At 60.9% G+C, this 57671-nt stretch carries 45 protein-coding genes and 1 pseudogene (2 of these 46 only partly in view); 22 read left to right on the forward strand and 24 right to left on the reverse strand.

Annotated features, from left to right (window positions below; all coding sequences use genetic code 11):
- From IEY28_RS11110 to IEY28_RS11115, 3 genes are all read left to right on the forward strand, one after another.
- Positions 1 to 264, forward strand: partial view of a hypothetical protein gene (locus IEY28_RS11110; RefSeq protein WP_188997391.1) — the 3' end only. It extends 3603 nt beyond the left edge of the window; only the last 264 of its 3867 coding nucleotides appear in the window; its start codon lies off the left edge, out of view; it ends in the stop codon at positions 262 to 264.
- A 61-nt stretch (positions 265 to 325) separates the two neighbouring features.
- On the forward strand, positions 326 to 448 hold the full coding sequence (locus IEY28_RS20765; RefSeq protein ID WP_267638762.1) for a hypothetical protein: 123 nt from the start codon (positions 326 to 328) through the stop codon (positions 446 to 448).
- Between the two features lie 21 nt (positions 449 to 469).
- Positions 470 to 1882: a hypothetical protein gene (locus IEY28_RS11115; RefSeq protein ID WP_188997393.1), complete on the forward strand. Its 1413-nt coding sequence runs from the start codon at positions 470 to 472 to the stop codon at positions 1880 to 1882.
- A gap of 19 nt (positions 1883 to 1901) precedes the next feature.
- Here the strand turns inward: IEY28_RS11115 and IEY28_RS20635 are convergent, their stop codons facing one another.
- The gene (locus tag IEY28_RS20635; protein WP_220639441.1) at positions 1902 to 2219 is read right to left on the reverse strand and encodes a TATA-box-binding protein; all 318 of its coding nucleotides are present in this window, start codon (positions 2217 to 2219) and stop codon (positions 1902 to 1904) included.
- A 344-nt stretch (positions 2220 to 2563) separates the two neighbouring features.
- Here IEY28_RS20635 and pglX (IEY28_RS11125) point away from each other — a divergent pair, with 344 nt between their 5' ends.
- The 5 genes from pglX (IEY28_RS11125) (at position 2564) to IEY28_RS11145 (ending at position 16773) form a co-directional block, all read left to right on the forward strand.
- On the forward strand, positions 2564 to 6880 hold the full coding sequence (pglX, locus tag IEY28_RS11125) for a BREX-5 system adenine-specific DNA-methyltransferase PglX (RefSeq protein ID WP_188997395.1): 4317 nt from the start codon (positions 2564 to 2566) through the stop codon (positions 6878 to 6880).
- A gap of 2 nt (positions 6881 to 6882) precedes the next feature.
- The gene (gene pglZ / locus IEY28_RS11130; RefSeq protein WP_188997397.1) at positions 6883 to 9057 is read left to right on the forward strand and encodes a BREX-5 system phosphatase PglZ; all 2175 of its coding nucleotides are present in this window, start codon (positions 6883 to 6885) and stop codon (positions 9055 to 9057) included.
- A 67-nt stretch (positions 9058 to 9124) separates the two neighbouring features.
- Positions 9125 to 13423 carry a BREX-5 system adenine-specific DNA-methyltransferase PglX gene (gene pglX, locus IEY28_RS11135; RefSeq protein WP_188997400.1) on the forward strand — a complete coding sequence of 1433 codons (4299 nt, stop codon included), beginning with the start codon at positions 9125 to 9127 and terminating at the stop codon, positions 13421 to 13423.
- Complete coding sequence (locus IEY28_RS11140) at positions 13423 to 13860, forward strand: group I intron-associated PD-(D/E)XK endonuclease (RefSeq protein ID WP_188997402.1); 438 nt, start codon at positions 13423 to 13425, stop codon at positions 13858 to 13860. Before pglX (IEY28_RS11135) ends, IEY28_RS11140 begins: the two co-directional genes overlap by 1 nt.
- A 3-nt stretch (positions 13861 to 13863) precedes the next feature.
- Positions 13864 to 16773, forward strand: coding sequence for a helicase-related protein (locus IEY28_RS11145; protein ID WP_188997404.1), 2910 nt, complete (start codon positions 13864 to 13866; stop codon positions 16771 to 16773).
- Between the two features lie 18 nt (positions 16774 to 16791).
- Here IEY28_RS11145 and IEY28_RS20975 read toward each other — a convergent pair.
- Positions 16792 to 17234 (reverse strand): annotated as a pseudogene (locus IEY28_RS20975) (PD-(D/E)XK nuclease family protein); the annotation flags it as partial.
- A gap of 1049 nt (positions 17235 to 18283) precedes the next feature.
- Here IEY28_RS20975 and IEY28_RS11155 point away from each other — a divergent pair.
- Both IEY28_RS11155 and IEY28_RS11160 read left to right on the forward strand, forming a co-directional pair.
- Positions 18284 to 18568, forward strand: coding sequence for a hypothetical protein (locus IEY28_RS11155; protein ID WP_188997406.1), 285 nt, complete (start codon positions 18284 to 18286; stop codon positions 18566 to 18568).
- A gap of 94 nt (positions 18569 to 18662) precedes the next feature.
- Positions 18663 to 19091 (forward strand): IS1595 family transposase, encoded by a 429-nt coding sequence (locus IEY28_RS11160; protein WP_396275568.1) that lies wholly within the window; start codon positions 18663 to 18665, stop codon positions 19089 to 19091.
- A 161-nt stretch (positions 19092 to 19252) separates the two neighbouring features.
- Here IEY28_RS11160 and IEY28_RS11165 read toward each other — a convergent pair whose 3' ends face one another.
- From IEY28_RS11165 to IEY28_RS20770, 7 genes are all read right to left on the reverse strand, one after another.
- Positions 19253 to 19606: an SHOCT domain-containing protein gene (locus tag IEY28_RS11165; protein ID WP_188997408.1), complete on the reverse strand. Its 354-nt coding sequence runs from the start codon at positions 19604 to 19606 to the stop codon at positions 19253 to 19255.
- Between the two features lie 57 nt (positions 19607 to 19663).
- The gene (locus tag IEY28_RS11170; RefSeq protein WP_188997410.1) at positions 19664 to 19984 is read right to left on the reverse strand and encodes a hypothetical protein; all 321 of its coding nucleotides are present in this window, start codon (positions 19982 to 19984) and stop codon (positions 19664 to 19666) included.
- Positions 19985 to 20217: 233 nt separating this feature from the next.
- A complete protein-coding gene (locus IEY28_RS11175) occupies positions 20218 to 21624 on the reverse strand; it encodes a multicopper oxidase family protein (RefSeq protein WP_188997412.1) in 1407 nt (468 codons plus the stop codon).
- Positions 21625 to 21746: 122 nt separating this feature from the next.
- Complete coding sequence (locus IEY28_RS11180; protein ID WP_188997414.1) at positions 21747 to 22337, reverse strand: DUF7343 domain-containing protein; 591 nt, start codon at positions 22335 to 22337, stop codon at positions 21747 to 21749.
- Positions 22338 to 22469: 132 nt separating this feature from the next.
- The gene (locus IEY28_RS11185; RefSeq protein WP_188997416.1) at positions 22470 to 23873 is read right to left on the reverse strand and encodes a permease; all 1404 of its coding nucleotides are present in this window, start codon (positions 23871 to 23873) and stop codon (positions 22470 to 22472) included.
- A 417-nt stretch (positions 23874 to 24290) separates the two neighbouring features.
- Positions 24291 to 26861, reverse strand: a complete 2571-nt coding sequence (locus tag IEY28_RS11190; protein ID WP_188997418.1) for a bacterio-opsin activator domain-containing protein — start codon at positions 26859 to 26861, stop codon at positions 24291 to 24293.
- Between the two features lie 1434 nt (positions 26862 to 28295).
- Positions 28296 to 28430, reverse strand: coding sequence for a hypothetical protein (locus IEY28_RS20770; RefSeq protein ID WP_268239438.1), 135 nt, complete (start codon positions 28428 to 28430; stop codon positions 28296 to 28298).
- Between the two features lie 165 nt (positions 28431 to 28595).
- Here IEY28_RS20770 and IEY28_RS11195 point away from each other — a divergent pair, with 165 nt between their 5' ends.
- Positions 28596 to 32582: a S8 family serine peptidase gene (locus tag IEY28_RS11195; RefSeq protein WP_188997420.1), complete on the forward strand. Its 3987-nt coding sequence runs from the start codon at positions 28596 to 28598 to the stop codon at positions 32580 to 32582.
- Positions 32583 to 32768: 186 nt separating this feature from the next.
- On the opposite strand, the gene IEY28_RS11200 is transcribed toward IEY28_RS11195, so the two are convergent.
- From IEY28_RS11200 to IEY28_RS11215, 4 genes are read right to left on the reverse strand one after another with little or no spacing between them, the layout of a single operon-like run.
- Entirely contained in the window at positions 32769 to 33266 is a 498-nt protein-coding gene (locus tag IEY28_RS11200; RefSeq protein ID WP_188997422.1) for a hypothetical protein, read from the reverse strand.
- A 5-nt stretch (positions 33267 to 33271) separates the two neighbouring features.
- On the reverse strand, positions 33272 to 34039 hold the full coding sequence (locus tag IEY28_RS11205; protein WP_188997424.1) for a methyltransferase domain-containing protein: 768 nt from the start codon (positions 34037 to 34039) through the stop codon (positions 33272 to 33274).
- A 12-nt stretch (positions 34040 to 34051) separates the two neighbouring features.
- Positions 34052 to 34657: an OsmC family protein gene (locus IEY28_RS11210; protein ID WP_166973893.1), complete on the reverse strand. Its 606-nt coding sequence runs from the start codon at positions 34655 to 34657 to the stop codon at positions 34052 to 34054.
- 3 nt (positions 34658 to 34660) lie between these two features.
- A complete protein-coding gene (locus IEY28_RS11215) occupies positions 34661 to 34834 on the reverse strand; it encodes a DUF1059 domain-containing protein (protein WP_188997427.1) in 174 nt (57 codons plus the stop codon).
- 529 nt (positions 34835 to 35363) lie between these two features.
- Between IEY28_RS11215 and IEY28_RS11220 the strand changes: the two genes are divergently transcribed.
- Positions 35364 to 35744 (forward strand): hypothetical protein, encoded by a 381-nt coding sequence (locus IEY28_RS11220; protein WP_188997429.1) that lies wholly within the window; start codon positions 35364 to 35366, stop codon positions 35742 to 35744.
- 144 nt (positions 35745 to 35888) lie between these two features.
- Here the strand turns inward: IEY28_RS11220 and IEY28_RS11225 are convergent, their stop codons facing one another.
- Complete coding sequence (locus tag IEY28_RS11225) at positions 35889 to 36695, reverse strand: helix-turn-helix transcriptional regulator (protein ID WP_188997431.1); 807 nt, start codon at positions 36693 to 36695, stop codon at positions 35889 to 35891.
- 292 nt (positions 36696 to 36987) lie between these two features.
- Between IEY28_RS11225 and IEY28_RS11230 the strand changes: the two genes are divergently transcribed.
- The 4 genes from IEY28_RS11230 to IEY28_RS11245 all read left to right on the forward strand — a co-directional run bounded on the left by IEY28_RS11230 (position 36988) and on the right by IEY28_RS11245 (position 41080).
- Positions 36988 to 37188: a hypothetical protein gene (locus tag IEY28_RS11230; protein WP_166973906.1), complete on the forward strand. Its 201-nt coding sequence runs from the start codon at positions 36988 to 36990 to the stop codon at positions 37186 to 37188.
- Positions 37189 to 40065, forward strand: a complete 2877-nt coding sequence (locus IEY28_RS11235; protein ID WP_188997433.1) for a tyrosinase family protein — start codon at positions 37189 to 37191, stop codon at positions 40063 to 40065.
- A 374-nt stretch (positions 40066 to 40439) separates the two neighbouring features.
- Complete coding sequence (locus tag IEY28_RS11240; protein WP_229783120.1) at positions 40440 to 40682, forward strand: DUF4242 domain-containing protein; 243 nt, start codon at positions 40440 to 40442, stop codon at positions 40680 to 40682.
- Between the two features lie 5 nt (positions 40683 to 40687).
- Positions 40688 to 41080 carry a cupin domain-containing protein gene (locus IEY28_RS11245; protein ID WP_188997437.1) on the forward strand — a complete coding sequence of 131 codons (393 nt, stop codon included), beginning with the start codon at positions 40688 to 40690 and terminating at the stop codon, positions 41078 to 41080.
- A 436-nt stretch (positions 41081 to 41516) separates the two neighbouring features.
- On the opposite strand, the gene IEY28_RS11250 is transcribed toward IEY28_RS11245, so the two are convergent.
- The 3 genes from IEY28_RS11250 to IEY28_RS11260 form a co-directional block, all read right to left on the reverse strand.
- Positions 41517 to 42617: a Gfo/Idh/MocA family protein gene (locus IEY28_RS11250; RefSeq protein WP_188997439.1), complete on the reverse strand. Its 1101-nt coding sequence runs from the start codon at positions 42615 to 42617 to the stop codon at positions 41517 to 41519.
- A gap of 121 nt (positions 42618 to 42738) precedes the next feature.
- Positions 42739 to 44559, reverse strand: a complete 1821-nt coding sequence (locus IEY28_RS11255) for an asparagine synthase-related protein (RefSeq protein ID WP_188997442.1) — start codon at positions 44557 to 44559, stop codon at positions 42739 to 42741.
- Between the two features lie 779 nt (positions 44560 to 45338).
- Positions 45339 to 45827 (reverse strand): universal stress protein, encoded by a 489-nt coding sequence (locus IEY28_RS11260; RefSeq protein WP_188997445.1) that lies wholly within the window; start codon positions 45825 to 45827, stop codon positions 45339 to 45341.
- A gap of 175 nt (positions 45828 to 46002) precedes the next feature.
- Here IEY28_RS11260 and IEY28_RS11265 point away from each other — a divergent pair, with 175 nt between their 5' ends.
- Positions 46003 to 47418 (forward strand): aldehyde dehydrogenase family protein, encoded by a 1416-nt coding sequence (locus tag IEY28_RS11265; RefSeq protein WP_188997448.1) that lies wholly within the window; start codon positions 46003 to 46005, stop codon positions 47416 to 47418.
- On the opposite strand, the gene IEY28_RS11270 is transcribed toward IEY28_RS11265, so the two are convergent.
- The 6 genes from IEY28_RS11270 to IEY28_RS11295 form a co-directional block, all read right to left on the reverse strand.
- Positions 47415 to 48161: an SDR family NAD(P)-dependent oxidoreductase gene (locus IEY28_RS11270; protein WP_188997785.1), complete on the reverse strand. Its 747-nt coding sequence runs from the start codon at positions 48159 to 48161 to the stop codon at positions 47415 to 47417. The genes IEY28_RS11265 and IEY28_RS11270 overlap by 4 nt on opposite strands.
- 5 nt (positions 48162 to 48166) lie before the next feature.
- A complete protein-coding gene (locus tag IEY28_RS11275; RefSeq protein ID WP_188997450.1) occupies positions 48167 to 49141 on the reverse strand; it encodes an ACP S-malonyltransferase in 975 nt (324 codons plus the stop codon).
- Complete coding sequence (locus tag IEY28_RS11280; protein ID WP_188997453.1) at positions 49134 to 49571, reverse strand: holo-ACP synthase; 438 nt, start codon at positions 49569 to 49571, stop codon at positions 49134 to 49136. Before IEY28_RS11280 ends, IEY28_RS11275 begins: the two co-directional genes overlap by 8 nt.
- The gene (locus IEY28_RS11285; RefSeq protein WP_188997456.1) at positions 49568 to 50773 is read right to left on the reverse strand and encodes a beta-ketoacyl-[acyl-carrier-protein] synthase family protein; all 1206 of its coding nucleotides are present in this window, start codon (positions 50771 to 50773) and stop codon (positions 49568 to 49570) included. The genes IEY28_RS11280 and IEY28_RS11285 overlap by 4 nt, the downstream gene beginning before the upstream one ends.
- A 3-nt stretch (positions 50774 to 50776) precedes the next feature.
- Positions 50777 to 51025: an acyl carrier protein gene (locus tag IEY28_RS11290; RefSeq protein WP_188997459.1), complete on the reverse strand. Its 249-nt coding sequence runs from the start codon at positions 51023 to 51025 to the stop codon at positions 50777 to 50779.
- Between the two features lie 236 nt (positions 51026 to 51261).
- A complete protein-coding gene (locus IEY28_RS11295) occupies positions 51262 to 51825 on the reverse strand; it encodes an OsmC family protein (RefSeq protein ID WP_188997461.1) in 564 nt (187 codons plus the stop codon).
- Between the two features lie 213 nt (positions 51826 to 52038).
- On the opposite strand from IEY28_RS11295, the gene IEY28_RS11300 reads away from it, so the two are divergent.
- From IEY28_RS11300 to IEY28_RS11310, 3 genes are read left to right on the forward strand one after another with little or no spacing between them, the layout of a single operon-like run.
- Entirely contained in the window at positions 52039 to 53013 is a 975-nt protein-coding gene (locus tag IEY28_RS11300) for an NADPH:quinone oxidoreductase family protein (protein WP_188997462.1), read from the forward strand.
- Between the two features lie 19 nt (positions 53014 to 53032).
- Positions 53033 to 53563 carry a GNAT family N-acetyltransferase gene (locus IEY28_RS11305; protein WP_188997465.1) on the forward strand — a complete coding sequence of 177 codons (531 nt, stop codon included), beginning with the start codon at positions 53033 to 53035 and terminating at the stop codon, positions 53561 to 53563.
- Positions 53564 to 53603: 40 nt separating this feature from the next.
- A complete protein-coding gene (locus IEY28_RS11310; protein ID WP_188997467.1) occupies positions 53604 to 54104 on the forward strand; it encodes a GNAT family N-acetyltransferase in 501 nt (166 codons plus the stop codon).
- Here the strand turns inward: IEY28_RS11310 and IEY28_RS11315 are convergent.
- A complete protein-coding gene (locus IEY28_RS11315) occupies positions 54094 to 55212 on the reverse strand; it encodes a mandelate racemase/muconate lactonizing enzyme family protein (protein ID WP_188997470.1) in 1119 nt (372 codons plus the stop codon). The genes IEY28_RS11310 and IEY28_RS11315 overlap by 11 nt on opposite strands.
- A 182-nt stretch (positions 55213 to 55394) precedes the next feature.
- Here IEY28_RS11315 and IEY28_RS11320 point away from each other — a divergent pair, with 182 nt between their 5' ends.
- Together IEY28_RS11320 and IEY28_RS11325 are read left to right on the forward strand one after the other, a co-directional pair.
- A complete protein-coding gene (locus IEY28_RS11320; RefSeq protein WP_188997472.1) occupies positions 55395 to 56621 on the forward strand; it encodes a cytochrome P450 in 1227 nt (408 codons plus the stop codon).
- Positions 56622 to 56740: 119 nt separating this feature from the next.
- A protein-coding gene (locus tag IEY28_RS11325) for a GNAT family N-acetyltransferase (RefSeq protein ID WP_188997474.1) crosses the window boundary here: on the forward strand, positions 56741 to 57671 show its 5' portion. Its footprint extends 227 nt past the window's final position; only the first 931 of its 1158 coding nucleotides appear in the window; the start codon lies at positions 56741 to 56743; its stop codon lies beyond the right edge, outside the window.

A 57671-nucleotide genomic window follows, 5' to 3' on the forward strand; every position in this document is an offset into this window, starting at 1 on the left:
GATGAAGCGGACGATCCCAGAACAGGCGGTGGTGCATGGGCGGACTTGCAACGCGTCGCAGAGGAACTTCGTCAGGAGATTCCGAACGCAACGATCACCGACGAAGTGACTGCCGTCGTCGACGCTGATGATCGTCCGACCGAAGATCGCGTATCCGAACTGCTCTCAGAAGCGAAGACGGTTTTGAATCGTATGCGGACCGTTCAGGAGGAATTGGACGAGCTCAGTGACGAATCGATCGTCCTCATCGACAGATCTGAGTGACAACCTCTGTTTGAGAAATACACCCTGCGATTTATTACGGCGGCGGCTACTACAAGCTAGTATGAGTGCAAAGGGCCAGCTCCGGCGCTTCGAGAATAAGGCGCAGCTGCTGCGTCACATCTCAGAGGAGACCGGCACGGACATCGATACGCTTTGGGACGAGTACGAAGCCCAAGTCGAATAGAGCCCTTTGCTGTTTTAACGCGTGTATGGCGACGGTACTGACTTCGGTATATCCTTCACGATAGATTCTGACTCGGTGTCTCTGAGTCCTATCGGTGAATATCAGGTTCTGGATCTTGAGGGGCCAGTGGTCATAGTTGGGGACGCGGATGCGTCCTACCGTGTCGTGCCGACCGGAGATGAATCAGACGAGTCTGAGGATCTCCGAGCACTAAGTGTCGATGAAATTCGAGCTGCACTCAGTGAATTGTCTGATGACGATGACTTCCAGTCAATCGTAGATAACTGCCCGACGAATACGCCGCTAGTCTACGATGACATCGATTATCTGACTCGACATCTCCCTACAACATCGCTTCAGCAGTGCAAAGAGTTGAGCGAGGATACTCCTTTCAAGAAGGAACTACTGCTACAAGTTGCATACGTAGAACGTCAGAATTCTCTAGTCGGACATTCAGATAACGTCCTCGAATATTACCTTGAGCAGCGCGACGAGATTGCCGAGAAACTCCGTTCGGCGGATGAAATCGATAGCGAGATTGAACGGTCATTCTTTTCGTATCTTCTCCTCGCTTCAGCGCTCATCGAGGAGCTAACGACAGAAACAGTCCTAAATGAACTCTTTCGGGAGGAAGCGCGTCTCGATAGCATCACTGAACACGTTCGGAGCATGGGTCACGCAAAGCGGCTGCAGAAACTCTGTGATATACAGATACTGACCGGTGGTGACCACGGCTCACTTGTCGATGTCAAAGACCGCCGCAACAACCTTGTACACGATGCACAGACACGTGCTGGGCTCAACGAACTCGAATCCCGCAGAGAAGTTGCAGATATTCTTGAGCAGACAGACCGGTGTGCGTCCGTCCTTCTGGCAATCTCGGGAAAGAACATCGAGTCGGTTATCGCAAAGCGGGGGTGTGAGCCGTATATCGATCATGCACAGTCCGAAGCAATCGCTGATACGATCACAACTTGGGAGCGAGAACAGGAAGATCAATTGAATGCCCTTCGGAGCTGTGATAGAGCGAATCTTGAGGACCTCCGGTGGGATGTCGAAGAAAGCAACCCCGGCAATTACGACATTACTGATGGATTTGACTTCGAAGGATTCGACGACCAAGAGCTGTATAATATACTGATGCATTTCGTTGAAGCGGCTGAGGAAGCATTCCTCGACCGTATCGACGCCGATGCAAACGAGAGTAACTTAGACCGCTTCGATTTCGCATTGCTGGTACTACTATGTGGAGGGCACAGCTACGAGGATATTGCTCGCTGGCTGGACACCGATGAGAAGTACGTGCAGCGGAAGGAGAACGTCATCGCTTGGAGAGCATCGAAGTTTGAGAAGGACTTGGTAGAGGAGATCCCGCGCCCAGAGAATCCAATATGGCCTTCTGAAGTTGCGGAAGACGAGGGTGATACATGCTAGACTACAATCGGAGATCGAGTTACAGGAATTCCTCGACTTTCGCCTTCAGGTGGTCGAACGCCTCCTGATCCTCCTCTCGTGTTTTCCCACCCGTTACTACGACTTTCCCGCTCGCGAAGACGAGCATCACACAACGGCTCTCGGTGGGTCGATAGACGAGCCCAGGGAACTGTTCGGGCTCGTATTCTGCCTTTTCCAAGCCCAACCCGATCATCAGTGCCACAAGATTGATTTCTCTATCGAGATTCCCGACTGCGACGACGTTTTTGAGTTCTACATTAGGATCATCGAGTTCCGGACCGAGTTCGTCGAGATAGGAGAGGAACTGGTCGTTCACCCGGTGCATATTGTCGAATTCGTCGCCCCCACGGAGACTGTATTTGCCCGAGGTATACAGGATGACCAACTCGCCATCTTCTTCGAATCGGAGAAAGGTCGCGTTGTACTCAGGTCGAAATTCGAGACAGGGAGCTCAGAATCGTGGGCAACTGCTCGATATCTACTTCTGAACCCAGATCTCCCACTGCTGCGATATTGACGACTTCAACCTCCGATTCACCCATTACCCTCAACGAAGATACCTGCCCCAATGATCCTGGTGATTAGCGGTAGAAGGCCGGGCGGCGTCGGCAACATTGAAGTCACTGCTGTCAGTGGAAGGTAGCATACAGGTATCTTCGTATGGAAAGTGATTCTCTCTCTCAGCAGCAGGCGCAACTGGACAAGGCCGAACGCGAACATCTGGAAGATATCGTTACCGAGATGCGAGATCGGGTCGAAGATAACGTCCGATTCCAGCTTACGCAGCAAGGGCTCGACGACGAGCCAGATGACACGGACGCGCTCGACGAGAATACGTCGTCACTCGTCGAGGCGATCGAACTTGAAGCCGTGGACGGTCACTCCTGGGACGATGGCTTCGAGCAGTACATCACGAGCGTCGGCTACACAATCGTCAATCGGCTGGCTGCGCTCCGCTGTATGGAGGTTCGTGACTTCGTCGACGAGGAGGTCACTGTCTTCAAGGAGAACGGTCTGACACCCGCTGCGGAGACGCTCGTCCACGAGGAGTTCCTGCTCGAAGATGAGGCCATTCTGGAGGCGTACCATCGTGCATGCGATACTCTCGCTGAAGAGATCGAGATTCTATTCGATCGCTCGTCGGCGTACAGCCTCGTCGATCCCGACGACGATACGTTCGAGGAACTCTGTGACATGCTCGACTCCGTCCCCGACGAGGTCTGGCGGGCCGACGACGTGCTCGGATGGGTCTACGAGTACTACAACGTCAAGCTGCTCGACGACCTGCGCCGCAAAGGCGACCGAGAAGGCCTCGAACCCGAGGACGTCCCTCCGGCGAATCAGTTCTACACCCCCCACTGGGTCGTCCGGATGCTCACCGACAACTCACTCGGGAAGCTCTACCTCGAACACACCGGCGAGTTACAGGACGTCGTCGAAGCGCAGGAAGGGTTCTCCCCTGAAGAACGAAAGAACCGTCCGCTCTCTCCCGACGAGTCGCCCGACATCGCCGATTTCTGTACCTATCTCGTCCCCTCCGAAGAGGAGGGCGAGCCGACCGACTTCGACCACCCGGAGGAGCTTCGCGTCATCGACCCTGCCTGTGGGAGCGGACACTTCCTGCTGTACGCGTTCGACGTACTGGAACGTATCTGGCGTGCCGAGACGAACCTCCCCGAGGAAGAGATTCCACGGAAGATTCTCCAGCACAATCTCTACGGCGTCGACCTGGACATGCGGGCCTGCCAGCTCGCGGCCTTCAATCTGTATCTGAAGGGGCGGACCCGCGCAGAGGCCGACGGTGCTGACGGGTTCGACATGCCCGAGGTCGGTATCGTCTGTGCGGACGCGACGGTGGCCGACGTCGACGGCGTCGAGGCAGTGTTCGACGAGGTGGCCGGCGACGATCCGAAGGTCGAGGACGCCCTCCGTCGAATCCTCGACGCCTTCGAGGAGGTCAACGGACTCGGGAGTCTGCTGGATGTACGTGGAACGCTCGGCGAGCTGTTCGAGGACGACAGCGAGACCGAGGGTGTACAACTCACGCTGGGCGACGACCCCACCGAGAGCCACACGCTCGGGCAGGTCCTCCACAGTCTCCGGGAGGCTGTCGACCAACACCGGGACGCGGATTCGTTCCTCGCACAGGACCTTCGGAGCTTCGTTCGGCTACTGGACATTCTGGCGCAGAATTACGACGTGGCGCTGATGAATCCGCCGTATGGTTCGGTCAATAGAATGCCAGACATCGTCGAAGATTACGTGGAGGATAATTACGAATATGCCGCTGAGTTCTACATCAATTTCTTCGAAGTCTGCGAATCAATTACAAAAGTCACCGGAAGAGTTGGGATGCTTGTTCCTTGGAGCTATATGTTTAAAGACAAATACCAAAGCTTCCGAGAAGACTTTGTCGGGGAACGGGGGCAATTTGATTTCTTAGCTGAGTTCGGATACGGAATACTCGACAACGCGACTGTCGGAACGGTTGGTACGGTAGTGCGGACGAATACTGACAATACTAGCGGCAAGGGGACATTCCTACGCCTACACGATATTGACACAAAAGAGAAAGAAACGGTATTCGTTCAAACACTGTGTTCTGAGGTAGGGGAGGTAAAGCGCCACTTCGAGGTCGGCTTAAGCGAATTCGCATCTATTCCTGGAACTTCGATTTGCTATTCCATTCCTCAAGAAGTCAGACAGTTGCATAATGAGGAATTGAAGATTGACGCCGAGCAGGCAGACATCGATGGAGGTTCAATTGCGTATGCTCGTCAAGGACTCACAACAGGGGATGATGATCGATTTATTCGGCTTCACTGGGAAATACAGGACTTCGGGACGTTCAAACCGATCTCAAAGGGAGGACCGGTGGCATGGATGGTTCCACAGGTTCATGAGACTGTTGAGTGGAACGAATCTGGTGAGACAATAAAAAGGTCACCTAGCGAGTTCCGAACAAGGAATGAGGAGCATTACGGCAAAGAGGGCCTGACCTGGACATATATAAAAAGGACAGGAAGGAGATTCGGATACTTCCCGTCTGAGGGGCTATACAGTAATACGGGATACATGCTCATTCCTCGGACGGAAATCTCTCTCTGGAAAACACTGGCAATACTCAATTCTTCTCTGTATCATTGCCTGATGCTCTCAATAACGACAGAAAGACACTGGAATTCGGGTGAGGTAGGGAGTTTGCCATGGCATGACTCTCTTGAGAAAGTAGATCAGCTGAAAACACTCGCTCAAGAGCAATACCAAATCGTTGTTGAACTGCGATCTAGTGATCCCAAGAGCCCATTCTATGCGGAGGCTGAATTGATACCAGCAGAAGCATCAGAAACTAACTATGAACATCCTCACTCGGATTTGGCTGAGCAAGATAGGGCGGTAGTTTCAGTTAACAAGGACGAATCAATCCCTGAGGCCACGAGAGAGATATATAAACGAAGGTTGGAAAATCAGCAGCGGCTAGAGGATCTCTCTGACCAGATTGATGATTTGATATACGACACGCTGGACATCTCCGAGAGTACAAGAAAAGATATCCGTCAAGAAATCTTTCTCCGGACAGCTGAGGACCCCGAAGATCGTGAAGTCCCCGATCCCGAGTCAATTCCAGAAATTCCGGACAACATCGACCAACAGGTCAAAGATCTCGTTCATCATTTCGCGATAGAGGCTGTGCGTGAGGAGGACGACGGCATCATTCCCCTCCACAGCACCAACAGCCAACTCGATATGCTTGACCGCATCATTGAGCAATTCGAGAATGCTTACGGCGAGTACGCAGAAGATCGCCTCATCGAAGTAGATGAAATTCTCGGAGCCAAGTCCGCCGCTGAGGAGGCCTACCCCAACCTCCGAGCATTCATTGAGAATGATTTGATCGACTACCATGTCGAAAGGATGGAGAACACACCAATCCTATGGAAACTCACCACTAAACGACTCATCGCTGACTCGACGGGCGAGGGCTTCGCCTGCTTCGTCGACTATCACAGCCTCGATTCGGGACTCTTGGATCGCCTCGCCAATCAGTACCTCGAACCCCGGAAGGCCGAACTCCGAGAGCGACGCAGTGCCGCCAACCGCCGGCGGAGCGACGAATCCCTCTCGACGAGTGAGCAGGCGGAAGCCGCCGAACAGTACGAGCGCTGTGCGAGCGGACTCAACCAGATCAGCGTCTTCGAGGACGTACTCCAAGAACTGGGAAGCACCGACGAGCGCAACTTCGACGCCGAGGACCGCCAACTCGTCGAGGACCTCGCTCCGAAGGTCGCCACCTTCCGCGAGGAGACTCGCGAGCGTGTAGATACGCTGGCGGAACTGCGAGAGCGCAACGGCGAAGCGTGGTTCCAGGACACCTTCTCGGACAACTTCTGGAACGCCGTCGACGAGTGGCGAGAGGAATGGATCGACGCCCTCGGTGAACTCGAACGCGCTTGTGAGGAGTACGCCAAGCCAGCAGACGAGTCCGTCGAGGCCCACCTGGCCGACCTGTTCGACTACTTCAACTGGCGACTCAAGGGGTCGGACCACTACTCCAGCACGGGCATCCTCTTCATGACCTACTACTTCGAGCGCGAAGGAGCAGACCTCCTCGACGATGACGGGCAACCGTTCGATACACTGACCGATGACGAACGCCTGCTCGCCTCGCTCGCAACCGGTCTCGACGACCCCTCGGTCGTCGACGAGGGGTTCCTCGAAGCGATGGCCGACGACGAGGGCGTTGACGAAGTCGACGACCTCCCGCCGCTGGCAGAGTTCAAGGCCCTGGCAGCCGAGATCGACGACCGCTGCCAGACCATCGACAAGCGAATTCCCTCGGACTGGACTGACCGCGCCCTCTCAGAGATAACGACCGAAGGGTACCAGCCGAACCACAAGCACGGCGTCGAAATCAATATCACACCGCTCGCTCAGGCTGAAATCGTCCCGAAGACGGTGGAGGATGACGTTCTCTAAGCATGCCTGCAACGAAGACACTCCCACAGTGCGCCCACGACGCTATCGAGAGTGCTATCGACGAGGCCGCAGACGAGGAGCCTGTCGTCCTCTGGTGGGACGACGGCGGCTACCTCCGAGATATCGTCCGAAACACCAGCCACCAACTCGGCTGTGCGTTTCGGGCCGCGGAACAGACGCCGCTGGAACTTCGCGCCGAGGCACCACGGGACCGAACCGTCTGGTACGTCCCGCAAGCACGCAGCGACGACGTCGACTGGTTCAAAGACGTCGAACACACCGGCGACGTGATCGAACAGCACATCGGGAAGCTCGCAGCCCGCTGTTTCGAGAACGATCGCCTTCAAGCGGCGACCCTCCGGACAGCGTTCGAAGACGCCGAAGTCGACGAAACCGAAGGGAGGGACGAACGGGACAAGGTCGCAGATATCCTCGGAGATGGACTCGACGGAGAGGGTGGGTTACCCGACCTCCAGAGTCTCCAAACCCGGATCGTCCTCGACGGACACGACGATCCCGTGCAGTTCGTCCTCGAACACGGCACCGAGAACCTCCCCGGCGACGACGACCTGATCGAGATTCGGGATCTCCTGGTCGACAACGGCGTGGCCGCCGTCGACGGCGAAAGCGACGCCCAGACGATCGTCGAACGAACGCGACGCTGGGCCGTCGCAGAGTGGCTCGTCGACGAGGGACTGGACAAATCCCGACTCCCACGGGAGTACCAGCCCGAATCCAGCAGTGGGTTCGGCGTCTCCAGACCAGAACTCCGCTCCGTCCTGAGCAAGACCGAACGCAAGCAGGAACTGGCTCGCGTCTATCTCGATCCCGACCAGCGGTTCTGGCACGACGTTCTTCGCACCTACGACGACCCGTGGGAGCTCGTCGACTGTCCCGTCGACGCCTCGCTCGAACACCGCCTCTGGAACGAGTGGACGCAGTCGTTCCACGCCGGCGACTACGAGCAGTGTGCGACCCAGGCGGAACAACGCCACGAGCGCCTCGACGCGACCTACGGCGACGTTCCGTGGACACAGCTCTGGGACCAGGCGGTCGACATCGCGACGCTCGCGAACGAACTCGAAACCTGGGAGGAGGGCGGCGATACTGGCGATGTCGTGGAGCTGTACGGCGACGTAGAGGAGGGAACGTGGCAGATCGACAACGCCGTGTTCAACCTCATCGTCTCCGGCGAACCGGAAACCGCTCTTCCAGAGGAGCATCCTGCTACCGCGAAACTCGAAGACCTCCGCTCGTCGCTGGTCGAATCCAGATATCTGGAGTACCTCACCGATCTGGGCGACCTCGTCGAGGATCAGATCGAGGCCGGTTCGCCGTTCGTCGGCGAGAATCACGCCCACCAGTTCTTCGCCGAGGAGCAGGAACACCTCCAGAGCGGTCAGAGCGTCGCGCTGTTCATCGTCGACGCCCTGCGCTTCGACCTCGCACACGAACTCGCAGAGTCCATTCGGAGCGAACTTCCCAAGCTCGAAGTTGACGAGAGCAAGTGGGTGGGAACCCTCCCCTCCGACACCGAGTTCGGGAAGGCCGCGCTCACCCCCGGCAGCAAGTTCAGCTTCAACATCGAACTGCAGGACGGTGAACTCGTTCCTGAACGGAACGGACGCAAGATCACGAATCACCGCCGACAGACGCTCCTCGAAAACGACGGCTGGAGCTACATCATGCAGGACGCCGACGACGAGGTCGGCTGGAGCAACACGCGCGTCGCCTACTACTGGAACGACATCGACGAGACCGGCGAGAAGGAACTCACGGACTTCGAGGAGCTGTTCAGCGACCGTATCGACGCTATCTCCCGGATCATCACCGAGAAGCTCCGGAAGGGCGAGTGGGACCGTGCGTACATCCTCTCTGACCACGGCTTCGTCTCACTTCCACGGCACGTCGACATCGACGACCTGCATCCACCGAGCAACGCCGAAAAGGTGACCCGTCGGTGGGTCGCCGGCGCGGATCTGGACGACGACGCCCCTGGTGTCTTGCTTGACGAAGACACCCACCTGGGCTATCTCGACGACGATACCAGAATCAGCATCCTGACCGACCCGATTCAGCGATTCAGGAACCAGGGACTTCCGGATGCCCGTTTCTACCACGGCGGCGTTCTCCCGCAAGAGTTCGTCCTGAACTTCGTCACGATCACGCAAGAGTAGCGCTGTGTACCAATTTCGCCAAGGTTGATATACCCGGGAAAGATGGTAGTAACTATTCATTGACCTCATGGCGGACACTATCTCCTCCCAGCGGAAGGCCCAACTCGACAAGGAAGAACGGGAACATCTCGAAGCCGTCGTCACCGAGATGCGCGAGCGCGTCGAAGACAACGTCCGATTTCAACTCGCACAGAAGGGACTCGACGACGGCCCCGCGGCCGGCGACGTCTCGAACGAGGACATCGCGTCGCTCGTAGAGGCGATCGAACTGGAAGCCGTCGACGGCAACGACTGGGCGGACGGCTACGAACAGTACGTCACGGGCGTCGGGTATACGATCGTCAACAGACTCGCCGCACTGCGATGTATGGAGGTGCGCGACTTCGTCGACGAGGAGGTCACCGTGTTCAAGGAGAACGGCCTCACGCCGGCCGCGGAGACGCTCGTCCACGAGGAGTTCCTCCTGGAAGACGAGGCCATCCTCGAAGCCTACCACCGGGAGTGTGACGCCCTCGCCGAGGAAATCGAGCTACTCTTCGATCGCTCGTCGGCGTACAGCCTCGTCGATCCTGATGACGATACGTTCGAGGAACTCTGTGACATGCTCGACTCCGTCCCCGACGAGGTCTGGCGGGCCGACGACGTACTCGGATGGGTCTACGAGTACTACAACGTCAAGCTGCTCGACGACTTGCGCCGCAAAGGCGACCGCGAAGGCCTCGACCCTGAAGACGTTCCCGCGGCGAACCAGTTCTATACCCCCCACTGGGTCGTCCGGATGCTCACCGACAACTCACTCGGGAAACTCTACCTCGAACACACCGGCGAGTTGCAAGACGTCGTCGACACCCAGGAGCGCCTCTCGCCGGACGAGCGCAAGAACCGTCCGCTCTCTCCCGACGAGTCGCCCGACATCGCTGATTTCTGTACCTATCTCGTTCCTTCCGAAGAAGAGGGGGAGCCGACCGACTTCGACCACCCGGAGGAGCTTCGCGTCATCGACCCCGCCTGTGGGAGCGGACACTTCCTGCTGTACGCGTTCGACGTACTGGAGCGCATCTGGCGTGCCGAGACGGACCTCTCCGAGGAGGAGATTCCACGGAAGATTCTCCAGCACAATCTCTACGGCGTCGACCTGGACATGCGGGCCTGCCAGCTCGCGGCGTTCAATCTGTATCTGAAGGGTCGAACCCGCGCAGAGGCCGACGGTGCTGACGGGTTCGACATGCCAGAGGTCGGTATCGTCTGTGCGGACGCGACGGTGGCCGACGTCGAGGGCGTCGAGGCAGTGTTCGACGAGGTGGCCGGCGACGATCCGAAGGTCGAGGACGCCCTCCGTCGAATCCTCGACGCCTTCGAGGAGGTCAACGGACTCGGGAGTCTGCTCGACGTTCGCGGGACGCTCGGTGACTTGTTCGAGGACGACAGCGAGACGGGCGGCACGCAATTGACGCTGGGTGACGACCCTCGGGAAAGTCACACGCTCGGGCAGGTCCTCCACAGTCTGCGGGAGGCCGTGGGTCAGCACCGGGACGAAGATTCGCTCCTGGCGCAGGACCTTCGGAGTTTCGTACGGCTACTGGACATTTTGGCCCAGGACTACGACGTGGCGCTGATGAATCCGCCGTATGGGTCGCGTAAACGAATGCCGGATACTGTCCAGAAATATGTCGAAAATAGATATACATATTTCCCAGACTATTATATTTCGTTTGTCGAAAAATGTAACGGTATTGTTCGGGAGGGCGCGCGGATCGGCGTCTTAATGCCCAGATCATTCATGTTCAAGAAATCGTTCGAAGCGTTTCGAAAAGATTTCGTCGAACGTGCGGGTTCGTTCGATTTCCTTGCAGAATTCGGTCTGGGTATCTTGGATAACGCCACCGTCCGAACTGTGGGGACCGTTCTTAGATCAGGGACGACAACAGACGGATCGACTGGGACTTTCTATCGCCTCCATGACTTAGAACCAAAATCAAAGGAAGTTACATTCTCTTCTATCCTGTCCAACGATTCCATCGATGGTGTCCAGCGACGATATCGTGTTCCGATGTCTGATTTTCGCAGGATTCCAGGCTACCCGATCAGTTATTATGTCCCTCCAGAAATTCGACGACTCCACGACACAGATGTAAAACTTGACGCTGAAGTCGCAAAAATCGCTGGCGACAGTATCGCCAACATCGCGACCGGTCTCCAGACAGGTAACAACGACCGATTTCTGCGGCAGCACTGGGAGGTTCCCGACGACGCATCATACAAACCGTACGCGAAGGGTGGGAGTGATGCTTGGATTGCGCCGGCTGTACCAAAAATGGTTCACTGGTCCGATGATGCCCGCGAAATACAGCGAATCGATAGCGCCAGATTCCAAAATTCAGACTACTATGGTAAAGAGGGTCTGACTTGGACCTATATAAAGGACACCGGACGTAGATTCGGATACTTGCCGGCTGGGAACAGGTTCGACGTTGCTGGGTCGATGGTGTTTCCAACAGCTGTCCCACCCTTGGAGCTTATGGTTGTACTGAATTCCGAGCTATATCACATGGTTATGCTGTCACTCACGCCAGAACGACAGTGGAATCAAGGAGACGTAGGACGGCTACCTTGGATCAAAAGAATTCGTAACGAAACGCTGGAACAGATTGGCATCAACCAATACAATACTGCGATTAAACAACAATACGACGACCCCACGAGCCCATACTATGTGGGCCCGTCCTTGCTTTTACTTACGTCCAATGAGGGGTTCTTTTATCAATCTCATCAGTTCACAGATCAACAAACTCCCGCCTCGGAGGCGGAAGGCGGTATCGCGGAAGGAGACTCGTTTAAAACGTGTTCGCAAGCAGTTATTGCGCGCCGAAAGTCACATGCGGAACAGTTAGAGGAATACGCTGATCAGTTGGACGATCATATCTATAGCGCTCTTGACTTCGGAGAATCTACCAGAGAGGCAGTTCAGCGAGAGATTACACTTCGTGGCACACAGGCTAAAGCAGGTGATGTCGCGGAAACGCGATTCGATATCGAGCGTGAAATCAAAGACCTCGTCCACCACTTCGCGATGGAAGCCGCTCGCGAGGAGTCAGACGGCATCATTCCCATCCACAGCACCGAAGACCAAGCCGACATGTTCGACCGGATCATCGAGCGCTTCGAGGACGCCTACGGCGAGTATGCCGGGGACCGCCTCGTCGAAGTCGACGAAATTCTCGGGGCCAAGTCCGCCACCGAGGAGGCCTACCCCAACCTCCGAGCGTTCATCGAGAACGACCTGTTCGACTACCACGTCGACAGGATGGAGAACACGCCGATCCTCTGGAAGCTCACCACCGAACGCCTTGTTGCCGATTCGATGGGTGAGGGCTTTGCATGCTTCGTCGATTACCATAGCCTCGATTCGGGACTCTTGGACCGACTCGCCAATCAGTACCTCGAACCCCGGAAGGCCGAACTCCGAGAGCGCCGCAGTGCCGCAAATCGACGCCGGAGCGACGAATCCCTCTCGACGAGTGAGCAGGCCGAAGCCGCCGAGCAGTACGAGCGCTGTGCGAGCGGGCTCAACCAGATCAGCGTCTTCGAGGACGTACTCCAAGAACTGGGAAGCACCGACGAACGCGACTTCGAGGACGAGGATCGACAACTCGTCGAGGAACTCGCGCCGAAAGTCGCCACCTTCCGCGAGGAGACCCGGGAGCGCGTGGATACGCTGGCGAAACTACGCGAGCGCAACGGCGAAGAGTGGTTCCAGGACACCTTCTCGGACAACTTCTGGAACGCCGTCGACGAGTGGCGAGAGGAATGGATCGACGCCCTCGGCGAACTCGAACGCGCTTGCGAGGAGTACGCCAAGCCAGCAGACGAGTCCGTCGAGGCGCACCTGGCCGACCTGTTCGACTACTTCAACTGGCGACTCAAGGGGTCGGATCACTACTCCAGTACGGGCATCCTCTTCATGACTTACTACTTCGAGCGCGAAGGGGCAGACCGCCTCGACGAGGACGGGGAACCGTTCGATACGCTGACCGACGACGAACGCCTGCTCGCCTCGCTCGCAACCGGTCTCGACGACCCCTCGGTCGTCGACGAGGGGTTCCTCGAAGCGATGGCCGACGACGCGGGTGTCGAGGACGTCGACGACCTCTCACCGCTGGCAGAGTTCAAGGCCCTGGCAGCGGAGATCGACGACCGCTGCCAGACCATCGACAAGCGAATCCCCTCGGAGTGGGCTGACCGCGCGCTCTCAGAGATAACGACCGAAGGGTACCAGCCGAACCACAAGCACGGTGTCGAGATCAACGCTGGGCCGCTCGCCGACGCTGAGATCGTGCCGAAGGTCGTCGACGAGCAGGTGATCTAATGGGACGGAATCAGGGCCACGTCGACGGCGAACTAGCCGAGTTCGCCGTGGCGGCTGCTCTCGTTTCGAACGGCTGCCGCGTGTCCTACACCCATGGCGAGTACAAGTACGACCTCGTCGCGGACGCGGACGACGAACTACTTCGGGTGCAGGTAAAGAAGGCGAACCGGGATACCGACACGCCATGGAAATATCGCCTGTTCACTGACCAGTACGACGAGGGCCAAGTCGACCTCTTTGCGGGCTACATCCCCGAGTCCGGTGAGACCTTTTATGCGACAGCAGACGAAGTGGGCTCCGAGTTCAGGATCAACGCCAAATCGGGCGAAGAGATGAACGAACACAACAGGGACCTGGCCAAACTCGTCGGCGAGTACACTTTCGAGCGTGCTGTCTCCCGACTCCGCGAAAACGAGCTGACTGAGGGGGGTACGTAACCGATGGCTGACCTCGAACCCGGAGACACGATTCTCCTCAACGAACAGCCCGCCGAGGTCATCAAGACGTACTCCGTCGGCGATCTCGATTATCTCAGAGCCTACGTCGAGGACGTCGGTGTGAAGACCGTCTGCATCGGCGACGTGAGCATCGAGCCGAAGCGAGAACAACTGGGCACACTCGATACCGCAACTGCCGGGCAACTGCATCCGGATCACGGCGCTGTCTCTGCGGAGTGGTTCGACTTACGCTCGCAGGCCCTCCAGCTCCAGATCGCCCACGAGCAAGGGCAACTGCTCAGCATCTCCAACTCGTTAGTTCGCCTGGAGCCGTACCAACTGGCCTGCGTCAACTGGGTGATGCAGAAGCTCCGCCAGCGTGCGCTCATCGCCGACGACGTCGGGCTGGGCAAGACGATCGAGGCGGGACTCGTCCTCAAAGAACTCACTGCACGCAACCGGGCAGATCGGGTGCTGTTCGTCGTTCCGGCACATCTCCAGAAGAAGTGGGTTCGAGATATGGACCGCTTCTTCGATCTCTCACTGACGCCTGGCGACCGGCAGTGGGTCGAAGGCGAGCGACGCCGGCTTGGCGAGGAGGCCAACGTCTGGAATCAGGACCATCAGCAGATGGTTACGAGCATGGCGTTTCTGCGTCAGGAAGAGTTCCGCGACGAGCTCGACAATGCGTTCTGGGACGTTGTCGTCGTCGACGAAGCGCACAAGGCGGCCAAGCGCGGCGAGTCCCCGAGCAAGACCTCGAAGATGGTGGAACGTGTCGCCGACAATTCCGACTCGCTACTCCTCCTCAGTGCGACCCCACACGACGGCAAGGGAGACGCCTTCCGCTCGCTCGTCGAATACATCGACCCGTTCCTCGTCGCGGAAGATCAGGAACTCTCGAAGGAGGCCGTCGACCGCGTGATGATGCGTCGCGGCAAGCAAACGATCTACGACGACAACGGTGAACGGATTTTCCCGAATCGCGAAGTAGGGACGATTCCCGTCGAGCGAACACACGAAGAGCGGCAGTTCTACCAAGCAGTCACCGAGTACGTCAAACACGTCTACAACCGCTCGGAGCAGCTCAACGAGCCTGCAGTCGGCTTCGCGATGGCGCTGATGCAGAAGCGCCTCGTGAGCAGTATCGGAGCGATCAAAGCCACCCTAAGCCGGCGGCTGGCGAACCTGGTCGACCAGCAATCCACTGCGACCTCACTCTCCGAAGAGGCCACTGCCTACCTCGAAGGCGAAGACCTCGACGAAGAAGACAAGCGGAAGGCAGAGGAAGAGCTTGCAGGGCTCACTATCACCGAGAGCGACGCCCAACTCGAAGAGGAGATCGAAACGCTTCGTGACCTCGTCTCCCTCGCCGAAGGAATCCCGGTTGATTCGAAGGCCCAGAAAGTCCGTCGGTACATCCAGCAACTACTCGAGGAGAACCCGAACGAGAAGGTGCTGCTGTTCACCGAGTACCGGGATACGCTCGATTACATTCTCGATCTCGTGAAGGACGAACCGTGGGCCGACGAGATTCTAACTATCCACGGTGACGTCGACAAAGAGGACCGGGCGAAGATCGAAGACGAGTTCAACCACGGACAGTCTCGACTACTGTTCGCGACTGACGCGGCGAGCGAAGGGATCGACCTCCAGCACAGTTGCCACATCATGGTCAACTACGAGCTGCCGTGGAATCCGAACCGGCTCGAACAGCGGATCGGTCGCCTCCACCGGTACGGCCAAGACAAGGAAGTGAAGGTGTGGAACTTCACGTTCGAGGATACTCGCGAAGGTGAGATCTTCGAGATGCTCCAGGACAAAGTCGAGACCATCCGGGGGAAGCTCGGAAACACTGCTGACGTCCTCGGGATGCTCGACGATATCGACGTGGACTCGCTCATCATGGAGTCCATCCGGAATGACGAACCAGCGAGTGCGACGAAAGCGGAACTCGAAGAACTCATCGACGAACGACAGCGGACGCTCCAGGAGTGGTACGAGCGCAGTCTCGTCGACACGAGTACCTTCGACCAGGAGAGCCGGGAGAAGATCCAAGAAGTGATGGATCAATCCGAGGACGTCTACGGCAGCGAGGCCGACATTCGGGAGTTCTTCGAACGTGGGATCGGGGCACTTGGTGGCGATGTCGAGAAAGCCGGAACGAATCTGTTCCGCGCCGAGTTACCCGATGAGCTCAGTCGGACTACCGATGGCGAGCCCTATGGTCCGTTCACATTCAATCGCGAGTTCGCGATGGATCACGACGACATCGAATATATCTCCCCGGATGCACAGCTGGTCCAAGAGTTGATGGAGTGTGTCCTCGACGGCGAACAGGGTGCGGTTGGTCTCAAGATGCTCCCGTTCGTCGACGACCCAGGGATCACCTACAACTACCGAGTCCGATTTGAGGACGGTACCGGCGACGTGATTCGTGAAGAGATCCTCCCAGTCTTCGTCGATGCAGCACACAACGATCCCCAAGAGCGTCTCGGACAGCGAGTCGTCGATGGGGATAGCATCAAAGGTTCGCCCGAGGAAGCGCCGATTCGAGTCCTGCTAGAAAACGAGGGTGAGATGCGGTCGTCTGCCGACCGATACATTAGTCAACGAGTCGAGTCACGTCGGGACGAACTCCAGAAACGGAGGCGTGAAGAGACACAGCAAGAACTTGCAGATCTTGAAGCATATGCGGAATCCGAACGGGAACGGATCGAGACGTTTATCGCCGATTATGAGCGGAAGGCAGAAGCTGGGACTGACATGGATATCGCAATTAGAAGACAGCGGGATCGACTCTCGAAGCTCGAAGATCGTATCGAGCGACGCCGACAGGAGTTACAACGTAAAGCACAGGTCATCTCGCTTGCTCCTGAGATCGAGAACCTTTGCTTAACTCTCTCGATATAACCGAATCCCCGATCGGCTTTCGAAGGACTGCATCCGGGCGTCGAGCAGGCCCATCACTTCGACGTGGCTGCCGGCAGCGCTCTGCGGGATTCGAACCGGCCCACCATCGAAGGCGCGAGTGAACAGTGCCAACGGAGAGAGGTCGCTATTGACCGCCTCCAGCGCCTCGAACGAGGAGCGGACCTCGTCCACGGGGTCGTAGGCCCGCTGTTCGACGGTTCGGTCGGCGCCGCTGGCATAATCCTCGGTCGCCGCTCCAGGTCGAACCGGTCGTCTAACAGCCGTCGGAGCGTCTCGGTCGCATTTTCGACGTCGCCCGTTCGGAGCGACTCCAGTGTAGCCAGCAGGTCCTCGATCAGCGTCGCCGCCTCTTCGTCGATATCATCGAGCAGGGGCGAAATCGAAACCGTGTCCAGCCGGTGGGCGGCAGCCGTGATGGCGTTGGCTTGGTCGGCATCGACGGTAGCTGCCGCAATAGGCTCATCGAGAGCTGAGCTCTCGAATTCCGACGCCGGCGTCGTCAAAGAGCGAGAACCGGCTGTGCGATCTCCGTTCCGTCCACGCAGACCGGGGCATGTTCGTTTCCGATGTAGATGCACGGCTGGTTCCAGTCGTTGACGCCGACCCAGAATCCCGTTGATGTCGAAGAGCGCGTTGCTGATGAGGTCTATGTTGCCGTCGATAGTGAATATCTTGGGAGTCTCGCGTCCGTGAGCGCACTCGCGTCGCTCCTCAGTCGGGCTGTCCTGAATTGCTGCACACAATTCTCCACCACCAGCTGCGTCCGGAACGGCCTCGCAGTAGTTGATGTCGATGTACGCCATTAGTGTTCACCTCCGTCGACTTCGGCGTCTCCCGGAACTGTTCGTTCGTCCACTTGTTTCGGTTCGAACGCTTTGTGCGATGGGGGAATTTTCAGTTCGTACACGAGACCATCTCGCCAGAACTGGACCCGGTTCCCCTTCTTCCAGGTTACGTTAAGAACGCCCGCTACCGAGGCCGACGTTACTGGTATATCGCGTCTGGATTCGACGTGAGAGAGTCCACGCCGTCTGCAACGTACAGTTCCAGTCCGTCACTAAACACGGACGTCGAGAAGGCAATCCGATTGTGGTGTGGATGCTCCGAGGCCGATTCGGGCGAATCGACGACTATCTCGGAAAGCGGAGCGTCACTTAGGTCTCCCTCGTCGACTGTTGGGTAGCTTTCTTTCGCGCTTACTGTTAGCGGAAGGATAGTCAACGCCGATGCCGCACCAACATTCTTGAGGACTGTGCGTCTGTCCAGTGGGCCATTTCGATCGGTCATTGAGTTCGAACCAGACCTACTTAAATTAATAATATCGACAATTGAATACCATTCATAAATAATATTAATTCTGTAACTATTTATTGTAATAGTAAATCCGGTATAGTAAGATTCTCTTGTCTGTGACGAGAACCGACAGTTATGGTTTCGGTTTTTGACGCGATAGCGTCGTTTTAGTTTACGATACGTCGCCTTCGGAGTAGTGTTCCTGGTCCTCGGATACGCAATTAGAGAACAGAAAGTACCGTCCCGGGTATTCGAGATCGAATTCGTACCGCACAGGACCGTCATAACCGGAGAGAAAGGTCAGCAAAGAGAGGAGAAGATAATCGGGAACCTATTGATCCATTGGGGGATTATATCGTTTCTGTTCGTGGTTATTAACGAAGCCATCGACCAGGTAGTCGTTCTGATTCAGATACTAGTCGTCGTCGCCGGACTCGACGGGCTTCGGGCGATATTGAAGATCCGTTTGACGGCTGAGTAATCCGTCAGGCTATCTGTCCTGTCTGACAGTTCCTTGTTGAATCCGGTGTAGCGGTCACTGTTTGATCGAACGCTCGAGGTTGTAAACGGCGACTGTGAGCCCCAGTTCGCGGAATTCTCGGAACCAGGCGCGTGGCCGTGGTTCCTACGATGGCGACAAGCCATCCGTGTTCATTCTCGCTGACCGAGGTACTGGACAGCGGTACGTGATCCCGGCGAAAGCCGCAGACGAATCGACGATTCGACTCCTGTTGGTCGACCGCCAGCAGGAGTCGTTCACCGTCTATACCGACGGCTTTCGAGCGTACGAACCGCTCGAAGAAGACGACGCATTCACCCGCGAGTACGTCGTCCACGGTGACGGTGAATACGCCGACGCCGAGATGCACGTCAACAGCTGCGAGAGCCACGTGTCGCTGACGCGACGGTGGCTCTCACCCCATCAAGGTATCTCGAAGGACAAGCTGACACAGTATCTCAGAGCGTTCCAACTCCGGCGGAAGCTGTACCGAAAACCGGGATGAGACGCACTCAAACACGATGTTCGACCGCCGCTCTGAAATCAACAATGTGCTACGCATGAGCGTAGCTCGTAAAATACACGCCCCGTCACGGGGTTAACGGTTGGTGCCGCAACGGCGGGCGTTGGGGTGTGGTGTATCGGCTGGAACAGCAACTGCTGCGGTCATCCGGTACGTTCGAGCTGTGTTCGCCGTCGATCGAATTCGTCGTCCGAGAGCTCACCGCGGGCGTAGCGCTCACGGAGAACCGACAGCGATTGCTCTTCGTTTCCACCGGATCCTCGGTCGAGGAGCGCATAGACGAGGTAGAGGGGGACGGCGACGAGGAGCCCCATCCAGAGGACTCCCCAGAGGCCCATCGTTCCGCCGAAGAGGCCCCAGTCGCCGCCCATCATACCGCCGCCGTAGCTCCCACCGCCGTGGGCAGCAGCCGTTCCAGTCGCCGCGACCAGCAGCGGGACGGCGAGTATCGCGAGTCGACGAGCAGTGCGTCCGATGTGAGTGGTGAGTTGCGTCATTATCCTGCGTTGGTGAATCGTGGTGTTCAGTTGGAGCGATCGAAACGGTCAGGGCCGTCAGCAGTGGCCCTGCCCGTACATCCCGCCGTTGTAGTCGTCGTTAGCCCCGTCGTGGTATTCCTCGCCAGCCATATCTTGGGCCATCTCGTCGACGGTCACACCCATGTGTGACTCCATCCACTCGACGCTACCCGGACCCATGTGTTCGGTCATCTGTGCCTCCATCCAAGTGGCCCATCCATCTGCGGTGGCATTGTCCGTGGGCGCGTCGTCAGCGGTCGTGTCGGTGCCGTGTGCGCTGACCACGGGCGCGGCGAACGCGAGTCCGACGATCGCGAGCGCCACGAGCAGCCAGCGGCCGAGTGTGAAGTTGGTCATTGTCTTTCTCCTCGGTTACTCGTAGGACTGCTCGGGAGTTATCAACGTGGGTGTGAATCCACACAGGAGATCGTTCGAGAACGTGTATAGGGCGCTCTAAACGTTTTTCAGGAATAGAATCGTTCATCCGGCTCGCATTCGCTGGGGTGGCCCCTCAATCCTTCCTCTCCCGGACAGGGCCAAGACCACACGAACGATAGTATGAACGATCCGAAACCGGCTCTTCAACCAGATCATTCGACGTATTTCACGACACGCGCCATCCCCGCATCGAGATGATACAGGTTGTGACAGTGGAACAACCACCGGCCGGGGTTGTCGGCGTGGAAGTCAATCGTCACCTGCCCTCTATGCCCGGGCACGATAACCGTGTCTTTGATCGCGTTGCCGACTTGGAAGAAGTGGCCGTGAAGGTGCATCGGGTGAACGACCGGACTCTGATTGGTCATCCGAATTCGGACGTGTTCGTCGGGCCGGACCTGGAGCGGGTCGGCGTCCGGGTAGGCCTGCCCGTCTATCGTCCACGTGTAGGACTGGCCTCTGCCGCGGGAGAGCGTCAGATCGAACGTTCGATCCGGATCTCCACTCACCCCGTCGAGTGAGGAGATCGCCCGCAAGTCTCCGTACTGCAGTCGGTTACTGGCCGACGACGGACGCTGTGGGCTCCCCCCGCCCGCTGACTCGTACTCGACGACAGCCCTGGCTGGTGGTTCGTTTCCATCGAGCGCATCCGCTTGAACGGCCCACGTGCCCGGGTTCGTCGTCTCAATCACGACGTCGTAGCGCTCACCGGCCCCAAAGACGAACGAGTCCACGTCGACGGGTTCGACAGGTCGACCATCGGCGTGGGTCACTGTCATCTCGTGGCCTGCGATTCGTACACCGAAGACTGTCGCGCTCCCGGCGTTCACGAACCGGAGGCGCACCCGCTCCCCTTCTGCCACTCCGAACGTCGGTGGATCCGCTGGAAGCCGACCGTTTAGCAGGAGACCCTCGTACGGTGGACGAACGTCACCCATCATCCCACCTCCCCCACCCCTGCCGCCGCCGGAGGGGAGTTCCGGCTCTCCAGGGAGGTAATCGTCGACGACGACGACGTACTCGCGGTCGTACTCGACGTGTGGCTCACGCTCTTCGACGATCAGTGGCCCGAGCAATCCCCGGTCGAGTTGGAGGCCGACGTGGCTGTGATAGAAGTACGTGCCAGCGGGTTCGGCACGAAACGTGTACGTGAACGTCTCACCGGAGGCGATGGGTTCTTGCGTCACGTTTGGCACGCCGTCGACCGGGTTCGGAACGGGAACCCCGTGCCAGTGAATCGTCGTCTCTTCTTGAAGGTCGTTGGTCAACTCGACGCTGAGTACGTCACCCTCCTGAACGCGTAATTCCGGTCCCGGAAATTGACCCTCGTACATCCAGTTCGTCGTCGAAGTCTCGGGGGCTGGCCGAATCGTCCCGGACCCAGCGGTAAGGCTGACGGAGCTATCTGGCTCGGACGTGACTGTCGAGCGTGGCGTTACCTCACGACCACCGTCATCGCCGGTGCCCGGTAGCTGACCGGCACAGCCCGCGAGCGCTCCGAGAGTAGATGCGCCCGTCAACTGGAGAAGCCTGCGACGGGAGAATCCTGTGGAGGTCATTTCCCGTGTTTTCGTACTCAGCGAGTATAGGCCTCGCGCTGAAGGAGGGTCATACGACCATCGCTCGGTTCGATTTCAGCACCCGGTGAATGGTTCTGTATCGGCGGAAATGGCCCGCTAGTTCACCTACTTCTCTCTTGTAGGTCGTCACTCGGATAGATACGATACGTCCGCCCTTGGCGCTCGCGGTACAGCAGGCCGCGTTTCTCGAGGGCACTAACCGTCTGGCTCACCTTGCTCTTCGAGAAGTCCGAGCGATCCCGTAATTCGATCTGCGTGATGCCGGGCGAGGAAAGGACCGGTTCGAGGATGCGGCGTTCATCATCTGGCAAGAGGTCCAACACGCGAGCCTGTGGCTGAGACTCTGGATTGATGGCCCCATCTGGTTGTGTGGCCTCCTCCGGTGATTCGGCGATCTCGGGGTCGGTCGGGTTCGCCATTTCATTCTGTGAGCGGACGGTTACGTCTGTGCTAGTGAGGTCGTCACGGATCGCGAGATACCCTCCACCGATGACAGCCGAGATGAGGAAGGTACCGAGGACGTACCAGAGCGGGTTCGTTCCGTGAACCGCCCCCATCGACGTGCCCATCATCGACCCCATCTGGTCGAAGGCCTGCTGTTGCTGGTACGCTTGCCAGCTGAGTGCTCCGCCGACGATGAGGACGGCAGCGACGAGAAGCCCGACCACTGTATCGGCTCGCTGTCGGTTCATCCATCCCACCTCGACCTGCCGTTATGCTTGTTCATGCCTGAGAGTTGGCGAGACATCGGTGTACCAGTTGTGATTGGGCGGGACAAGACTCGGGACTGCCTGGCCGCGACCCTTGGAATCAAGCCGTGGCGTTCAGTGATGCTCATGGTTCTGGGACCCTCCCGATCCTGAGACTCGCGGGTGTTGCTGTGCAAATTCGGAGGGACGGTTCTCGAACGATCGCTTGCATCGCTGCGAACAGAAGTAGTACGTCTCGCCGTCGTGGGTGAGGCTCGGCCCGCTGTCGTCGGTTCGCATCCCACAGACGGGGTCGCGGTACTGCCCGGGCGCACCGAGACCACGACGGTAGACATAGAGGAGGAAGCCAGAGAGGGCGAACGCGACGATGTTGAGATAGAACGTGTAGTTGAGCTCGAAGTACGTCTGTTCGGCGGCCGTCTCCCCGCCGGCCAGATCCGGGACGATGCCGAGGACGTTGAACAGTTCCTCCATGAGGAAGCCCGTGAACGCCATCGTGACGAAGAAGACGCCGAGAATGTACAGCATCACCTTCCAGCCGTAGTACTTCCGATAGACGTTCAGGACGGGAATCGTGATGAGGTCGGCGTAGACGAAGGCGATGACGCCCGCGAAGCTGATACCACCACCCCACAGCGCGACGGCGAACGGGACGTTCCCCATGCTCCCGACGAAGCTGAGAACGGCGATGGCGACGCCCATGATGGCGTTCTCGGCACTGACGAGGAGTCCATCACCCTGGAGGAAGAGCGTGTTCCACACCCACTGCGGGACGAACACGATAACGAATCCCGAGATGAGAAAGCCCGCAACGACGTCCGTCCAGATCATCGACCACTCCTTGCGGTACTGGTTCCCGATCTTGTACCAGCCACCCCACGAGAGGAGTTCGTCGCGCCACCCGCCGCTACTTGCGGCCTCCTGCTGGTACGTCTCCATGCACCCTTCCGAACAGAACTTCAGCGTCTCGCCGCCGTCGGTCGTGATCGAGTACTCGTCTTTGCCTTCCATCCCGCAGGTCGGGTCCTCAGTGATCCCCTGTTCGTGGTCGCGTTGATTCAGTTCCTGTCGTACTTGCTCGAAGAGGTTCTCGGGGAGCGTCAGATGGACGAGGATCGCCATCACGGCGATGAGGACGACGCCGCCAAGGAGTTCTGCAACCAGAAACTCCCAGCCGAGGAGGATGAGGATCATCAGCCCGAGTTCGACGATGAGGTTCGTCGAGGCGAACATGAACGCGAAGAAGTTCACCGTGTGCGCTCCCTTCTTGAACAGTCCCTTCCCGATGGCGACCGCGCCGAAGCTACAACCACTACTCGCGGCGCCGAATACGGTTGCTTTCGTGAGGCCACTCAGGTTCCCCTCTCCGAGTACGTTGGCCATCCGCTCTTTCGAGACGTAGACTTGAACGAGACTCGTGATCACCAGGCCCATGATGATCGCCCACGCCGCCGTCCAGAGGAATCCGACACCTATTCGTACGGATTCGAGGATTCCGTCGACGAGGACGGCTTGCATACCTATACCATCACGGGCATCTGTTTTGGTGTTTGTTCTTACGAAACTGGGGCAGTGGGCGGAGTAGAGCTTGTATTCGAAGGTAATACGTCACCGACAGAGCCGGCATCGTCATCGACGCGTCCCCCGAGGAGAGCTGGGAGTCCGTAACCGACCCGTCCACTGGACGGCGTCGTATCGGCTCCTTCTCGGACTCGCCACCGGTAGCGTCGGAGGTGCTGGAGCAGTTCTCGGTCTCACACTCCGACGAGGGATTTCAATCGCTGGCGACGCTCGCCGGTGACCATCGACTCCGCGACGGCGGACTGCCCATCGACGACGCGCTGTCACACGGCACAACCCCGTTCGCCGTCCTGCCCGTCTCGTGGCTGTACACCCGCGACCTGCACAGTACGACCGGATGTGCTATTCTGCCAGCTACTCGTCTAAAAGGGACGAAATCACGGTGTGGTGTGCTTTCCGGAGTCGGTAGTGCAGCGCTGGCGAAGAGATGTCGAACGTTTCGGCGAGTTCCTCTACTGTCGTATCGCGTGGCCAGCGGTAGTATCCTCGCGAGTAGGCCGCCTTGATCGCAGCCCCCTGTTTCGGTGTCAGCAGATCGTTCACCTGCTCTCGCAGGGCGGTTACTGTCCTCGTCGGCCGGTCGACGTGCCGTTTACTGACGACCTCGATCGTGGGGACAATCTCACGGAGATCAGTAAGCAGGGAGCCGACAGCCACTTCCGGTGGCAGTTCGACACTGAGTGAGATGTCACCGTCGTCTGCGCGCGCTCTCGTCATGGACGCGCCATAGTCAGTGAGGACGTCGAGCGGCAGCCGAGGTGTCTCCTCGAGACGGGTCTCGACGAGTCCCGGCTCGTCGTCCGTCGTGGCACGCACCACGCGACTGTCTCTCACCAGACATCCCTCCTCCAGATGGTCACATACCCGTGCTGAATCACCTCCCAGAACCGTGAGATAATAGATGTAGCCGCCACCGCTGGTCGGAACACGCTGTTCGAGTTCGAGTTCGCATCCTAGCTCGACCGTTACTTCGGCGAAAGCGATCGCGGAATCGGCAATCCGAAATTCGAGAGCAACAGCGGTCTCGGCTGTAAGCGAGCGCTGGCTGTGCACTCGCTGAATGGCGAGTGCGATACTCCGCCCGAGATCGACGAGTACTTCCTGCTCGGCCTCACTGATCGTGTGTTCTCGTGGCGTGTAGACGACCAGCACGCCGTACGTCGTTTCGTCAGTGGCGATGGGGACCGCCGCAAGCGAGTGATGCCCGTTTTCGAGCGCTATCTCTCGTCGGTAGTCCGGGAATCGATCCGCAGTGGCGATATCGTCGATGACCTGTATCTCACCTGTCTGGACTGCGACGAGTGCAGGGCCCGGTTCGCCGCCCGGAATCCCGCCGAGATAGTCGTCGCCGACGCCGGCACTCGTCTGTGGGACGACGGTCGAGTCGTTCGAGTCCGACTGGCTCCGCGTGCCGATCCAGACCGTCTGGTACAGGTCGGAGTCGGTCAGACGGTCACAGACGGCAGTCTCGATGCCGTCTCGCGTGGTCGTGTTCTGGAGTGCCTGTGTGAGGTTCCGAACGAGCGTATTGAGCCGTTTTAGCTGGGTGAGTTCGTCCCGCTGCTGTGCGAGCGTCTGCTCGCGCTTTTTCCGCTCGGTAATCTGCTGTGAGATGACGCTGACCCCTCCTTTATCGGGATACGCCTGCAGTTCGATCCAGTAGTCGTCGCTCTCGTAATAGAACTCACACGACTTCGGCTCCTGTGATTCCATGGCGTTCCGGACCGTCTCCTCGTAGACGGTCCCTTCGAGTTCGGGATACACGTCCCAAAAATGCTTGCCGAGGATATCCGCCGCTGGCATATCGCCACGGTCCGCGACGGTGTCGTTCCAGTAGGTGACGTTCCAATCGGCGTCGAAGGCGTAGTAGGCGTCAGTAATCCGCTCGGTCAGCCGCCGGTACTTTTGCTCGCGCTCTTTGCGTTCAGTGATGTCGCTGGCGATGCCGACGATGGCTCGGAGCGTCCCGTTGTCGTCGTAGATGCCGGACGACCGGTCGTGAATCCACCGTATCTCTCCGTCTGGCTGGACGACGCGGTATGTCTCCTCGTATGCGTCAGGGTCGGTCCGCTGGGCGACGAGCGCTTCTTGTACTCGCTTCCGGTCGTCGGGATGGATGGCGTCGACGAACGACGTGGCGTCGGTACGCAGTGTTTCGGGCGGGCGGCCCCAGACGTCTTCGTACGAGTCGCTGACAAACTCGATCTCGTCTTTCTCGGGGCTGCTTACCCAGACGACGTCAGAGACGGTCGTCTTGATCTGCTGGAGTTGTTCCTCGCGTTCTCTGCGTTCGAGTTCGTGTCCCACCCAGTTGCTGAGACACTCTACGAACGTCACCGCCCAGTCAGGGAACGCTTCGGCACGCGGGTCCATGCTATAGAAGCAGAAAGTGCCGTACACCTCCCCGTCGACAGTGACTGGTGCGCCGATGTAACTCTCGATTCCCCACGCGGGATCCGCCAGTTCAGGGGCTTGCTCTGTAACGTCCCTACGGACTAGTGTCTGGGTTTGCTCGACGACGCGCTCGCAATTCGGGAACGCCGAGAGCGGGGCTGTTGTCCCCCGAAGGTCGTCGGCTGCTGGTGTCGCGACCGATTCGAATACGTACTTCTCGTCTTGTACACGTGAGAGGGTTGCATAGTCGATTCCGATGGCGGTACGCCCGAGTTCTAAGAGTTCGGCAATCTGTTCGTCGAACGAGCGGTCGGGCGCTGTGCTGATTTCACACGCCTCGCGCAAGACCCGCTGACCGTCCTTCCGGGCGGTGGTCTCACAGTGAGTGATCGTAACGTGCTTTGTGCCGTCGTGCACGACGGTGGTCGCCTGCGTCGCGAACCATCGCGGTCCGTCAGGGGATTCACAGGCGTACTCGATTTCGAACTGTTCGCGGTCCCCCGCTAACAGTTCCCGGACTCCGGCAGCCACGCGGTTCGCTGACGTCGATTCGGCTGTGTCGAGGGCCTTTAGATAATCTGTTCCATCCCCAATAGGATGCAACCAACTATCGGTCGTTTCGGCGCTGTCTTGCCACGCAGAGTTCGTCGCGAGAATCGTCCCGTCGGCGTCGAGGATAGCGGCGCTATTCGGGGCCATCTCGATAGCAGAACCCAAAAATTGTCGCGGAGGACCTCCATTCGGGAGGTTCGAAACCATATCAGCGTCACTTGCTACGACAACTTAACCCACTCGGTATAGACTACTGACAAGAAAGCCACTTACTGCGTGGTCACCGTGGAAGACTGTCGTCTGGAATTGTTGGCAACCGTACTGCTTCGACCCAGCTCGTCCTCAGAGAACAGTGTCTCTCTATAGTAACAATTGAAACGATTCACACACTGACCGCACCACCGTCGTGCGGTCGGGTGTGCATTGATTTTCAATGGCTACTATAGTCCTGGGCCCAGTGAGCGTCTTCGGCGTCGCGCTACTGCTCTATCGCGTGTCGACGCCGGCGTTGCTGTTCCAGATTCGACCGCCTCGCTCTCGCGAACGCCGGTCTCGACGGGACGTCGGATCGCGTCCGTTCGGTATCAGAACCGGTACTCTCCGAAGTGGACGGCTACGTCGCAGTACTGTCGCCCGCTCAATCGCGATAGCGCTTCGCTATCGTACAGTAGGTGCGCTTGCGATGGCAATTGTCTCCGCAGCAGCTGATATACTAACGTGAGATATCTCGAATCAAAATACTTTACTAAGATACTCGATCTGGCTAATACGTGATAGCTGCATGGAGAGTAGTGGGGATTTGCGGTCTACTGACAGCACTTCTTGCGGTATCCGGCTGTGTCAGTACACCGAATCAGGGGAATACTACGGTTTCAGCGACTGAAACGACAGCACCGCGCCAGACCACACCGGCACAGCCGGCGGGACTGGACGACCGACTCTACGAGCTGACGCGTGCGGACAATCGGACCCGCTACGCCGAGTCACACGGGCTCCGATTACAGAACGGCTCTGTGCAGGCCGTCGTGATACTCACGGCGAACAGCACACTGCCACAGGGCTATGGTATCACGGTCGACATCCGCTCGGACGACCGTGTCCAAGGGTGGGTACCTGTCGATTCGCTCGTCGACGTCACTCAGGACCGCAACGTGAGCAGGGTCGAACCACCGCTTCGCCCGGGAAGTGCCTGAGATGCGCCGGGTACTCACACTCGCGCTGGTTCTCCTCGTGCTTGGGTCGGTGGTCACGCCGACCGTGGGCACGGCAGTCAGTACGCCGTCGACGACACAGCCAGCTGAGACGACCACCGGGGAACCGGTGCTACGCACAGCCGGCAATCAGGGGCGCCATCCAAACGAGCCAACACCGGCCAGTCCGACCACAGACTCGACCCGGAGCAAAAAAATCGGATCACGACTGGCGGACGACCTCGCAACCGACGGTCCGGATGGCACTGTGACGACTGCTGACGTCGAATTCGTCCAGGTCGTCGTTCGCGCCACCGACGGCAACGGACCGGCCGTCACCGAATTGATCGAGAACCATGGTGGTCGGATACAGGTTCGGGCTGATGACTCCGTACAGGCGATGGTTCCGAAAGCGGCAATACAGGCACTCACAGACAGTAAGGCGGTCGTTCGTGTTCGACGTCCCATTCGTCCACAGACTGCCGGTGATCAGGGACACATCGTCAGCGACGGCCTCGACAACATGAACGTGACGCAGGTCCACGACCGCGGCGTCACCGGCGAGAACGCCACGGTTGTCGTCATCGACGGCGGCTTCGATCTCACACACCCAGAGATACGGGGCCACGTCGCCGACTACTACGACCCCGGAGGCACGTTCACCAACGAGAGCGACCAACACGGGACAGCCGTCAGCGAACTCGTCGTCGATACGGCACCGAACGCCTCGCTGATCGCCATCGAAGCCGATACGTACACTGAGTGGCAGAAAGCGGTCGACTACATCAACCAGAACACTTCGGCCGACGTCGTCACCATGTCGATGAGCTACTACGGGTTGCCACTCGACGGCCAGTCCGCGATGGACCGAGACGTGAATCGGACGGTCGAGAACGGAACGGTCTGGATCAACTCGGCCGGGAACGACGGCAATCGAGATCACTGGAACGGGACCTTCCAAGATGGCGATGCCGATAGCTACCACAACTTCGCCGGGACCGACGAAGCGCTCTATCTGGGCACGCCGTCGTCGGTCGACATTTGGACGACGTGGGACGACTGGGAGCGCGGAACCGAAGACTACGATCTGTATCTGATCGATACCTCGGGTGCAGTCGTCGACAGTTCCACGAATCGTCAAGACGGGACGTACCCGCCGCGTGAGATCATCCAGAACAGCTCGCTGTCCGGGACTCGGGACCTCTATCTGGACATCAGGAAGGTGAATGCAAACGGCGACGCGACGTTCAACACGTTCTTCCGTGGTGGGTCGACGCCCGAGTACTGGACCTCGGAGATGAGCGTTACGGTGCCAGCGGCGGGTTCGAACGCGATCGCCGTCGGGGCGACGGCGGAATCCGACGACACGCTGGCAGCGTACTCCTCTCGTGGACCGACTATCGACGGCCGCCGCAAACCAGACGTTGTCGCACCGAGTAGCGTGAACTCCGACGTGTACGGGACGTTTTCCGGGACGTCCGCATCGGCACCGCACGTCGCCGGCGTCGCTGCGTTGGTAGCTGGCACAAACGAGTCGGTCACGGCGTCTCGGCTCACGCAGGCGCTTACCAACCAGACCACGACAGTACAACGCAGCGAACCGAACAATCGCACTGGATACGGAATGGTCGATGGCTGGGCGGTGGTCGACGCCGCCACTGGAACCGACGTCACCCCACCGAGTGTGCGTTCGGCAACGGTCGTCGACGAGACAGACGGAAATGGGACCCTCGATGGTGGTGACGTCGCGACGATCAACGTGACCGCGACGGACTCAGAGAGTGGCGTGCAGTCGGTCGTGGCGAACGCCTCGGTCCTCGGTGCCGGCAACGTGACGCTGACCGACGGCGACAACGATACGGTCTACAACGCGACGGTCACCGTCGATGCGTCTGCAGCGGCGGACAACGGGACGTACACGGTACCTGTGACGGTAACCGACGCTGTCGGGGCGACGGCGACGGCACAGACCGGCACCGTCGAACTGGCACTCACGGACCGGACTGCCCCCACGCTCTCCGATGCGTCAGCAGTCGACGTGACCGACGGCGATGCGGAAGTCGCGGGTACCGATACGGTCCGGCTAACCGTGGGCGTCAGCGACGACGACTCCGAGATTCGGCACGTCACGGCCAACGCCTCCTCGTTCGGTGCCGGGAACGTAACACTCTCGGACAGCAACGACGACGGCGTCTACAACACGACACTCAGTGTCGGCGCATCTGAAGCCGCTGCCAACGGTAGCTACGCCGTCACGGTTGCAGCGACTGACGACGCCGGCAACACCGGGACGCTGGACACGAACCGACTCGACGTGGCCATCAGCGACCGAGCGCCGCCCGCGATCTCCGGCTTCTCAGTGCAGGTCGTCGACACACGCTCGCTCTACACAACTTTCGACAGCAACGAGAGTCTCTCGGCTGTCGAAGTCCAGATCACGAACGCGAGCGGCCAGACCGTCCGGACGCTTCGTGACCCAGCGTTCGGGACCGCACAGGGGTCGTATTTCAACACGACCGACCTCGGTACCCCTGGCCAGTACACCGTCAGTCTGGTCGCCGCCAACGACTCCTCGGGCAACAACGGGGCCACCGACCAGAACGAGACGGTGACACTCGTCACGAAGACGGTGTCCGTCGAACACGTCAACGGTACCAGACCGTCCGATATGGCGAACCTGACGAGTAACGTCTACCTGACGCAGGGTTCTGATGGCCTGCTCCAGATCCAGTTGCGTGATGGAACGGCGACAGCCCTCACCGACAGAACCGACCTGTCGGATCTGGGCGTCGCTTCGAACACGACGCTCGCGATCAACGTCACGGTTCAGGACTGGACGCCGCGGTTGATTCTGGGGGCTGGCCGCAACGCGACCTGGACGACGACGTCGCTCGGTCCCAACAGGACCGCGATCAACGTCACCACTCGACCAGCCACCGTCCAGTACAACGAATCGAAGCTACAGAACGGCGGCGACTGGAACGAGAGCGAACACGCCGACGTGGCCGCCAACGCCACCGTCGATATGGCGGTCAGTGACGTAGGAACCTTCACCGAGAGCCGCCGGAACCAGTTCACCGGGACGATGTTGCTGACCGACGCACAGACGTTCGGGATGCCTCGGTACGATGCCCAGACGGACGCACTCACCCTCCACGTCGGCGCACCACACTACAACGTCAACGACACGCAGAACCGGGGGTTCTTCGATGCGTTCCTCCCTACCTCTCTTCTCACTCGGTGGGGAATTGACGACGCACAGAATATCACCGTCACGTCGATGGGCAACGCGACCAAGCCTGCGTCCACGACGGTGACGGCCGAGGGCGTCCGACTCACGGTTCCGATCCACTACTCCGAGGGCGACGTTGCGCTCGCACCCGCCGACACGACACCGCCGACAGTCGACTCCGTGACGATTACCGACGCCACCGACGGCGATGGTGCGGTCAGCGACGGCGACACGATCGACGTCTCGGCGACCGTCTCTGATGCCGACTCCAGCATCACGACGGTAACGGCCGACGCTGCAGCGTTCGGCGCCGGCACTGTCTCGCTGACAGATGCTGATGGGGACGGTACCTACACGGGGCGTGTTTCGGTCGATCGGGGCCCTACCGTGTCCGATGGGTCGCACTCGGTGTCCGTAACAGCCATCGACGCGGCTGGCATCGAGACCACGGCCACATCGAATACGCTCTCCGTTGCCAGCGCTGACGACGGCGACGGCGGTGGCTCGAGCGCTCCAGCACCGGCACCGGCGCCGGCGCCGGCACCCGAGACAACACCAACCCCGACGCCGACGCCCACACCGACACCCGTCGAGAGTGAACTCGTAGACACCGGGACTGGTGCCAACGCGACCGTGACGAACGTCCGGGCAAACTCGACCGTCGACGTCGACTTCGAGAACACGACCAACTCGACTGCAGGCGCTGTCACACGGGTTTCGTTGACACCGAACGCCGCGACATCGCGATTCACCGTCTCGGTTACCGCGCCGTCGACCGACGCATCCGGGGTGCCGCCGGTCGAGACGGCGACGACGGAAGCGGTCTTCTGGGCCACCGTCAGCGGACTCTCGGATTCGGAGATCAGTACCGCGTCGGTGCGGGTCTCGGTGCCGCTTTCGACCCTCTCGAACGAGACGGACCCCTCGAACGTGACCATCTACCGTCACCACGGCGGACGGTGGCAGGCACTGGAGACGGTGCATCTCGGTGATGGCGTCTTCGAAGCCCAGACGCCGGGGTTCTCGGCGTTCGCGATCGGTCGCCCGCTGCCAGTTGGCGTCACTGCGGATACGTCGACGCCGACACCGTCGCCGACGGCGACGCCAGTGGCGACGGCCACAGCGACTGACGTCACACCGACTACTGCCACGCAAACAGCAGCACAAACGACAGCCACTACGACGACCGGTGACAGTGGGCCGGGCTTTACCGCCGTAGTCGCGCTGCTTGCCGTACTCGGGGCGGCAGTATTGGCAGTCCGGCGACCCGGTAGCTGATCCACCAGTACCGGGTCGGAACATCTCGGCGACGACCCGGCCTCGACGGCGACGTCGAGGTCGACAGAACGGGACACTCGGCGGCAACGAGGTCCCGAAACAGGGACTCGTTCGGGGGTATGCCCTGTCTGCAGTACGAGAACGGATAGTGAGATCGTCCGTGAAGAGAAAGTGCGGTACGATCGGCTAGGCGGTCCGCAGTCCGCGGTACGACAACACGACCCCGACGACGAAAACGATCGTCGCGAGGTAGATCGGTCCGAGATGCGTCACCCAGTCATGAGCGAACGCATCCTCCGTCCAGTGCATCGGTAAGGCGAGCACTAGGCCGACAACGGCGGCGACGATCGCAGTCGCCCACGCCCACGTGAGCCGCTGGCGGACGCCGTACCACGAAAGGCCCGCGATGGCGATGCCCGTCGAGATGATGAACGCAGCGGTGGCGACGTGGAGGTGACTGATGTAGTACGCTACCGCCGGATCGAGATCGGCGCTCGTCATCCCAGCCAGCGTACTGACGCCGAGTTCGAAGCCACTCCCCACGAAGTTCAACACGAGAAACACGACTCCGTACCCGACGAACGCGATACCGGCGAGTGCCATCAACGCGGCTCCGTTCCGGACCTGTGACTCGTACTGGACCTGTTCTCCCTGTTCGTCCGCGACCGATTGGTTTGTCGCCATGGTAATCACTTGGTTGCCCCTAACGAGATGCTCTTGACGCCGTACTTCTCGCACGCGTTCGCCGCCCGCTCCGAGATGAATTCGTACTGCGTGTTCTCTCGGACGTCCGTCACCGAGAAGCCAGCGTCCTCTATGGCCGCCGTGTACCGGTCGATCTGTTCGGCCCCGCCGATACAGGCCGCCCAGAGGTCCTCGTCGTTCTTGATGCTCTCCGGCATCACCTCCTCGCTGATGATGTCGGAGATGGCGAACCGGCCGCCGGGAACGAGTACCCGCTGGGCTTCCGCGAACACCCGCTCCTTGTCCGGTGAGAGGTTGATGACCCCGTTCGAGATGACGACGTCGAAGGTCCCGTCGTCGAAGGGAATATCCTCGATGTACCCCTGCTCGAAGGAGACGGTCTCCATTCCCGCCTCGTCGCGCAACGCGCGGGCCTTCTCGAGTTGTTGCTCCGTCATGTCCAACCCGGTCACGCTTCCGGAATCTCCTGCGTGAAGTGCGGCGACGAAGACGTCCGTGCCCGATCCACTGCCGAGGTCTAGCACGTCGTCTCCGTCCTCGATGGCAGCGAGGTCGAAATGGTACCCCACACCGGCGAACGATTCCATCGCCGCCGCGGGAATCTGATCGAGCTGTTCCGGCGGATAGCTGAGGCGTTCCGCCAGCGGTCGCCCCATCTCGAAGTGATACTCCTCGCCGGGGTCCTCAGCGACGTCTTGGTAGACCGATTTCACCGCTTGTTCGAGTTTGTCGACGTCGAGTGAGTTTGCCATTTGCCTGTCCTCTCAGTCGTCGGCTTCCACCTCGGCAGGTGTATTCACGTTGAGGTTGACGTCCTGTTCGAGCGAGACGAGCGTGTAGACTGGCGCCCGTCGGGCCCACTCGTCGACTTCGTCCTTATCGAGGTCCGGGCTCTCGATCTCGACCTCGGCGGTCAGGTTCTCGAACACCGTATCGGCGTTCCCGAGATCGTCCACACTGAAGAGGACACTCGGGTCGAAGTCGGTGCGCACGCGCGTCTCGAGGTGGTCGATATCGACGCCGTTTGCGACGGCGTTGATGGTGATGCCGACGTTGATGCACGAGACGAGCGCGGAGAGCGCGACCTCGATCGGTTCCATTCGATCCGTTGCCCCGACCCAGCCGCCGGCCGCCAACACTTCCTTCCACCCCCCGTACGGGATGGTGTACTCGCGGGTGTCGCGCCGGATCGTCTCGCCACCGAGGACGTACGAGTCTATCGTCGCCAGACTGTGGGCGCACGTTCCTTCGTAAGTCGATCGGGCGCTCAGTCCGAGTTGGACCTCCTCGGGATTCTCGGCGGCGTGTTCCGCGAACGCGGCGAGTTCCTCGGTATCGACGCCGTGGTTGACCTGCCGCTCGGATACCATGGGTTAGACCACCTGAAGGTGTTCTTCCCGGAGTTCGTCGTCCGAGTAGTCCTGTCCGTGACCCTCTCGCATGTGTTTCTTGGCCAGTTCGATCGCTTCGGTTTCGTCTTCCGACTGAACGATGAATCGGCAATCGCCCGCTTCCGATTCACAGTCGAGCTTGTATGCGTCAGCCATTGTCGTTTCCGTTGCCTTGCGGCAAGATGTAGTATGATCTCGAAGGGTTAGATAACTAACTAGTAATGGTCGCGCAGCCGGTACCGCCCTCCGTAATGCCTGCGGGGTTGGCAGTCGTTGACGATCGCGCAGGTGATGCAAACCTGTCGTCATCGCATACGAGTTGGTTGGACGGCGACACACCGTCGATCACCACTCTCTCTTTTCCGTTACGAACGCTTTTTACCGCCCTCAGAAGGCCCAATCGTCCCGCGTGGAGTCGAGTGCGAACGCCGTGGCCACCCCCGGGATCGATATCGCTCCCATCGTCTACTCCGGCCAGTGAACTCTCCGAGAGCGGGGATACGAGACTCCGCTGACGCTCTCAGCAGTTGACAGACTCCGCGTGCCGAATACAGCGCATGACTACAGCAAGCACTCCCACGAATTGTCGTCGGCACCACCGACGACTGTCGGTCCCTCGTGACCGCTGTCAGGGGTGCAGTGACGGAACGGTTATCTCGGACATGGTTGTACGTTAACAGGAACCATGGAGTTTGCCTGGCAATCCTTCGATGAACCTGACCCGGAATCCGAACTCACAGGAGTCGTCGGGTATCTGCACCCCTCGGGGTACCGGACCGTGCCGAAAGTTCTCTGGCATACCCGGGAGATAGAAGCGCAACTCGCCGAGTCGGCTGGGCTGGTCGGCTATGCCCTGCGCGCCAAACTGACCCAGAAGAAGTTCTGGGCGGTCGCTGCCTGGGAAAGCGGCGAATCGCTCCAACGATTCGTGGAGAGCGATCCACACGCGGGGATCAGAGCGGCGCTCAAACGAGACATGGCGGAGAGTTGGTTCAAACGGTTCGATGTGAGCGGCGAGGAGGTCCCGCTGGACATCGATTGGGCTCTCGAGCGAGTCTACCGGTAACTAAGCGAGTTGATTTCGGAGTGACAGCGACGGCTCTGTATTCAGCACCACCGCAGCGAACCCTCAGCGATGGAGGGTTTCAACAGAGTCGGATATGACGAACGTCAAACAGTCCGGTCGTGGTCGAGGTGTTCGAGTACCGCCTCAAAGGTCGTCCTCGATGGGGAGGATCGGAGTCTTTCGTCGGTGGGACGTGAACGTCGACTCCGCCCAATCACGTGCGTCCGCGTCGTCAGTATCGACCAGAACCCGAACCGTAACAGCCTCGCGGTCGTACCCAGTTACTGCGATTCGGTCGTCGAAGATACTGACCCCAAACGGCGGTAACGCATCGTGTAGTCGGACGTCGAGATTGCCACTCTCTAGTGCCTCCGAGAACAGCCCCGGGCAGTCCGAGCGAATGTAATTGGCCACTCTCGGCGGGTTAATCAGCTCTGTTTCCATGCCGTCGACGATTCGCTCACAGAGTTCCTGCTTACACGAATCAAGCATGGCAACGTCGAGTCCGGTAAATCGCAACCGCTCTGTGTCCTCGAGTAGCGAACAGAAACGAGCGATTGGACGGGATGGATTCTCGGGTTCGGCCACCGTTACGGTTGCATCCGAACACATATCGATGGTGAAACCGCTGTCTTCGCCCGGTAGTAATCGCCAAACGTCGCGTAGCTTCCGTTCGGTTTCCACTCGGTCGATCAACTCCGCCATCGCTGAAGCAATGAAAGCGCCCAGCTGTGTCACTTCGTACTGATACCCGTCCCTTTGAACCCAATCGCGTTCCTCGAACTCGCTAAGCGTACGTCTGATCGTGGACTCCGAAACGCCGGTCATCTCCCAGAGTTCGGAGCGACTCCGGGGACGAACCGTGAGCGCGATAAGCGTTGGCGCGCGGTGTTCGGATCGGGTGAGGTATGCTATATCGTCGATTGGCGTCTCACTGCTATATTGACCCATGGTACTAGTACACATGAATAATTAATAACGACTGTGCCCCGTTGAAACGTCGATCGAACGGCTATCGGACCTCGTACGGCCCGCCCAGAGGGCTGCGTCGGTCTTGCTGCTCTCGGACGTCTGTTGTTCGCTGATACCGTCCGATGGAGCCATCCGCCCGACGTGCGCACTCGACTCGCCGCTCTACTGAATACCGGAGCGCCGTCCCACGATTTACATATATTGTGTATCACAAACCTTGAATAATTATTATGTAACTGGAAAGTAACTGGAAACTTGGTGATGGGTCACCATGGCAGAGAAAACAAAGCAGTACGGGAGACACGAAATTGTACTGAACGAAGAGGGTCCCGAGTTGGCGATAGACGGGACGGAGATAGCGGTCTCGGACAGTGACGGCACGTACTGGACGCCGGAGCGGCCGTACGAGCAGTACCTCTCGCTGGAGGAGATAGCGAAGACACTGATCGACGACGATCCGGAGGTGTGGTAGATGGATTGTCGTAAGCGTGTTCGTGATCTCACGGAGGACGAGCGGCGCGATTTCGTCACCGCGGTCCGGAAACTGAAAGACAGCGGCGAGTACGACAGGTTCGTCAAGACGCACTTCGAGACGGCCTACGAGCAACAGTCGGGGTCCTGGCGTTCCAAGGGACAGGGGCCACGGAACGACGCCCACGGGGGACCGGCGTTTCTCCCGTGGCACAGGAAGTACATCCGCGAGTTCGAGAAGAAACTCCAAGAGCAGGTCCCGGGTGTCACGCTGCCGTACTGGGACTGGACAGCGGACGCGGAGAAGTCGGGTTCGTTCGGCCAGCCCGAGGAGATACCGGTACTGAGCGGCGACCCGAACGACCCGACGGACGGACTGCTCGGTGGGATAACGGAGCTGTCGATCGACGACGATCAGGACGCGTCGAACCACTCGGTCGGACCGGTCGAGGACGGGCTGGACCCGTCAGATTCGTACGACTGGTGGATCAAATACCGTCACGAGAGAACGCCGCTCGGTGAGGTCTCCCTCGTGGAGTACGACTCCTCGGACGAGGTGCGGCTCCGGCGGAGTCTCGACCCGGTCGACGATCTGCCCGACGCCGAGACGGTCGAGGCGGCACTGCAGATCGAGAACTTCTACGAGGAAGGATTCGACTGGGGAACCCAGTCGTTCCGGAACGTCCTCGAGGGCTGGCAGCCGCCGCCCGCCGATAACTTCGACTCGCCGTCGGACCAGCCATCCAGCAGCGCGTACCTGCACAACCAGGGCCACGTCTGGATCGGCGGCGACATGGGTCCGATGACCTCGCCGAACGACCCGATATTCTTCCTGCACCACTGTTTCATCGACAAACTCTGGGCGGACTGGCAGGCGCGTCACCCCGACGCCGAGCAGTTCCCGCCGACCAACAGCAACGCGCCCGACGGCCACAAGCTCGGGACCCAGATGCCGCCGTGGAACATCGACCCTGGAACGACGATCGACTACCGTTCGATGGGATACGTCTACGACGAGTCGCCGCCGCGGGTCGAACTGACGCGACCGGCCGGGTCGCCCACCACGCTCGCTTTCAACGACGTCCCTGAAGGTCGCGAAACCTCGCGAGCGGCGGTCTTCGAGGTCGTCGGCTGCGAGACGTCCGTCACCCTCGAAGTCGAGGACGTGACCGCCCCCTTCTCGGTCAAACCGGCTATGAAGACCAGGACACACTCGACCGACGCGGAGACGGCCCAGACGGAGGCGAACGTCTGGCTCACCTACACCGGACAGTCGCCGGGGACGAACGCCTCGGGGTCGGCGACGATCTACTGCCCCGAGACCGACGAGCGCTGGACGGTCCAGCTGACGGCCAACACCATCTCCGAACCGACCGCGGGAGTCGCGGTAGTGCTGGACGAGTCCGGGAGCATGGCCTCGGCGTCGGGCGACGGCAACCGCACCCGGGTACAGGTGCTCCGGGACGCCGCCGAGGTGTTCCTCGACCTGCTGCCAGCGGGCAACAGCCTCGGCATCGCGACGTTTCACTCCGACGCGTCGCCGGCGCTGTCGATGCGGCAACTCGGCGGACAAGGCTCGTCGGCCCGCTCGGACGCGCGGACGACGATCAGGGCACTCTCACCGACGGAACCCGACCCCGCGACCGACGCCGGATACACCTCGATAGGTGACGGCGTCATCACCGGCCGGTCGCTCCTCTCGGCGGCTTCGGACGTCGACGAGCGGGCCATGGTGGTGTTCACGGACGGTCGCGAGAACCGGCCAGAGTACATCGCCGACCTCGAACCCAGTGGGACGGACGACCAGACGTTCGCGGTCGGTCTCGGCACGCCCTCGCAGGTGCGTCCGAACGCGCTCCAGCGGCTCACGAACGCCGGCGGCCCCGACGAAGGGTACGTGCTCGTCAGCGGGCAGCTCTCTGACGACGACCGGTTCCTGCTCGATAAGTACTTCCTGCAGGTGCTCGCCGGCATCACCAACCGCGAGGTGGTCGTCGACCCGCAGGGCCGTCTCCGACCCGAGTCCGAGACGAGCGACGGCGTCCTCAGTATGCCATTCGACGTATCGAGCGCCGACCTCGGCGTCGACGTGGTGGTGCTATCGCCGGGCGAACACGTCTTCGACGTGGCGGTCGAGACGCCCGACGGCGTCGTTCTCGAACCCGGCGACATGACGGGCTCAGGCGGCCAGTTCGTCGACGGCGAGCGGGTCGACGCCTTCAGGCTCCAGTTGCCCTACGACACCGGCGAAGGACAGGCCCGTGCTGGCGAGTGGACAGTCCACCTGCGGATCAACGAGAAGGGGTTCGACCGGTATCTCGGTCAACTCGAGGAGACGAACATCGACGAGTACGAACGGACCATCGCCAGCGGAGTCCCGTACAATCTGTCGGTCAACGCCCGGAGCAACCTGTCGCTCGACGCCTCGGTCCAGCAGTCGAGTTTCGAGCCGGGCAGTTCGCTAGCACTGACCGCCGCACTGGACGAATCGGGACTGCCGCTGTCGGATGCGACGGTCACCGCCGACCACGTCCGTCCCGACGGCACTCGCCAGACGGTCCGGCTGGCACGCACAGAACCCGGGACCTTCGCAGCGAACGTCGACGACGCCGCCGAAGGGCGCCACGCCTTCCGAGTGCAGGTCGAGGGAACCACGCTGAGCGGCGACCCCTTCACCCGCGAATCGCTCGCGACGGGATCGGTCTGGACCGGTGGCGACGACCCGCTCCCGAGCAGGAAGGGAACGGGCGGCGGCGACACGCTGTCGGAACTGCTGCCCTGTCTGATCCGCAACGATGCCCTCGAAGAGTACTTCCACGAGAACGGGATCGATCCGGAGATCGTCCGCGAGTGTCTCGAACGGACCGGGGGGAACTGAGACGCGCTCGACTCCGCACCCCACCGTCGGCTGACGGCGGCACACGTTTTCGCCGTTTTCGACGGGCTCCGCGAGTGCTCCGACCGACGACGGATACGAGTATACGGCCCTGTTGAAACCCTCAAGCGGTGATCGGTTTCAACAGTCTTGCTGAATACATCGCGCGTACGTAGATTCAGCTGGCGTTCAGTTAGAAGGGGTAGTTATCGTTCGGTACAGGGCAATGATGTATCACTGCGGATTACAACCTACCAATCCGTATCGAGCGTCGTGACTGTGGGGTGTCACTCGATTAGTCAATAGTCGACTTTGCGTGAAATTGTTGAGGATCTAATGGGTTTGCCACTGTATCGCTATGTGCCATGCCACTATTCATGGACGTCCACAGAGATGTAGACGCCAGTGTCGAAGACGTTGTAGAGGCTCACAAGAAAGACGTCGAGGCCCAGGAGAAACACGGGGTGAAATACCTGAACTACTGGGTCGACGAGGACGAAGGTGCCGTCTTCTGTCTGTTCGAAGGCCCAAGCAAAGAAGCGGGTGAGAAAGTTCACGAAGAAGCACACGGTCTCACCGCAGACGAGATCTTCGAGGTTGAGCAGGGCAAGGGGAGCTGAAACCAATGAAAGTAGCGAAAGAAGATATCCCGGCCAGAATCGACACCCCAGCCGCTATCGCTCGCCACCAACCGGATTTCGGTGATGCAACCGACTATGGTCACATCGCCGCGGAATATTTCACGCTCACAGAAGGGACCGATATCTCCACACTCCTTGACGGACTGGAAAACGACCTTTGCCAGTGTCCTCACTGGGGATATGTCGTAAGCGGCGAACTGACTGTCACTTATACCGACGGCAGTGAAGAAGTAGACAGAGGCGGCGATATGTTCTATTGGCCGCCGGGGCATACGCTCCGAGCCGGCGAAGATACCGACTTCGTTTTATTTAGTCCACAACACGAACACGGGGAGGTCATCGCTCACATTCGGAACAAAATGGAAGAGAGTGCGTAAGGACAGTCCACTCCACCGTTCATCTGGGCGGTACCGTTCCAGTCAGGAAGGCGGGCCACCCATCAGCCGAATCTCCCCAACTCTGTAAGATCACCCTGTGGAACAGTTACCCACCTGTGGCTCCCGGAGGCCGACCGCGAGTTCTACTTCGGACAGCGCGAGATCTATACCCAGGAGGCACACGAGCAGAGTGGCTACGCCGCGTCCGACTTCGAGGTGACGAGGCGCGAAGAGCCAACCGACGTCGTAACTGTTGTCTCGTGAGATGTGTCCGTTTCGTGTCGCGGGTTGCGGTATGGGCTCGTTCAAACCCGGACACATCGATGCCGGTGACACCGTTGACTGGCAAATCTGCCAGCGAGACGTTCAGTACCACTCGCCAAATGGCCGTCTCTGGGCGGTCGAACGCCGCTACTCCGGGCGAGTGCGAAGCGACTCAATCCTCCGGGGTCGGGGTAGCGACGGCCGGTCCCTCGGTGGCCGCATCGCGGATGGATTCGAGCAGTCGCATCGTCCACCCGGCCTCGGTCAGCGGAATCGGCATCGGGTCGTCGTTCAGGATGGCGCTTGCCTCCTCGTCGAACTGGTAGTAGTGTTCGTTCAGCTCTTTTTGAATCGGCCACTCGCCGAACGCTGCCCGCTCGGCGACGGCACGGGCGTTCTGGGCGGTTCCCCACACGCGGTCGCCCGCGCGGTCGAGGTTGTTCAGCGCCCGCCCTATCGACGACCCGCTGTAGTCCCGGTCTAGCGAGACGAGCGTCTGTGAGACGATGTCGGCGACGAGCGTCCCCTCCTCGCCGTGGACGTAGACCACCTTGTTCGGGATGCCCCCGCCCATGAGGGTCGCGCTGCACTGCACGTCGTCCTGACTGACGTACTGCAACTGGACGGTATCGTAGCCGAAATCGCGGTCGTACTCGCGGTGGCAACTGGTCTGGACCTGTATCGCTGACTCGTCGCGAGGGTAGCCACCGGCACGCAGGAGGATGTAAAGCGGGTGCGGGAGTCCCTCCTCGAACTCGCCGCCCAGCAGTTCGAAGGCCCACTCGCCGCGCATGACCGCGTCCGGCGGGGTGTCTCCGGTGTGGATGTGGTCGACGGCCCGGACCTGACCGACGTCGCCGCGTTCGACCCGCCGGGTCAGTGCCCGCATTACGGGCGTCAGGTTGTGGTTGTGGACCGCGCTCACGCGCACGTCGTACTCGCGGGCCGCACTCGCTAGACGCTCGTACTCGTCGACGGTCTCCGTGATCGGCTTCTCGATTAACACGGGAATCCCGCGCTCGACCGCCCCGAGCGCGAGTTCGAGGTGGGTCTGGACCGGCGTACACAGGTGGACCCACTCGACGTCGGCCTCGTCCAGCATCCGCTCGTAGTCGGTGTAGACGGCCGCGTCGTTGTCGGCCGCCATCGCACGGGCCCGCCGTTCCTCGATGTCACAGACCGCGACCAGCGCTGTCTGGGGACAGGCGACGATTCCATCGAGGTGCGTTTCCGACACGACGCCGCCGCCGACCACTGCTGTCCGGAGTGTCATCGTCTCCGGTGTTCGTCGGTGCCCCCATTGTTATAGAGCGCCAACTCCGCTCAGACAGGCGCCGACGACACCACTCTCCGGCGGCCAGCAACCGGGTCGAGCAGTCCACGCCGCTTCGGCGTCAGTCCGTGGCACGCGGGGTGGTCGCCTCCGCGTCGGCGATCTCGGCGACGCCGACGGTGTCGGCGTACTCCTGCAGCCAGCACTCGACGGTCGTCACCACCGAGAGCGCGTGCAGGTGACCGGCCTGCCCCTGCTTGTGTTCTCGCTGAAGTCTCCGGAGTGTGGTCTCGTCGAACACGTCTCGGTCGCAGGCGTCGTCTATCCAGCCGTCGATGATCTGCCGGACCGCCTCGTTCTCCCGGTACCAGGCCCCGAAGTGTCCCTCTGGACGACCATCGCCCAGTAGCTTCCAGCCGACGCGCTTAGCGACGAACGTAACGTCGTGTTGCCACATCGGGCGGGTCAGTGGCAGGCGCGTCCGCTCGTAGGGAATCCCGGCCTGTCCGGGGTCCATCTCGTTGATGACGTCCTGTTTCAACGGTGCCATCGAACGCGGGATGCGCCCGTTCGTGCCCGGCACGTACCCGATGCGGAACTGTCTGTGCGGCATCTTCGCCAGGTGGTCTAACAGCGACCGGTCGATCCAGGGGAGTCGCATCCCGACCTGACTCCGGTAGAGTTCGCTCGACCGGAAGTGCGTGTTCGAACAGAAGTTGCGGTACCACACGTCCATCACGGTCTCGGTTTGTGAGTCTCCTTCGCTCTCGGTGAGTTCGGTTTCGATAGTGTCGTGCGGGTCGGCGTCGCCGGCCACGAGGTTCCTGATGGTGTCTCTCCCGACACTTCCACCGAGACGCCTGATGCCCTCGAAGGCCGAGTCGACGCCAGTCAAGTGGTAGAGCCAGGGCTGCTCGCCGAACAGTTCTCCCTGCGGGGCCGCCTCCATCACGATGTCGGTCCTGTCGTGGAGTCGGTCCATGATGTAGTCGGGGTGGAGATACACCGTCCACGGCTTGAGCCCGCTGGTGACCCTGATACCGCGTTTGACCTGCTTTGCGAAGTCGCCGGGTTCGAAGACGACCCGCTCGTTGTCCGCGTCCAGATGGTCCGCAACCTGCCGGGCGATTTTGACGTTGCTCCCGTCCCGTGGGTTGCTGTCATACGTCAACGTGTCGAACTCGACGTCCTGCTCGGCTAGTGCCGCCGCCAGCGTCCGGCTGTCCAGTCCGCCCGAGAGCCACAGGCTCACGTCACCCGTCAGCGTGTCGGCCACGTTGCCGACCGCCTCGCGGTACCGCTCGACGGTCTCCTCGACGTACCCCTCGACGGGTTTCGTCCCGTAGTCCGGTTGCCAGTACCGCTCGGTCGTGACCGTCCCGTCGTCCGTCAGCAGGGTCGCCGGGCGGAGCGCCGACACTTCTTCTAGCAGCGTCTTCTCGCCGAGAACGCCGCCAAAGGAGAGCATGTCACCGACCGCACGCGGGTCCACAGAGAGGGTATCGAGGTGGTCGGCGACGGCCCCGACTTGCGAGGCCACCACCAGTCCGTCATCCGTCTCGGCGTAGAAACAGGGCCGCGAGCACAGCAGGTCGCTGGCGACCAGCACGCGCCCGTCGGCGTCGACACACGCCACCAGGAACGGCCCGTTCAATTCGGGCAGAACCTCGCGTGGTCGCTCTAAGAGCGCGCTGAGCAGGGCCTGATCGGTCCCGTATCCGAGGTCCGCTCGGTTCGAGACGACACCGTGGACGACGCCCGCTCGACCGTCCGCTCGCAAGACTGTGTGGCCTTCGGGGTCCTTCGCCCCGTGGTGGACCAGTCCCAGTTCGGTCCCCCCTGCCGTGACCGTTTCGACCTCGTACCACGGTTCCTGATGGAGTGATTCGACGAGTGATTCGGCGGTTGCAGTGGGCCCGCTGGCGACGACGATGCCAACCATAGCCGTGGTGTGACGAAGTGCTACGATTGTTATGCGGCGTATTCGAAGTCGTCCCACAGTGAAAGAAACGGCCGTAGGAGCTGTCTAACTCGGCGAGTTTGCGAAGCGACGGCGGGTTGCTCCAACAGCGCGGGCCCCGGTTGGTCTACGAACCGAACCAGTCGGCCGAGCCCGCTGGGACGGAACGAGACGACTCCTTCTATCAGACCGTCTCGAAAGAACTCGTCGCCGATACCGTCGAGACAGACTGCGGCGTACTCGGTGCGAGAACCCGACCGGCGGTTTCCATGCTGACTGGAGGCGGTTCCACGGTGTGTCGAATTAGCGACGCGGCCGACGGCGGCTGTATTCCCGGACAGCGAGCCGGTGTGGGAACGCCATCGACTCGTCTGAATGCGGTGGTCGAGGCAGATAGCGGGTTTGCCGTGGGTGGTGCAGTCGTACTCAGTCCCGTCTCGGGACGACGCGATTGACGCTCGGAACGTCCAACACTAACAGAGGTACGGTTGAAATACCACCAGATTGTCAAAGATGGCCGACACACGACGACGTCGACGGCTACCGAACCCGAACGGCGATCCGTTCAGTCCAGTCGAGGTCGAGACGATGTAGACGAGTCGGCCACCATCGCCTCGGGGGACGTCCCGTATGGAAACTGTTGTGATACGGGTCCCGGCGCGGTCAGTCCCGCGTCGATACGTTGCGATGCGGTTGTCCGTGCTCCAACCACACCACGCTGCGTGCTGCTGACTGAGACGGTGTGCTACTGCCTGTCGCTGTCATTCGTCTGGACGGTCACGAACGAACGTCACTGGACACGGTGCGTTCAACATCACTTCCTGTGCAGTGCTCCCGAAGATAGCCTTCCCCGCCGGAGAGCGCTGTCGCCCACCGATGACCACCCGATCGGCATCGACATCTTTGGCGATCGAGACGACCCCTTCACCGCTGGTCCCGGTCGTGGCACGCGGTTCACACTCGATTGCACGCTGTTCGAATTGGTCCGTTATTTCCTGTGTGATCGCCATCCGTGCAGCCAACTCGTCGGGTTTGACCTCCGCTGTGGGCGTGTCCAACATCTGTTCGACGACTTCCTTGTAGGACTGTGCATCGAACACGTGGGCGATGATGACCCGCGTGTTCTCCGGGGACGCGATCTCACACACTGTCTCGATAAGCGCCGTAACACGAGTGTCATCGCGGTTACCGACGGCGAGCACCACGGTATCGAGTGGCCGAACACTCGGGCTTCTGGTGTCTACACACATTTGGTTAGGCGCAACGATCTGTAGCTGTAAATATTCTCTCTTCTATTTACTACCTTCATAGTAATTATTCGGAGTGGATGTCGGCGCGGGTCGCCGCACCGTTCTTCAGCACGGGCCGGATGGCATATATTTCTATTAGAAAGTGTTAAAATGAATCGTAGAGAAGGCGGTTACAGTGACTGGCTCCGAATCGGAATCGAAGGAAACCATCGCAACGCAGGTCGAACGTGCACGGGACGCACAGGCAACAATCGACGCCGTGGGACAGTCCCGCGTTGACGAACTGACCCAAGCGGTCGGGTGGGCACTGTACCGTGAGGGCGCTGCCCGCGACGTGGCAGCGAAGGCGGTTTCGCGGACCGGCGTCGGCAACGTCGACGACAAGGTATTCAAGACGAAGCGACAGATAGTCGGCGCCTTGGAGGATATGCGCGGTGCACCCTCGGTCGGGACCATCCGCCAGCGCGAAGGGCTCGTCGACATCGCAAAGCCCGTCGGCGTCATCGGGGCGTTCCTCCCGGCGACGAACCCGGTTGCCACCATCCCCCATCTGGCGATGCTCGCGGTGAAGGGGCGCAACGCCGTCGTCTTCTCGCCAGCGCCCGGGACCAGAGACGCCTGCCAGCACGCGGTCTCGCTCATCCGTGCGGAACTCGCACGCGCCGACGCGCCGCGTGACTTGGTACAGGTCGTCTCCGACCGCGCGACGCGGGACAACGTCGTGGCACTCGCCGCGGCGGTCGACTTCGCACAGGCGACGGCCTCACAGAGCGTCGTTGATATCGTCCAGCAGTCCGGGACTCCCAACCACGCCGTGGCCGTGGGCAACGTCGTCACCGTCGTCGACCAGTCTGTCGAAGTCGCCACGACGGCCACCGAGATAGCGACCAGCGCTACGCTGGACCACGGAGCGACCTGTGTCAATGCCAACACGGCCGTCTTACACCGGGCGGTCGCGGAGGACGTACTGACGGCCCTCGAGGAGACCGGCGCCTACCGCTGTTCGAAGGCCGAGCGCGATGCGGTCACAGCGTGTCTGTTCGACGAGAACGGTTCTGTCAACCGCGACTTAGTCGGGTCCGACGCGGCGGCCATCGCCGACGCTGCCGGGTTCTCGGTATCCGCTGGGACCGACCTACTGGTCGTCGACGGTGATGACCTCTCGGTTCCCCACTCACTGTTCGGGGAGACGCTTTCGCCGGTTCTGACCACGACGGTCGTCCCCGACTTCGAGACGGGACTGGACGTCACGGATGCGATTCTAGCCTACGAGGGACGGGGCCACTCCTGTGGCGTCTACACGACCCGGGACGACCACATACGGGCCGCCGCCGAACGGCTCCCGGTCGGCCGTCTCATCGTCAACCAGCCGAGCATCGCACTGGCCGGCGGCAAGCACAACCGCCTGCCGTTCACCCTCTCGCTGGGCGGGGGGAGCTGGGCCGGTAACCAGTCCGATGGCAACCTGACCTACCGTACCTTCCTCGACGTGACGACCATCGCGAGGTCGACCACCGAGCGGGACTGTGATCCAGAGTCAGTGTTCGAGGAGTACGCTGTCGGCGAGACAGACACGCCGTTCGACGGCTAGCCGACGAGGCCGTCGTCGACTCTGAGGACCTCGCCGTGGACGTACGACGACCGCTCGCTCGCGAGAAACAGGATCGCCTCGGCGACGTCCTCTGGGGAGGCCGGTTCGCCCGTGGCGGTCTCTGTGGCCACGACCTCCGCTGTGGCGTCCGAGAGCTCTTCCTCGTACATATCCGTCCGTGTGTACCCCGGCGCGACGGCGTTCACTCGGATAGACTTCCCCCCGAGTTCGCTCGCGATAGAACGCGTGAACCCGACGATTGCGGCCTTACTCGCAGCGTAGTTGGATTGGCCGGCCCAGCCCTGCTGTGCGGCGACGGAGGCGACGTTGACGATACGCCCGCCGTCGCCCCTGAGCATCCGGCGGGCCACCGCTCGCGTGCAGTTGAACGTCCCAGTCACGTTCGTCCGCAGTACCTGCTCCCACTGCTCCGGGTCCATCCGGACGAGCAGACCGTTGGACATGATCCCTGCGTTGTTGACGAGTACCGTCGGCTGGCCGTACTCGTCGGCAACGTCGGCGATGGCGTCTGTGACCGCCTCGTGATCGCCGACATCGAACTGACGGGTGCCGACGTCGTCGTGGTCGGCGCGCTCGGCCAGCGCGGCCCGCGTCTCGGCCGCCGCCGTCTCGTCGCTGTGGTACGTCGCGACGACCGTCGCCTGTCGGTCGGCGAACGCCTCGGCCGTCGCCCTGCCGATACCACGTGTCCCGCCGGTGACGACGACCACCTCGTCGGCCATCGACGTCACGCCGTGAACACCTCCGCCGCGTCCGCGGGCGACTCCAGCGGTATCGTTTCGAGGTCCGGGCAGCGTGTGTCGACGAACCGCGAGAGAGTGCCGGCGGGGGGTACCTCGACGAACCGTTCGACTCCCCGGTCCCTGAGCGTCTCGACGACGGCACGCCAGTCGACGGTCTCGACGACTTGCGTGCCGAGTTCGTCGACGGCCCGCTCGCCCCCGCCGTACACCTCGCCGGAGACGTCCGAGACGACAGGAACGGCGGTTGTCTGGAACGTCATCGCGGCTAGATCCTCCTCGAAGGCCGTCGCGGCGGGCTCCATCGCCGCCGAGTGGAACGCGGCCCCCACGTCGAGTTCGGCGAACCGAGCCCGTGCGTTGTCGGCGATGCGGTCCCGTACCTGCTCGACCGACGGGGCAGGACCGGCTACGACCGTCTGGCTGTCCGTGTTCCGGGCGGCGAGACTCACGCCCTCTATGCGGTCACAGGCCCGCTCGACCACGGCGGGGTCCCGGCAGATGACCGCCAGCATCACGCCGTCGCCGCCGCGTTCGGCGGCCCGCTGCATATGCCGCCCGCGTTTGCGGACGAGTTCGACTCCCTCTGTCGGGTCGAGACAGCCGGCGCTCGTGAGCGCACCGACGTGTCCGAGGCTGTGGCCAGCGACGTAGTCGGGGACGACCCCGTAGCGACTGGCCAGCCCCGCGAACGTGGCGACACTCACAGTGTACACGCACGGCTGTGTGTACTCCGTCGTCGAGAGCGTCGCCGCGTCGCCGTCGAAACACAGGTCGGTGACGTCGACGTCGACGGCGTCCGACAGGGTCTCGAACCACTCGCGTGTGGTCGGCCACGCCTCGTAGAACGCCCGGCCCATCCCCGGTTGCTGGCTTCCCTGACCCGGAAACAGGACGGCGGTCGTGGGGCCCTCTTCGTGCTTTGCGCCCGTGGTGTCGTGTGATTGGATTTCCTCAAGCATCTCTCTGGAGTCCCAGCACGGTTACGTGCGCGCTGGCGATGCCGGACGCGCGGTCGTGACTCAGGCTGACGCTGACGCTTGCCCGTTCTGGGGCCACCGAGTTGGCCCGTAGCGAGTCCGCGAGCGCCGCCGTCGCGCGCTCACCGAGCCGCAATTCTGGCCCGTCGCCGGTTCGTTCGACTGCCACTTCGTCGAAGGGGGGCATCTCTACGGATGCCGAGAGAGCCTTGCGGAACGACTCTTTGGCCGCCCAGCGGGCGGCGTAGTGTTCGGACGGGACTCGGGTTCCCTCGCAGTAGGCGCGCTCGGCGTCGGTAAAGAGACGACGGGTAAACGACTCGCCGAACTCCGCACGGAGTGACTCGAACCGGTCGATAGCGACGACGTCCAGCCCGCTGCTGACGAACGGCGTCGGGTTGGCGTCGGTCATTTGGCCCCGGTGAAGACGACGGCCCCGTTCGTCCCTCCGAACCCAGCCGCGACGTTGAGCGCGACGTCGACGTCGGCCGTCTGCGGTTCTGTGACGACGGGGACGTCACAGTCAGGATCCGGCGTCTCGTGGTTCGCCGTCGGGGGGAGCCGCCCGTCGCGGAGTGTCTGTGCCGTGAACACGCTCTCGATGGCACCGCTAGCACCTAAGGTGTGTCCGGTGAGGCTTTTCGTCCCCGTCACCGGCGGACACTCGTCGAAGACCCTGTTCAGTGCCGTCGCCTCGTGCTGGTCTCCCCGTGGGGTGCTGGTCGCGTGGGCATTGACGTGGTCGACCGCGTCGGGGTCTACGTCGGCGTCGGTCAGCGCTCGCTCGATACAGCGGACGAGACCGTCGGCGTCGTCCGGCGGTCGTGTGGGGTGGACGCCGTCGGCGCTCCGGCCGGCCCCCTCGACGGTGGCGATGGGCGTCACGCCACGGTTCTCGGCGTGCGCACGCGATTCGAGGACGAGGACGGCCGCCCCCTCGGCGATCACGAACCCGTCGCGGTCGGCGTCGAATGGGCGACTCGCGCGTTCGGGCTGGTCGTTTCGCGTGCTGAGCGCACGCATCGCGTCGAACCCGCGGATGCCGTGGGGGCTGAGTATCGACTCACTCCCCCCGGCGAGCATCACGTCGGCCGTGCCACGTCGGACCTCCCGCATGGCGTCTGCCATCGCATGGACGCCGGCCGCACACGCCGTCGACGCGGCCCGGTTGGGCCCCTCCGCGCCGAAGACGATACTCACCTGACTCGACGCGAGATTCGAGAGGTACCTGACGACGAACCGGGGTGAGACGCGGTCTTCGATGGTGTCCTCGACCTCTGGGAGTCCGCCGATACTAGACGCGATGCTCGTTCCGACCTGCGCTGACACCCAGTCGGGGTCCGCGGGGTCGAAACCTGCGTCCGCGATGGCCTCGTCGGCAGCCGTGACCGCGAGTTCCGCGTACCGGCCGACTCGGTCCGACTCGACCGGTGTCTCGTCAGGTAGCGTCGCCTCGCAGGCGATATGGGACCGACAGTTCGCGTCGGCGGGGTCGAATCGCGTTATCGGACCGGCACCGCTCTCTGTGGCCATAAGGGCGTCCCAACTTTCGTCGGCCGTCGTCCCGAGTGGCGTGACGGCACCCAAGCCCGTTACGACGACATCCCCCGCCATCGCTTAGTTCCCCTCGAGTTCCGACGCGACGAACGACTTGAGGTCACCCACCGTCTGCATCTCCTCGATGTCGTCGACGGTGAGGTACACCCCGAGTTCGCCGTCGATAGCCTCGGCGATCTCGACGATGTCGAGCGACTCCGCGTCCAGTTTCTCTCCGGTAATCACGGTCTCGTCGTCGAAGCCAGATTCCTCGACGTGCAGACGGTTCGAGATTATCGATTCGATTTGGTCTGCTGCGGTCGACTGCATATATTTCCGATCACTGTATACTAATTAAAGGTTTTTGGTATGCAATAAACTGGCGTTCGGGCACTCACCGAGCCTATGGGTGGGTTCCAGGAGACGTCCCCCTCATGTATACTGATTCCTATAGCAGTAGATAGTCGCACGATTTCTTTATTCAGAAAACGCTGTGCAACTCACGTTTCGTACAGTTCAGAATCTGCCGGAGCGAACAGAAAAACACCGCAAGGAACCGATCGGCGTTATTCTACGACGATGTGGGTTTCGAGCGGGACTTCGTTCGTGATCGCGTCCACCAGTGGCGAGGTCGCCTCGACGCGCTCGCGGAGTTCGGCGAGTTCCTTCTCGGTCGCGTCGGCGTTCACGTAGACCGTGCAGGTGATCGACTCGTAGCCGGGACGGATGTCCTCGGAGATACCGAGGAACCCTCTGAGATCGACATCACCTTCCATCTCGAATCGAAGATCGTCGAGTTCGATGCCCATATGCGCGGCGTTCGCCGCGTAGCCGACGCTCAGGCACGATCCGAGCGCGCCGAGCAGAAGTTCGACAGCATTCGGCCCGGTGCGCTCGCCAAGGATCTGCTCGGGTTCATCCCCCTGAAGCGTGAACTCCCGAGTGTGAATCGTCTCCCCCGATTGGTCGAACTCGTCGATCGTCGTCACGGACTTGAGCGCGTTCTCCCACTCTGTTTCGGCCCGGAACGTGAACATCCCAACACCGGGATCGTCACTGATCGCTTCGACCGCATCTTCAAGTCCCGAGACGTTGACACCATTGACTATCCGTTCTTCGGTGGTTGCCATTTCGAATCGCCAATGGTCCAAACGGCGGATGCGAACATTAAGACATATTGACGTATAATGTCCATTTGCATTCCTTCGCGTGAGAGATACGCAGCCGTACTTATCGAGGGGAGTGCCTCAATTTCACCAACCATCCTGAATAAAGAACTTTCAGTATCAGATGACAGCAAAATAAATTTTATAAGATAGTCATTTGAAAGAGAACTCGCCACTATGCGTACTATCCAAGCGCAGGCACACGGAGCACCGGAGGTCCTGGAACTTGTCGAGAGGGAAACGCCGACCCCAGACCGAGGGCAAGTCTGTATCGACGTCGCCGCCGCCGGCCTGAACTTCGCCGACGTCGAGAAGCGGCGCGGACGCTACCCGGACGGGCCGCAGCCACCCTACACTCCAGGTATCGAGGTCAGCGGGCGCGTCGTTGCGACGGGCCCCGAGACGTCCGTCGAGACGGGCGATACGGTCGCGGCCTTCGTCGACGGGGGCGGTTACGCGGAGCGCGTGCTGGCCCACGAAGAGACCGTTTTCGAGGTCCCGGACGCCGTCTCCACGCCGGCCGCCGCGGGGATGCCGGTCCAGTTTCTCACCGCCCACAACGCGCTCGTCGAGTGGGGCGGTCTGGAGGCCGGCGAGAACGTCCTCGTCAACGCCGCCGCGGGAGGTGTCGGCACGGCGGCGGTCCAGATAGCCTCCGCCCGGTCAGACGTGACGGTGATCGGGACGGCGAGTACGGCGGAGAAACGCGACCTGGCCGCCTCACTGGGCGCCGACGACACCATCGATTACACCGAGGCCAGCGTCGCCGATCGACTAGCGGAACTCACCGACGGGGACGGGATCGACCTCGTCCTCGACGGAGTCGGCGGTGAAGCGTTCTACGAGGCGCTCGATGCCCTCGCGTCCTGCGGCCGCATCGTCTCTTACGGCATGGCAAGCGGTACTGTGCCGTCGGTCTCGCTCCCTCGATTGCTCTTCGAGAACCAATCGGTACTGGGATACCACCTCGGACACGCACTCGAGACCCAGCCCGAACGGGTCAAAGAGGCCGTCCCCAAACTGCACTCGTTGTTCGAGTCCGGCGATGCGGCGGTCCACGTCGGCGACCGGTACCCCCTCTCGGAAGCCGGGACTGCCCACAGCGCCCTCCAGAACCGCGAGAGTACTGGGAAGCTACTTCTCATCCCCTGAATACCCGGAGTACGCACCGATGCCAGGACCCGTATTCTGTCACAGCGAGCGGTTGACGTACAGGCTCGTCGACGAGGGCGATTACGAGTTCGTCCGATCGAACTGGAACAACCCGCACGTGTGGCGACGGATGCCGATCAACGAGGCGCTCTCGAGGGACGGAATCGCCGAGTGGGTCGAAGCCGACGAGACGATGCACCTGCTCGTGTGTTCGGACGACGACCCGGAGACGCCTCTGGGCCTCGTCTACCTCTTCGACATCGCGCCCCGGAGCGGTCACGCGGAACTCGGCTACTGGCTTGTGCCGGAGGCCCAGGGACAGGGCTACGCCACCGAAGCCGTCGACCGCTGCCTGCAGTTCGCGTTCGGTGACCAGCGACTGCACAAGGTCATCGCCAGAATCTTCGCGGCGAACGGCCCCTCCCGGCGAGTCGTCGAGCGGTTCGACTTCCGAGAGGAGGGGCGTCTCCGCGAGTACCACTACACAGACGGCGAGTACCGTGATCTGCTCATCTACGGCCTCCTCTCGTCCGAGTGGGACAGCGCGTGACTGGCACAAATCTTAACTTATCCCACTATAATTTTGCTCTATGAACATCAAAATAAAATCGGGTATCACTGACGACGTCGTCCGAGGCGTCACGGAGTGTTACAGAACGTACGCATCCTGGGCGGACCGGGACCGAGAGCAGGTCGAGACCGCGATCGAACACAGCGACGAACACCTCTACGCACTGGACCCCGGGAGCGACGAGGTCGTCGCCTCGGCGCGTGTACTCACCGACTACTGCTACTACGGCGTCGTCTACGATGTCATCGTCCACGAGGAGTACCGCGGGACGGGTGTCGGACGGGCCGTCGTCGAAGCGGTCACAGACCACCCACCGCTCGAAGACGTCACACAGATAACGCTGATTGCCCGTGACGGGTTGGTCCCGTTCTACGAGAAATGCGGCTTCGAACGCCACCCGATGACGATCGAGGTCGACGGGGAGACGGAGGCGTTCAATCGGATGGTCCTCGACGACGACCCGGACGACGACATCGAGAGTCAGTCCCGGAGTCCCAGCGACGTACCGACTACGAACTGACCGACGACAAGTCATAGCGGTCGAGAACCCGGTCGGGAAGCTCGACCCCCAGGCCCGGATCTGACGGCGGGGCCACGTATCCGTCGGCGTCGACGTCGACGTCACTCACCAGCAGTTCGTCGATGAGTGGGTACGGAGTCACGTCCCATTCGATCCACTCGCAGGCCGGCGAACAGCCCAGCAGGTGCAACGACGCAGCCAGGTTGACGCCCGTCGAGAACGAGTGTGGCGAAACACCGACACCGAACGTCTCCGCGAGGGCGACGATCTTACGGGCTTCGGTCAACCCCCCACATCGAGTGACGTTGGGTAGTAACTGGTCAACCGGCGTGGGCTGGAGCAACTGCCTGAAGCCCCACTTCGTGTACTCGTTTTCCCCGCCGGCTATCGGGACCCGTAGTTCAGCGGCGAGCGCACTGTAGGCATCGTGGGCGTGGGGGCGGACGGGTTCCTCGTACCAGTGTACGTCGTACGATTCGAGCATATCACCGACCTGCACGGCCTCGGCCTCGTCGTAGCCGCAGTTGGCGTCGACCATCAGCGCACACTCCTCGACACGGTCGGTGATTGCCCGCACCCGGCGTTCGTCCGCCTCGCGACTCCGACCGATGTGGATCTTGACACCCTGGAACCCTCGGTCGGCGTACTCGGCCGCCCGGTCGGCCATTTTCTCGGGGTCGTCCCAGTAGAGGTCGTTGGCGTAGGCTCGCACGCTCGGGTCGTCCCGCGTCGCACCGCCGAGGAGTTCGTACACCGGCGCGTCGTGATACTTCCCCGCGAGGTCCCACAGTGCCAAGTCGACGCCGCTGATGGCGGCGATCACGTGGCCCTTCTGGTCGAAGTAGCCGCCGTCGGTGAGCATTCGCTGCCAGAGGTGCTCGATGTCCAGCGGATCTTCGCCGAGCAACACCGGGCGAAGTATCTCTTCGACGACCGTTTCGACCACGGCCGGATTCGGACCGTACCCCTCCCCGATGCCTGTCAGTCCCACGTCCGTCTCGACGAGGACGAACGCACTCGCACGGACTTCCATGGTCGCCCGCGCGTTCTGAATCGGCCGCTCCATCTCGGCACCGAGCTTTACCGTCCGCACGTCGGTTATCTCCATACGATACGCGAAGGCGAAATAATATTAATACTATTCGAATCGAAAATAGCATGGCTACGTCCCCCTACCGATTCGTCTACGGGCGTGCCCGGCCAAAATTAGTACGCTCTTTATAACTTTATTTTTTATACTATTTATCGGAATTATTATTAGGGCATCGTTCTCCATACGAGGTGTACAACATGGCGACAGCGAACCAACGAGAGTACATCCCGATGCCGAAACCGCTGCAGACCGACCGGGCCTGGCTCGACCCATCAGACTGGTACCGAGAGCAACGCGCCGAGAACCCCGTACGGTTCGACCCCGAACGGCAGGTCTGGGACGTATTCACGTACGACGAGACGAAGGAAATCCTCGAAGACCACGAGACGTTCACCTCGGACCTCACACAGGCGACAGCATTCGATTTCCCGGCCCCGGAGGAGGGGTCGCCCATCCGCAACAGCGTCCTCCGGATGGACCCGCCGAAACACACGGCGCTGCGGGGCGTCGCCGACGACGAGTTCCTCCCCGGCGTGATTCAGAAACTCACACCACAGATAGCGGCCCACACGGACGAACTCCTCGACGCCGTCGCCGACGACGGCGAGATGGACGTCATCGAGGATCTCGCGTATCCGCTTCCGGTGACGGTCATCGCGCAACTCCTCGGCATCCCGCCGTCCGACAGCGATCAGTTCAAGCAGTGGTCGGACCTGCTGCTTGCCGACGCCGGGTCCGCCGACGACCCGGAGGCCGTGCTAAAAGCCCAGCGGGACGCGCTCACGGATATGCGGGCGTACTTCCTCGACCTCATCGAGGAGCGGCGAGCGGACCCCTCGAAGGATCTGGTGTCGGTCATCGCTACCGCCCAACCCGACGGCGAGTACCTCGCTGATGAGGACGCCGTGGGGTACTGCATGATCCTGCTCATCGCGGGCAACATCACGACGACGAACCTCATCGGGAACTCGCTGCGCACCTTCAAGGAGAAGGGTCTCATCGAGCAACTCCGGAACGACGACGAGCTACTCGATGCGGCTATCGAGGAGGTCCTCAGGTACCGGTCGCCCTCACAGGCGCTGACCCGCGTGGCCACTCGCAAAGCCGAGGTGAACGGCCACACCATCGAACCGGGTGAGTTCGTCATCACCTGGCTCGGATCCGCCAACCGGGACGAGGCGCAGTTCGAGGACCCGGAGACGTTCAACCTCGACCGCTCACCGAACAACCACCTCGCGTTCGGTCACGGCATCCACTTCTGTCAGGGGGCGTCGCTCGCTCGCCTCGAAGCGAAGGTCGCCCTGAAAAAGCTGCTGGGACGCTTCGAGTCCATCCAACTGACGCACGACCAACTCGAACCCGTCGACAGCGCCTTCCTCTATGGCACCACGTCTCTCCCCATCGCGTTCGAACAGCGGACGTGACCGTCGCCGCCTGACGCTCCGACCGACCACTTCGACACTGCCTCGTGTACCGACACCGCCACACAGAGTGTCCGAGAGCAGGAGACTGTCCCCGTTCGGTCGTACACTCACCACACGCTATGGATCTCGAATACAGACAACTCGATCCGCACGAAGAATCGACGTTCAAAGAACTCGTCGAGTACTCTATGCCCCCCGTACTGGAGTATCTCGACGGACCCGAACACTACTCGACACGGGTCGACATGATGGAGAAGTGGGGGCTGTTCGACGACGAGATGCGGGCCGCTATCGGCCACGAGCGATTCGACCTCAAGGTCCGTGAGCAGTGGCTAGACACCGTCGGGTCGCTCGTAGCCGTCGACCCGACCGAACGCGAGCGAGGGCTGACAGAGACGATGCTCCGGGAGACCTACCGCGAGTTTCGCGACCGAGGCATCGTCCTCGCGGCCGGGTGGCCCTTCGACAGGGAGTTCTATCGGCAGTACCACTCTGCCACGCTCGCCCGCTTTGCCCGCGTCGACGGCCCCATCTCCTCGCTGCCGGCCCGGCCGATAGAGCGTGATCTGGAACTGGTCTCGGAGACGGACTACGAGCAACTCGATACGGTGTACCGTACGTTCATTTCCGACTACGGTTTCACCCCTGATCGGACTGCCGAGTGGTGGACTGCGGGGCTGTTCGAGGACGAGGAGACCCACGCCGTACTCCTCGGTGCGACCGACCCGGTGGGGTATCTGGTCTACCGTATCGTCGACCACACGTTCGTCGTCGACGACGTTGCCTTCGCCTCCGAATGTGCCTGGATCGACCTGCTGAACTACATCCGGCGCCACGCGTCCCAGGCGACGTCCTTCCACCTCACGCTCCCGACGGACGTCGAACTGCTGGCACTACTCTCGGACCCCGCCGCCGTCGACTACGAGGTGGTCCTCGGGCCGGTCGGTCGCGTGCTGGAGTTCCCGACGGCCGTGGAGCGACTCGACTACGGGACGACCGACGCGACACTCACCGTCGCCGTCGAGGACGACGTGGCCACGTGGAACGACG

The sequence above is a fragment of the Haloarcula pellucida genome, from assembly GCF_014647235.1.
In the GTDB taxonomy this organism is placed as follows: Archaea; Halobacteriota; Halobacteria; order Halobacteriales; family Haloarculaceae; genus Haloarcula; species Haloarcula pellucida.

What these genes read in the sequence shown, in the direction of transcription:
- IEY28_RS20765 (WP_267638762.1), top strand. Translation starts at nt 326, where the DNA reads ATGAGTGCAAAGGGCCAGCTCCGGCGCTTCGAGAATAAGGCGCAGCTG.
- pglX (WP_188997395.1), top strand. Translation starts at nt 2,564, where the DNA reads ATGGAAAGTGATTCTCTCTCTCAGCAGCAGGCGCAACTGGACAAGGCC.
- pglZ (WP_188997397.1), top strand. Translation starts at nt 6,883, where the DNA reads ATGCCTGCAACGAAGACACTCCCACAGTGCGCCCACGACGCTATCGAG.
- pglX (WP_188997400.1), top strand. Translation starts at nt 9,125, where the DNA reads ATGGCGGACACTATCTCCTCCCAGCGGAAGGCCCAACTCGACAAGGAA.
- IEY28_RS11140 (WP_188997402.1), top strand. Translation starts at nt 13,423, where the DNA reads ATGGGACGGAATCAGGGCCACGTCGACGGCGAACTAGCCGAGTTCGCC.
- IEY28_RS11145 (WP_188997404.1), top strand. Translation starts at nt 13,864, where the DNA reads ATGGCTGACCTCGAACCCGGAGACACGATTCTCCTCAACGAACAGCCC.
- IEY28_RS11165 (WP_188997408.1), bottom strand. Translation starts at nt 19,606, where the DNA reads ATGACGCAACTCACCACTCACATCGGACGCACTGCTCGTCGACTCGCG.
- IEY28_RS11170 (WP_188997410.1), bottom strand. Translation starts at nt 19,984, where the DNA reads ATGACCAACTTCACACTCGGCCGCTGGCTGCTCGTGGCGCTCGCGATC.
- IEY28_RS11175 (WP_188997412.1), bottom strand. Translation starts at nt 21,624, where the DNA reads ATGACCTCCACAGGATTCTCCCGTCGCAGGCTTCTCCAGTTGACGGGC.
- IEY28_RS11180 (WP_188997414.1), bottom strand. Translation starts at nt 22,337, where the DNA reads ATGAACCGACAGCGAGCCGATACAGTGGTCGGGCTTCTCGTCGCTGCC.
- IEY28_RS11185 (WP_188997416.1), bottom strand. Translation starts at nt 23,873, where the DNA reads ATGCAAGCCGTCCTCGTCGACGGAATCCTCGAATCCGTACGAATAGGT.
- IEY28_RS20770 (WP_268239438.1), bottom strand. Translation starts at nt 28,430, where the DNA reads ATGGTTCTCGATCAATTCGGTGACGGCCGGTCCGTTGCCGTCGGTGGC.
- IEY28_RS11195 (WP_188997420.1), top strand. Translation starts at nt 28,596, where the DNA reads ATGAACGTGACGCAGGTCCACGACCGCGGCGTCACCGGCGAGAACGCC.
- IEY28_RS11200 (WP_188997422.1), bottom strand. Translation starts at nt 33,266, where the DNA reads ATGGCGACAAACCAATCGGTCGCGGACGAACAGGGAGAACAGGTCCAG.
- IEY28_RS11205 (WP_188997424.1), bottom strand. Translation starts at nt 34,039, where the DNA reads ATGGCAAACTCACTCGACGTCGACAAACTCGAACAAGCGGTGAAATCG.
- IEY28_RS11210 (WP_166973893.1), bottom strand. Translation starts at nt 34,657, where the DNA reads ATGGTATCCGAGCGGCAGGTCAACCACGGCGTCGATACCGAGGAACTC.
- IEY28_RS11215 (WP_188997427.1), bottom strand. Translation starts at nt 34,834, where the DNA reads ATGGCTGACGCATACAAGCTCGACTGTGAATCGGAAGCGGGCGATTGC.
- IEY28_RS11220 (WP_188997429.1), top strand. Translation starts at nt 35,364, where the DNA reads ATGGAGTTTGCCTGGCAATCCTTCGATGAACCTGACCCGGAATCCGAA.
- IEY28_RS11225 (WP_188997431.1), bottom strand. Translation starts at nt 36,695, where the DNA reads ATGGGTCAATATAGCAGTGAGACGCCAATCGACGATATAGCATACCTC.
- IEY28_RS11230 (WP_166973906.1), top strand. Translation starts at nt 36,988, where the DNA reads ATGGCAGAGAAAACAAAGCAGTACGGGAGACACGAAATTGTACTGAAC.
- IEY28_RS11235 (WP_188997433.1), top strand. Translation starts at nt 37,189, where the DNA reads ATGGATTGTCGTAAGCGTGTTCGTGATCTCACGGAGGACGAGCGGCGC.
- IEY28_RS11240 (WP_229783120.1), top strand. Translation starts at nt 40,440, where the DNA reads ATGGACGTCCACAGAGATGTAGACGCCAGTGTCGAAGACGTTGTAGAG.
- IEY28_RS11245 (WP_188997437.1), top strand. Translation starts at nt 40,688, where the DNA reads ATGAAAGTAGCGAAAGAAGATATCCCGGCCAGAATCGACACCCCAGCC.
- IEY28_RS11250 (WP_188997439.1), bottom strand. Translation starts at nt 42,617, where the DNA reads ATGACACTCCGGACAGCAGTGGTCGGCGGCGGCGTCGTGTCGGAAACG.
- IEY28_RS11255 (WP_188997442.1), bottom strand. Translation starts at nt 44,559, where the DNA reads ATGGTTGGCATCGTCGTCGCCAGCGGGCCCACTGCAACCGCCGAATCA.
- IEY28_RS11260 (WP_188997445.1), bottom strand. Translation starts at nt 45,827, where the DNA reads ATGTGTGTAGACACCAGAAGCCCGAGTGTTCGGCCACTCGATACCGTG.
- IEY28_RS11270 (WP_188997785.1), bottom strand. Translation starts at nt 48,161, where the DNA reads ATGGCCGACGAGGTGGTCGTCGTCACCGGCGGGACACGTGGTATCGGC.
- IEY28_RS11275 (WP_188997450.1), bottom strand. Translation starts at nt 49,141, where the DNA reads ATGCTTGAGGAAATCCAATCACACGACACCACGGGCGCAAAGCACGAA.
- IEY28_RS11280 (WP_188997453.1), bottom strand. Translation starts at nt 49,571, where the DNA reads ATGACCGACGCCAACCCGACGCCGTTCGTCAGCAGCGGGCTGGACGTC.
- IEY28_RS11285 (WP_188997456.1), bottom strand. Translation starts at nt 50,773, where the DNA reads ATGGCGGGGGATGTCGTCGTAACGGGCTTGGGTGCCGTCACGCCACTC.
- IEY28_RS11290 (WP_188997459.1), bottom strand. Translation starts at nt 51,025, where the DNA reads ATGCAGTCGACCGCAGCAGACCAAATCGAATCGATAATCTCGAACCGT.
- IEY28_RS11295 (WP_188997461.1), bottom strand. Translation starts at nt 51,825, where the DNA reads ATGGCAACCACCGAAGAACGGATAGTCAATGGTGTCAACGTCTCGGGA.
- IEY28_RS11300 (WP_188997462.1), top strand. Translation starts at nt 52,039, where the DNA reads ATGCGTACTATCCAAGCGCAGGCACACGGAGCACCGGAGGTCCTGGAA.
- IEY28_RS11305 (WP_188997465.1), top strand. Translation starts at nt 53,033, where the DNA reads ATGCCAGGACCCGTATTCTGTCACAGCGAGCGGTTGACGTACAGGCTC.
- IEY28_RS11310 (WP_188997467.1), top strand. Translation starts at nt 53,604, where the DNA reads ATGAACATCAAAATAAAATCGGGTATCACTGACGACGTCGTCCGAGGC.
- IEY28_RS11315 (WP_188997470.1), bottom strand. Translation starts at nt 55,212, where the DNA reads ATGGAGATAACCGACGTGCGGACGGTAAAGCTCGGTGCCGAGATGGAG.
- IEY28_RS11320 (WP_188997472.1), top strand. Translation starts at nt 55,395, where the DNA reads ATGGCGACAGCGAACCAACGAGAGTACATCCCGATGCCGAAACCGCTG.